Origin of the sequence: Flavobacterium azizsancarii (genome assembly GCF_027980145.1) — a bacterium.
GTDB classification, from domain to species: domain Bacteria; phylum Bacteroidota; class Bacteroidia; order Flavobacteriales; family Flavobacteriaceae; genus Flavobacterium; species Flavobacterium azizsancarii.
Genome location: NZ_JAMZNK010000017.1, coordinates 1 through 57,671, shown reverse-complemented (window position 1 = coordinate 57,671; position 57,671 = coordinate 1). Strand labels below are relative to the sequence as shown.

At 34.5% G+C, this 57,671-nt stretch carries 44 protein-coding genes (1 of these 44 running past the window's edge); 26 read left to right on the top strand and 18 right to left on the bottom strand.

The genetic code is table 11. From position 1 onward, the window contains the following. On the bottom strand, window positions 1–1,030 hold the beginning of the coding sequence (locus NJT12_RS12160) for a SusC/RagA family TonB-linked outer membrane protein (protein WP_271336184.1). The gene continues 2,102 nt to the left of window position 1, outside the view; the window shows 1,030 of its 3,132 coding nt (coding positions 1–1,030); the start codon lies at window positions 1,028–1,030; the stop codon falls past the left edge of the window. Window positions 1,031–1,064: 34 nt separating this feature from the next. Then, on the bottom strand, window positions 1,065–2,504 hold the full coding sequence (locus NJT12_RS12155) for a glycoside hydrolase family 28 protein (RefSeq protein ID WP_271336183.1): 1,440 nt from the start codon (window positions 2,502–2,504) through the stop codon (window positions 1,065–1,067). 283 nt (window positions 2,505–2,787) lie between these two features. Between NJT12_RS12155 and NJT12_RS12150 the strand changes: the two genes are divergently transcribed. Then, entirely contained in the window at window positions 2,788–3,816 is a 1,029-nt protein-coding gene (locus NJT12_RS12150; protein ID WP_271336182.1) for a LacI family DNA-binding transcriptional regulator, read from the top strand. Between the two features lie 550 nt (window positions 3,817–4,366). Here the strand turns inward: NJT12_RS12150 and NJT12_RS12145 are convergent. The 8 genes from NJT12_RS12145 to NJT12_RS12110 form a co-directional block, all read right to left on the bottom strand. Then, window positions 4,367–5,989 carry a UxaA family hydrolase gene (locus tag NJT12_RS12145; protein ID WP_271336181.1) on the bottom strand — a complete coding sequence of 541 codons (1,623 nt, stop codon included), beginning with the start codon at window positions 5,987–5,989 and terminating at the stop codon, window positions 4,367–4,369. Window positions 5,990–5,991: 2 nt separating this feature from the next. After that, window positions 5,992–7,455 carry a tagaturonate reductase gene (locus NJT12_RS12140; protein ID WP_271336180.1) on the bottom strand — a complete coding sequence of 488 codons (1,464 nt, stop codon included), beginning with the start codon at window positions 7,453–7,455 and terminating at the stop codon, window positions 5,992–5,994. Between the two features lie 222 nt (window positions 7,456–7,677). Then, entirely contained in the window at window positions 7,678–8,346 is a 669-nt protein-coding gene (locus NJT12_RS12135) for a bifunctional 4-hydroxy-2-oxoglutarate aldolase/2-dehydro-3-deoxy-phosphogluconate aldolase (RefSeq protein ID WP_271336179.1), read from the bottom strand. A gap of 10 nt (window positions 8,347–8,356) precedes the next feature. Beyond that, the gene (locus NJT12_RS12130) at window positions 8,357–9,379 is read right to left on the bottom strand and encodes a sugar kinase (protein WP_271336178.1); all 1,023 of its coding nucleotides are present in this window, start codon (window positions 9,377–9,379) and stop codon (window positions 8,357–8,359) included. 156 nt (window positions 9,380–9,535) lie between these two features. After that, on the bottom strand, window positions 9,536–10,942 hold the full coding sequence (uxaC, locus tag NJT12_RS12125) for a glucuronate isomerase (protein ID WP_271336177.1): 1,407 nt from the start codon (window positions 10,940–10,942) through the stop codon (window positions 9,536–9,538). Between the two features lie 24 nt (window positions 10,943–10,966). Next, window positions 10,967–11,758 carry a gluconate 5-dehydrogenase gene (locus tag NJT12_RS12120; protein WP_271336176.1) on the bottom strand — a complete coding sequence of 264 codons (792 nt, stop codon included), beginning with the start codon at window positions 11,756–11,758 and terminating at the stop codon, window positions 10,967–10,969. 5 nt (window positions 11,759–11,763) lie between these two features. Then, window positions 11,764–12,603, bottom strand: a complete 840-nt coding sequence (kduI, locus tag NJT12_RS12115) for a 5-dehydro-4-deoxy-D-glucuronate isomerase (protein WP_271336175.1) — start codon at window positions 12,601–12,603, stop codon at window positions 11,764–11,766. A gap of 88 nt (window positions 12,604–12,691) precedes the next feature. Then, complete coding sequence (locus tag NJT12_RS12110) at window positions 12,692–14,164, bottom strand: MFS transporter (RefSeq protein WP_271336174.1); 1,473 nt, start codon at window positions 14,162–14,164, stop codon at window positions 12,692–12,694. Between the two features lie 446 nt (window positions 14,165–14,610). Between NJT12_RS12110 and NJT12_RS12105 the strand changes: the two genes are divergently transcribed. Continuing rightward, window positions 14,611–15,561, top strand: a complete 951-nt coding sequence (locus tag NJT12_RS12105) for an alpha/beta hydrolase (protein ID WP_271336173.1) — start codon at window positions 14,611–14,613, stop codon at window positions 15,559–15,561. 79 nt (window positions 15,562–15,640) lie between these two features. Here NJT12_RS12105 and NJT12_RS12100 read toward each other — a convergent pair whose 3' ends face one another. The 3 genes from NJT12_RS12100 to NJT12_RS12090 all read right to left on the bottom strand — a co-directional run bounded on the left by NJT12_RS12100 (window position 15,641) and on the right by NJT12_RS12090 (window position 20,779). After that, the gene (locus tag NJT12_RS12100) at window positions 15,641–17,050 is read right to left on the bottom strand and encodes a PepSY-associated TM helix domain-containing protein (RefSeq protein ID WP_271336172.1); all 1,410 of its coding nucleotides are present in this window, start codon (window positions 17,048–17,050) and stop codon (window positions 15,641–15,643) included. 72 nt (window positions 17,051–17,122) lie between these two features. After that, a complete protein-coding gene (locus NJT12_RS12095) occupies window positions 17,123–18,358 on the bottom strand; it encodes a DUF4374 domain-containing protein (protein WP_271336171.1) in 1,236 nt (411 codons plus the stop codon). Window positions 18,359–18,385: 27 nt separating this feature from the next. Beyond that, window positions 18,386–20,779 carry a TonB-dependent receptor gene (locus tag NJT12_RS12090; protein WP_271336170.1) on the bottom strand — a complete coding sequence of 798 codons (2,394 nt, stop codon included), beginning with the start codon at window positions 20,777–20,779 and terminating at the stop codon, window positions 18,386–18,388. A 107-nt stretch (window positions 20,780–20,886) separates the two neighbouring features. Between NJT12_RS12090 and NJT12_RS12085 the strand changes: the two genes are divergently transcribed. The 6 genes from NJT12_RS12085 to NJT12_RS12060 all read left to right on the top strand — a co-directional run bounded on the left by NJT12_RS12085 (window position 20,887) and on the right by NJT12_RS12060 (window position 26,686). Then, window positions 20,887–21,921, top strand: a complete 1,035-nt coding sequence (locus NJT12_RS12085) for a helix-turn-helix domain-containing protein (RefSeq protein WP_271336169.1) — start codon at window positions 20,887–20,889, stop codon at window positions 21,919–21,921. A 502-nt stretch (window positions 21,922–22,423) separates the two neighbouring features. After that, the gene (locus tag NJT12_RS12080) at window positions 22,424–22,738 is read left to right on the top strand and encodes a hypothetical protein (protein WP_271336168.1); all 315 of its coding nucleotides are present in this window, start codon (window positions 22,424–22,426) and stop codon (window positions 22,736–22,738) included. Between the two features lie 73 nt (window positions 22,739–22,811). Continuing rightward, on the top strand, window positions 22,812–23,369 hold the full coding sequence (locus tag NJT12_RS12075) for a 2'-5' RNA ligase family protein (RefSeq protein ID WP_271336167.1): 558 nt from the start codon (window positions 22,812–22,814) through the stop codon (window positions 23,367–23,369). A 323-nt stretch (window positions 23,370–23,692) separates the two neighbouring features. Further along, on the top strand, window positions 23,693–24,616 hold the full coding sequence (locus NJT12_RS12070) for a helix-turn-helix domain-containing protein (RefSeq protein WP_271336166.1): 924 nt from the start codon (window positions 23,693–23,695) through the stop codon (window positions 24,614–24,616). A 293-nt stretch (window positions 24,617–24,909) separates the two neighbouring features. Then, on the top strand, window positions 24,910–25,635 hold the full coding sequence (locus NJT12_RS12065) for an SDR family oxidoreductase (protein ID WP_271336165.1): 726 nt from the start codon (window positions 24,910–24,912) through the stop codon (window positions 25,633–25,635). A 286-nt stretch (window positions 25,636–25,921) separates the two neighbouring features. Next, the gene (locus NJT12_RS12060; protein WP_271336164.1) at window positions 25,922–26,686 is read left to right on the top strand and encodes an SDR family oxidoreductase; all 765 of its coding nucleotides are present in this window, start codon (window positions 25,922–25,924) and stop codon (window positions 26,684–26,686) included. A 178-nt stretch (window positions 26,687–26,864) separates the two neighbouring features. Here NJT12_RS12060 and NJT12_RS12055 read toward each other — a convergent pair whose 3' ends face one another. Then, window positions 26,865–27,338: a PepSY domain-containing protein gene (locus NJT12_RS12055; RefSeq protein WP_271336163.1), complete on the bottom strand. Its 474-nt coding sequence runs from the start codon at window positions 27,336–27,338 to the stop codon at window positions 26,865–26,867. A gap of 150 nt (window positions 27,339–27,488) precedes the next feature. Between NJT12_RS12055 and NJT12_RS12050 the strand changes: the two genes are divergently transcribed. After that, window positions 27,489–28,205: a DUF4386 domain-containing protein gene (locus NJT12_RS12050; RefSeq protein ID WP_271336162.1), complete on the top strand. Its 717-nt coding sequence runs from the start codon at window positions 27,489–27,491 to the stop codon at window positions 28,203–28,205. 107 nt (window positions 28,206–28,312) lie between these two features. Here NJT12_RS12050 and NJT12_RS12045 read toward each other — a convergent pair whose 3' ends face one another. Continuing rightward, on the bottom strand, window positions 28,313–29,011 hold the full coding sequence (locus NJT12_RS12045; RefSeq protein WP_271336161.1) for a LytR/AlgR family response regulator transcription factor: 699 nt from the start codon (window positions 29,009–29,011) through the stop codon (window positions 28,313–28,315). After that, entirely contained in the window at window positions 29,008–30,051 is a 1,044-nt protein-coding gene (locus tag NJT12_RS12040; protein WP_271336160.1) for a sensor histidine kinase, read from the bottom strand. Before NJT12_RS12040 ends, NJT12_RS12045 begins: the two co-directional genes overlap by 4 nt. A 105-nt stretch (window positions 30,052–30,156) precedes the next feature. On the opposite strand from NJT12_RS12040, the gene NJT12_RS12035 reads away from it, so the two are divergent. From NJT12_RS12035 to NJT12_RS12025, 3 genes are read left to right on the top strand one after another with little or no spacing between them, the layout of a single operon-like run. Next, window positions 30,157–31,602 carry a TolC family protein gene (locus NJT12_RS12035; protein ID WP_271336159.1) on the top strand — a complete coding sequence of 482 codons (1,446 nt, stop codon included), beginning with the start codon at window positions 30,157–30,159 and terminating at the stop codon, window positions 31,600–31,602. Window positions 31,603–31,612: 10 nt separating this feature from the next. Further along, a complete protein-coding gene (locus NJT12_RS12030) occupies window positions 31,613–34,897 on the top strand; it encodes an efflux RND transporter permease subunit (protein WP_271336158.1) in 3,285 nt (1,094 codons plus the stop codon). Beyond that, complete coding sequence (locus NJT12_RS12025; protein ID WP_271336157.1) at window positions 34,887–35,975, top strand: efflux RND transporter periplasmic adaptor subunit; 1,089 nt, start codon at window positions 34,887–34,889, stop codon at window positions 35,973–35,975. Before NJT12_RS12030 ends, NJT12_RS12025 begins: the two co-directional genes overlap by 11 nt. Before the next feature lie 397 nt (window positions 35,976–36,372). Here NJT12_RS12025 and NJT12_RS12020 read toward each other — a convergent pair whose 3' ends face one another. After that, window positions 36,373–36,921: a type 1 glutamine amidotransferase domain-containing protein gene (locus NJT12_RS12020; protein WP_271336156.1), complete on the bottom strand. Its 549-nt coding sequence runs from the start codon at window positions 36,919–36,921 to the stop codon at window positions 36,373–36,375. Window positions 36,922–37,340: 419 nt separating this feature from the next. On the opposite strand from NJT12_RS12020, the gene NJT12_RS12015 reads away from it, so the two are divergent. From NJT12_RS12015 to NJT12_RS11985, 7 genes are all read left to right on the top strand, one after another. Continuing rightward, entirely contained in the window at window positions 37,341–37,496 is a 156-nt protein-coding gene (locus tag NJT12_RS12015) for a hypothetical protein (RefSeq protein WP_271336155.1), read from the top strand. 102 nt (window positions 37,497–37,598) lie between these two features. After that, window positions 37,599–38,276 (top strand): response regulator transcription factor, encoded by a 678-nt coding sequence (locus NJT12_RS12010; protein WP_271336154.1) that lies wholly within the window; start codon window positions 37,599–37,601, stop codon window positions 38,274–38,276. Beyond that, window positions 38,273–39,631 (top strand): sensor histidine kinase, encoded by a 1,359-nt coding sequence (locus NJT12_RS12005; protein ID WP_271336153.1) that lies wholly within the window; start codon window positions 38,273–38,275, stop codon window positions 39,629–39,631. The genes NJT12_RS12010 and NJT12_RS12005 overlap by 4 nt, the downstream gene beginning before the upstream one ends. A gap of 98 nt (window positions 39,632–39,729) precedes the next feature. After that, window positions 39,730–41,016 carry a TolC family protein gene (locus NJT12_RS12000; RefSeq protein WP_271336152.1) on the top strand — a complete coding sequence of 429 codons (1,287 nt, stop codon included), beginning with the start codon at window positions 39,730–39,732 and terminating at the stop codon, window positions 41,014–41,016. Window positions 41,017–41,068: 52 nt separating this feature from the next. Then, the gene (locus tag NJT12_RS11995) at window positions 41,069–42,157 is read left to right on the top strand and encodes an efflux RND transporter periplasmic adaptor subunit (protein ID WP_271336151.1); all 1,089 of its coding nucleotides are present in this window, start codon (window positions 41,069–41,071) and stop codon (window positions 42,155–42,157) included. Between the two features lie 34 nt (window positions 42,158–42,191). Beyond that, window positions 42,192–45,296, top strand: a complete 3,105-nt coding sequence (locus NJT12_RS11990) for an efflux RND transporter permease subunit (protein ID WP_271336150.1) — start codon at window positions 42,192–42,194, stop codon at window positions 45,294–45,296. Between the two features lie 416 nt (window positions 45,297–45,712). Next, complete coding sequence (locus NJT12_RS11985; RefSeq protein WP_271336149.1) at window positions 45,713–46,165, top strand: GNAT family N-acetyltransferase; 453 nt, start codon at window positions 45,713–45,715, stop codon at window positions 46,163–46,165. 267 nt (window positions 46,166–46,432) lie between these two features. On the opposite strand, the gene NJT12_RS11980 is transcribed toward NJT12_RS11985, so the two are convergent. Further along, a complete protein-coding gene (locus NJT12_RS11980) occupies window positions 46,433–47,275 on the bottom strand; it encodes a helix-turn-helix transcriptional regulator (protein WP_271336148.1) in 843 nt (280 codons plus the stop codon). Between the two features lie 101 nt (window positions 47,276–47,376). Here NJT12_RS11980 and NJT12_RS11975 point away from each other — a divergent pair, with 101 nt between their 5' ends. The 7 genes from NJT12_RS11975 (at window position 47,377) to NJT12_RS11945 (ending at window position 57,513) form a co-directional block, all read left to right on the top strand. Further along, a complete protein-coding gene (locus tag NJT12_RS11975; protein WP_271336147.1) occupies window positions 47,377–48,306 on the top strand; it encodes a ketopantoate reductase family protein in 930 nt (309 codons plus the stop codon). Between the two features lie 492 nt (window positions 48,307–48,798). Then, a complete protein-coding gene (locus NJT12_RS11970; protein ID WP_271336146.1) occupies window positions 48,799–49,392 on the top strand; it encodes a TetR/AcrR family transcriptional regulator in 594 nt (197 codons plus the stop codon). A gap of 243 nt (window positions 49,393–49,635) precedes the next feature. Next, window positions 49,636–50,859, top strand: coding sequence for an efflux RND transporter periplasmic adaptor subunit (locus NJT12_RS11965; RefSeq protein WP_271336145.1), 1,224 nt, complete (start codon window positions 49,636–49,638; stop codon window positions 50,857–50,859). Window positions 50,860–50,870: 11 nt separating this feature from the next. Further along, window positions 50,871–54,035, top strand: a complete 3,165-nt coding sequence (locus tag NJT12_RS11960) for an efflux RND transporter permease subunit (RefSeq protein ID WP_271336144.1) — start codon at window positions 50,871–50,873, stop codon at window positions 54,033–54,035. A 129-nt stretch (window positions 54,036–54,164) separates the two neighbouring features. Continuing rightward, entirely contained in the window at window positions 54,165–55,583 is a 1,419-nt protein-coding gene (locus NJT12_RS11955; protein ID WP_271336143.1) for a TolC family protein, read from the top strand. 513 nt (window positions 55,584–56,096) lie between these two features. Beyond that, window positions 56,097–56,702: a Crp/Fnr family transcriptional regulator gene (locus NJT12_RS11950; protein WP_271336142.1), complete on the top strand. Its 606-nt coding sequence runs from the start codon at window positions 56,097–56,099 to the stop codon at window positions 56,700–56,702. Window positions 56,703–56,775: 73 nt separating this feature from the next. Then, the gene (locus NJT12_RS11945; RefSeq protein ID WP_271336141.1) at window positions 56,776–57,513 is read left to right on the top strand and encodes a GNAT family N-acetyltransferase; all 738 of its coding nucleotides are present in this window, start codon (window positions 56,776–56,778) and stop codon (window positions 57,511–57,513) included. The last annotated feature ends 158 nt before the right edge of the window (window positions 57,514–57,671 follow it).

Here is a 57,671-nt window from a genome sequence, read left to right as displayed (position 1 = left end):
AACGCCCTGAAATATTCAAATAATTGTTTTGGGTCATTCCCGGTTTAAGAACTGCATCGTACCAGTCAAAATTATAACCGCTATTGGCTCTTGATACCAACAGAGGACTTTGATTTCCTGCCAATGTTGCTAACTGGGCTGGTGTTTGTGTTTGTGGTGTTGCGCTCATATAAGCCACCTGGTGAAATTTCCACCATTCTGAGCCCGACATCATTTCCGGTAATCTTGCAGCAGTTTTAGTACCATAAGAAGAGTCAAAAGTTACATTGATACCTGGTTTAGCATTTATTCCGCTTTTAGTAGTCACAATGATAACCCCATTGGATCCTCTTGAACCGTAAATTGCAGCCGAAGATGCGTCTTTCAGTACATCCATTCTGGCAATATCCTGTGGATTCAAAAAGTCAATTCCGTCCATTGGCACACCATCAACTACATACAAAGGTGTTGATCCTAATACATTTGGATTGTTCGAATCTGCCAATAAGGAGTTATTACCTCTAATTACTACCTTAAATCCATCTCCCACACGCCCTGAACTGGATGAAATCTGAACTCCCGGTGTGCTTCCCTGAATTGCTTCTAATGCACTTGTCGTATTTCTTTCTGTAATTGTCGCCGCACTAATAGTACTTACTGATCCTGTAAGATCTGTTTTCTTTACAGATCCGTATCCTACGACCACAACTTCATTAAGTGAGTTGGATTGCTCTGAAAGGCTCACATTTAATCTTGATTTTCCTGCAACACTAACTTCTTGTGTCTGAAATCCTAAATAACTAAAAATTAATACTGCTTTATTATTGGTTACATTAATTTTAAAACTTCCCTCAAAGTCTGTAGAGGTACCATTTTTAGTTCCTTTTTCCTGGACATTTACACCTGGAAGCGATAATCCCGACGCGTCTGTAATTTTTCCTTCTACTACTGTTGATTGCGCATAAATTGTTGTGCTCAACAGGAAATTCAGGAAAAATAAAAATACAAGATTGTATTTTGTTTTTTTCTTTGTTAATCGTTTTAAGTTCATAGTTTGGTTAAATAGTTTGGTTAATTGATAGTTTTTAATTTTTAATTTGTGCTACTTTTTTTTCATTGATATAAGTATTAATAAAGTTTATATTCTTGACATTTTTCAATAAATAGATGGAATCTACTTTATGAATCACTACGTTTTTAAGAGTTATATTCTCTACCGGAGACTCTTTGTATCCTTCTGCCCAGACACTGTATTTTCCTCCATTTTTTACATTGATATTTTCAAGGCTGATATTTCTGATTGTGGGAATAAAATTTCCTGTTTGCGATCCGTAGACGTTATAAAACATGTTCAGTTTTAAAACACATTCTTTTACTGTGCCTACTTCAAGATTTCGAACGAAGACATTTTCAATCACTCCTCCTCTTTTAGAATTTGTTTTAATACGTATCGCACGATCAAGATTGGGACTGTCCATGATACAATTCTCTACAAAAACGTTATTTACGCCTGCAGATATTTCACTCCCAATAACCACTCCGCCATGACCATCAACCATTTTACAATTCTGGACAATAATGTTTTTACTTGGCAGTGCGACTCTTCTGCCATCTGCATCACGACCCGCTTTTATAGCAATACAATCGTCACCAGTATTAAATGTGCAGTTTTTAATGAGTACATTTTGCGAATATTCAGGATCACAACCATCATTGTTAGGTCCGTGGCTGTTTACTGTAACACCGTCGATAATTATGTTATTGGTTTTTATAGGGTGCAGGATCCAAAACGGAGAGTTGATTACTTTTACATCTTTTACCAAAACGGTATTGCACTGGAAAAACTCTATAAAATTGGGGCGCAAATAACGTCCTTCTCCAAAAATTCTTTCAGTAACCGGAACACCTCTTTCCGCCATATCAACTAAAACTTCTCTGTTTTGAGGATCATTCTGTGATGGGATTCCTTTTTTCCAACCGTAATCTTTACCTCCGGACCAAATCCACCAATTTGTGCTGTTCGCCTGTCCATTAAGAGTTCCTTTTCCGGTTATGGCAACATTGGTTTTATTTTTAGCATAAATAAGAGGAGAATAATTCATTAGTTCTGTTCCTTCCCATGAGGTATGAACGATTGGATAATCTTTTGGATTTAAACTAAAAAGTATCTCAGCATTATCCTCTAAATGTAAATTCACATTACTTTCAAGATGTATTGCGCCGGTAAGATATTTACCGTCAGGAACCAAAACTCTTCCTCCGCCATTTTCTGTACATGCTTTTATTGCTTTTTCAAAAGCTGCAGTATTGGAAGTTTTTGCGTCAGCTACAGCACCGTAATCCTTAATATTAAAAGTTTTATCAGGAAATTGTGTTTGAGGAATGCTTTTTATAATCAGTTCCATTCTTCTCCACGGATCAGAATCAGAAACATTTGTAGTTTGCTTTGCACATGAAAAAACCAATGCAGTAAACGTACTAACCATTAAAACTCTCTTCAATGCTATAATCCTGTTTGCAATCATCTTGTAGTATTTGTTATTTGGAAGTCAAATCAATACATGTATGTAATCGATTACACGAAAATAGAAAATAACTTCGAGTGCACCAAATTTATTTAGAAATAAATTATATATTTAATTTTTATTAGGAATTATATTTACATTTAATGTAAAAAAACATATAATTTATTATCATTGTAGAATCGAAAACGTTTTAATTATAAATTATGGTAATCGATAACAATTTGTTTAACATTATAAAAAAAAATGTATTTTTGTCTAAGATTAATCTGAAAAACCTTTTTTAATGAGCGAAAAAATAACCATTTACGATATTGCTGAGAAATTAAATATCACTGCCGCTACTGTTTCAAGGGCTTTAAACAATAACCCCAAGATTAAAGAGAGTACGCGTGAGTTGGTTATCAAAACGGCTGCTTCGATGAACTACAAGCAAAACAAGCTCGCTTTGGCATTAAAAAGCGGAAGAAGTAATAATATAGGAGTAATTGTCCCTCGTATCGACAGTAACTTTTTTGCATCTGTTATCAGGGGAATCGAAGAAGAGTTACATCCTCATGGTTATCAGGTAATTATTTGTCAGACACATGAAAGCCCCAAAAGAGAAAACGAAAATTTATATACACTAATAGATGCGCAAGTCGATGGTATTATAATGTCTGTTACGGATGTTACTACTGAAAATGATGGTGCTTTTCGCAACGTATTAGAAAAAAATGTCCCTCTTATATTTTTTGACAGAAGTAAACATATTGATGGTGTTAGCTCAGTAACTATCAATGATTTTAAAGGCGGATATCTTACAACGCAACATTTAATAAACGAAGGCTGTAAATCTATTGCTCACTTATCAGGGGATCAATCTCTTGAAATTTTCAAAAACAGGTTTTTAGGATACAAACAAGCTTTGCTTGATAACGGATTGACTTTTAAAGAAGAATATGTTCTTCCTGTAAAAAGTTTTGTTGATGCCGGAAAAGAGGCTGTTGACATTTTGCTACAATTAGAAACTCCGCCAGATGCCATATTCTCATCTAGTGACTTTGCTGCCCTAGGCGCAATTCAAGAACTAAGAGCGCGAAATATTAGTATTCCTAAAGATTTTTGCGTGGCGGGTTTTAGTAATGAGCCTTTTACAAAATTCATGGAATTATCGATTACTTCTGTTGATCAGTCTCCTCTTGAAATGGGAAAAATGTCTGCACGTGTTTTCCTTGAACAGGTTGACAAAACGGACACTATTAAAATTGAAAAAAAGGTGGTTCTGGCACCGGAATTACATATTCGTAAATCATCGTCGAGAAGTAACACTTAACGCTTTACACCATATACATGTAGAGACGCACAGCTGTGCGTCTTTTTTTTACCATATAATGACATAATAAAATACAAACTGGCCTGTATAAATTAGCTCATATTAGTAATTTCCGATAACTATCCGTATATAATGGTTTAAAAAAAGTTAGCCACGAATTACATTAATTATGACTAATTTTAAAATGCTAATTATCCACCATGTAAGTTATAAAATATAATAAAAACTGCATTGTAGCGACAAGCTCATATTAGTGATTTCCGATAACTATCCTGATATAATGATTTAAAAAAGTTTGCAACGAATTACACGAATTATCACGAATTTTTTATTCTCTGATTATTTAAACTAATCTTTGCAAGATTAGTTTAAGACAATTAATTCGTGGAATTCGTGGCAAAAAAACTTTTAATATTTTTAATCTGTGGCAAAAAAAAGCACCATATAAAACTTATATGATGCTTTCTCATTTTGTATCTTTTTATAATACAACTTATATTTTCTTAAGACGCACTGCTGTGCGTCTCTACATGTATATTACGACATAACCTTACAAAGAAACGCCTCTTTTCCAAGGAATAAAATCGTTTTGGTTTAAGATTGCTGCTTTGGTTTTGATTGTACCGCTAGCGACATTTATTATAAATTCTAACATTTCGTCAGCCATTTCGTCAATTGATTTTTCTCCAGTGATGATTCCACCAGTATCGATATCAATAATATCAGACATTTTATTCGCTAATTGTGTGTTTGAAGAGATTTTTACAACCGGTGCGATCGGGTTTCCTGTTGGCGTCCCTAAACCTGTTGTAAACAATACCATATTTGCTCCTGAACCTACCATTGCAGTTGTACATTCAACATCGTTTCCAGGAGTACATAACAATGTAAAGCCTGGTTCATTAATATATTCTCCATAATCGAAAACACCTGTAATTGGTGAAGTCCCTCCTTTTTTAGCAGCACCAGCAGATTTCATTGCATCTGTAATCAAACCGTCCTTGATGTTACCCGGAGATGGATTCATGTCAAATCCTGAACCTGCATCTACAACTGTTTTTTCGTACCATTGCATTAAGTCTAAGAAACGTTTTCCATCCTTATCATCTACACAGCGATTTACTAATTCCTGCTCTACTCCACATAGTTCAGGAAACTCAGAAAGAATTGTAGTTCCTCCTAAAGCAACTAAATGATCCGATAACACTCCCAATGTTGGATTAGCTGAAATTCCAGAGAATCCGTCAGATCCACCACACTCTAAACCAATTCTTAGTTTCGATAACGGAGCTGGTTCTCTTTTTATTTCATTTGCTTTTTTAATCGCTTCAAACGTATCTTTTACAACACTGCTAAGCATTGCTTCGATAGTTCCTATTTGTTGCTGATCGTAAATCAAAACAGGCTTGTTACTGTTTGGATTGATCGCATCCATTGCGTCTTTAAAGATCTGAATCTGTAAGTTCTGACATCCTAAACTCAATACAGTTGCTCCTGCCACGTTTGGATTGTTTACATAACCTGCCAATAACTTAGCCAGACTATGCGAATCCTGACGAATACCTCCACAACCACCTTGGTGCGTGATAAACTTTACTTCGATATTATTGAACAAGTTAGCATCGTTTGAAGCCGCCTCATTTCCTGCACCGCCAGTTTCAGTTTTTACCAAAGAACGAAGCAATAATTGATAATCGTTTTCCTTTGGCTTCATCAATTCTTTTTCGAAGATATCTTTTAATATCTCGATATTTCTGTTTTCACAGAATACTAAAGGAAAAAACAACCAAACATTCTCAGTTCCAACCTGTCCGTCTTCCCTGTGATAACCTTGCCATGTTCTGTCTTTCCATTTATCAATATTTGGAGCAGTCCAGCCAATTGTTTCCGTTTTACCGGTTACTTTATCGCTTTCATGTTTTACGTTTAGTGTAGAAAGCAATCCTCCTTTTTCGATTCTCGCACTTGCTTTCCCTACCAAAACACCGTACATAATAATCCTGTCTCCTACATTAAAAGGAACCATTGCGATTTTATGTTTCATTTTTACATCAGCCTCAACAGTGATATCTTCACCTTCAAAGTTAATCACTTCACCTGCTGAAAGATTCACCAAAGCTACTGCTACATTATCAGTAGGATGAACTTTTATTAATTTTTTTTGCGTTGCCATAACTAAACTTTCTGAGTTGTTGTATTTAATTGTTTTTGAAAATTGGCGAACCCATTTTCTATTCCGTTTGCATCAATTTCTTCTAATGCTATTGTAATTGCTTTTGTTAAACCTGGTACAAGAGTTAAATCTTCATCCCAGAAACTTTTATTCTGCAAAGTAAGTCTTGCTATTTTCTCATAATCATCAGATTTCCAAAGTCCATTAAAGAAAGACACAATATCTTCGCTGTCTTTAACCGGTAAACTTTGACCATTCCATGTTCCTTTGTAGAAACGAATTAAACTCGCTAATGAAAAAGTCAAATTAACAGGTAATTTTTTGTTCGCATTATAATATCCTAATAAACTAGGCAAAACCCTTACTTTGAATTTCGAGACAGAATTTAATGCAATATCCGCAAGTGCATGTTTGATAAACGGATTTTTAAATCGGTCCATTACTTCCTCAGAATAGGCCGTAATTTCATTTTTGTCCATATCAAGAGTTTCACTAATTTCGCGAATAACGCTATTGACAAATTTTCCTGTAAAATCTCCGTCAACAGTTTCCATTACTAATTTGTTTCCGTACAAAAGTGAAAAAGGAACCATTGCTGTGTGCGAACCGTTTAAAATACGAACTTTAATCATTTTAAAGGGACGTATATCATCAACGATTTTTACATTCAAATCTGTTTTATGAAAAGGCAATTTTGTTTTTAAAGCATCTCCGCCTTCAATAGCCCAAAGGAAAAAAGGTTCAGCAGCAACAATTAAATTATCCTGATAATCTAATTTATTATTGTATTCTTCAATTTCAGCTCTTGGATATCCGGGAACAATTCTGTCAACCAAAGTACTGTGATATGTACAAGCATCTGATACCCAAGTTTTAAATGCATCTTCTAACTTCCATGTATCACAATATTGCAAAATATATTTTTTCAGCGTTTCTGAGTTATAATCAATCAATTCACAAGGAATGATTGTTACTCCTTTAGAAGCATCTCCATTAAAATGTTTAAATCTTTCATACAATAAAACAGTCAGCTTTGCAGGAAATGACACTGGCGGCTGCATGTCCGGAGTATCACTTTCAATGAATTCAATTCCAGCTTCAGTAGTATTGGAAACAATAAACTGAAGTTCTTCTTCTTTGGCTAAAGCCAAATAATTTGCAAACTCAGTATATGGGTTTATCGTTTTTACAATATTAGTAATCAACTCAATATCCTGTATCTTTTCGCCTTTTTTAATTCCGTTCATAAACAAGGTATAAAGACCGTCCTGATCATTAATCATGTTTACCATACCGTCTTTCAAAGGTTGAACTATTGCAATACCGGCATTAAAATCAACTTCTTTATTTAGTTTGTGAAAAGCATAATCAACAAAAGCTCTTAAAAAGTTACCTTCTCCAAACTGAACTACCTTAATTGGATATAACTTTTCTAATCCTGTATTTATTCTATTTAATTTTTTCATTTTAAATTTTCTTTAAAGCGTTATAAATAACCACATTAAATACCTTATTCTTTTATTAGCTTTTTTTTTACATTGTAAAAGAAACATTACACTTGTGTGAGGAAAATAAATCTTGCTGTGAGGAATGACAAGATTTATTTTTCAAGTGTAATGCTCAATTACAATCTCTAAAATCTAAAAAAAACGCAATCTAAATAAGGAATTGGCATGATTAATCCTTATTTATTTTCTAATATTTTTAATGATCTCAAGAACCTGACTTACTTTGGTTTTTAAACCGTCATAATCCTTATTATCTAATATGTCTTTTGATATTAATTGCGATCCGATACCTACGCATGTTGCGCCTGCACTTAGCCATGAAGTCAAACTTTCTACCGTTGGCAAAACACCTCCTGTAGGCATGATGCTTGTCCATGGGCATGGGCCTTTTATTGCTTTTATAAATTCCGGTCCGTAAATATCCCCAGGGAATAGTTTTACAATTTCGCAACCCAATTCTTCTGCTCTTGCTATTTCTGTAAGTGTTCCGCAACCTGGCGACCATAATACCTTACGACGGTTACAGGCAATTGCGATATCTTCTCTAAAAACCGGAGTTACAATAAAATTAGCTCCTAAACTCATGTACAATGAGGCTGCAGCAGCATCAGTTATAGAACCTACACCCAACATCATTCCCGGTAGTTCAGCCAATGCATATTTGTTTAAAGCCCCAAAAACTTCATGAGCAAAATCGCCCCTGCTTGTAAACTCCATTAACCTTGCACCACCATCATAACAGGCTTTTAATACTTTTTTGCTTATTTCGATATCTGAATGAAAAAACAACGGAACCATTCCGTTTTCTTTCATTTGTAAAGCCACTTCAATTCTTGAATATTTTGCCATTTTATATTAATTATCTAGATACTAATGCAGAACCATCACCATCTATCATATTTTCAACTTCTTTTAAAGTAACCAGGTTATAATCTCCTGCAATAGTATGTTTTAAACAACAGGCAGCTACTGCAAAATCTAAAGCTCTCTGGTTATTATTCTGGTATTGCTGTAATCCGTAAATTAATCCTCCCATAAAAGCATCTCCACTGCCTACTCTGTCTACAACCGGCGTAACTTCTTTTACAGCTGCCTGATAAATTGCTTTTCCGTCAAACAAAATACCTCCAATTCGTTGGTGTGATGCGCTTACAGAATAACGTAATGTTGTTGCTACTGTTTTTAAATTCGGAATCAGATCAAACAGCTTTGTGTATAAAACCGGAAGCGATTTCTCATCCTGATAATTAGGATTTACTTTTGGGATTCCTAACATGAAATACGCAGTATCAATATCACCCAAAATAACATTGCTGTACTGTAACATTTCCGGCATAACATCACTTGGAGTTTTGCCATATTGCCATAGTTTTGATCTGTAATTCAAATCGCATGAAATCGTAATCCCTAATTTATGAGCCGCCTGAATAGCTTCTAAACAAGCTTCGGCAGCACTTTGTGAGATCGCCGGAGTAATACCGCTCCAGTGAAACCAACTTGCACCTTCCAGGACTTTCTCCCAGTCAATTGATCCTTTTTGAATAGTTGCCATTGAACTGTGTGCACGATCGTAAACAACGTTACTGCCACGTGTTCCTGCACCAGTTTCAAGAAAATAAATTCCTAAACGTTCACCTCCATAAACTATGTTTTTGGACTCTACATTCATTTTTCTCATTTCTTTTAATGCCGAAGCACCAATTTCGTTTTCAGGTAATCTTGTTACAAATTCCGCATCTAAGCCGTAATTCGCTAAAGACACACAAACATTAAATTCGCCTCCTCCATAAGAAGCGCCAAATGCTTTAGCCTGCGAAAAACGTAAATGCCTCTCTGTCGAAAGACGCAACATAATTTCTCCGAATGCAACTACTTTACTCATATTGTTTTATTGTTTTACCAGTAAATTTTTCTTTTTTTCACCATTAAGAGATTAAGTAAATTAAGCTGTGTCTTAATAGTTTTCTTTTACCATTAAGTGATTAAGAAAAATTAAGCTTTGCTTTAATATCTTAATGGTAAAATTCTTTATTCTCAATTAAAATTTGAAATATTCTTTTGCGTTGTTGTATGAAATATCAGCAACCAGTTTTCCTATCCATTCCATGTCGTTTGGCAATTCTCCGCGTTTGATTTCATCTCCAAGAAGATTACATAAAATACGTCTGAAATATTCGTGTCTTGGGAAAGACAAGAAACTTCTTGAATCTGTAAGCATTCCAACGAAACAACTAATTAATCCCATGTTTGAAAGGGCATTTAGTTGTTTGGTCATTCCGTCTTTTTGATCCAAAAACCACCAACCAGATCCAAACTGCACTTTACCTTTAATGCTTCCGTCATTGAAATTTCCAATCATGGTAGCCATCACTTCGTTATCAGCCGGATTTAAATTATAAATGATCGTTTTGGTCAATTTATCTTTACTGTCCAATGCATTTAAAAAACTTGATAATTTTTGGGCCTGTGGATAATCTCCAATAGAATCCCAACCTGTATCAGGTCCTAAAATGCTATGCATACGAGCATTATTATTGCGCAATGCACCTAAGTGAAACTGCTGTACCCAGCCAAACTGATGGTACGTTTCAGACAAGAATAACAATACTGCACTTTGAAATTTCAATGCTTCCTCGGGAGTAATAGTTTGATTTTCTCTTTTCTTTTTGAAAATTGTATTTATTTCACTCTCCGTAAAATTTTCAAAATAAATCTGATCCAAACCGTGATCACTAAGTTTGCAGCCATTTGAATTAAAAAATTCAATTCTGTTTTTTAATGCACTACATAAATCTGAGTAGGTATTAATTGCAACTCCGGACACATCCCCTAATGTGTCCAGATATGCATTATAACCATCATTAGAAATTAAGATGGCTTTATCAGGTCTGAAAGCCGTACTCATTTTAGTTCCGATAGGATTTTTTGCCAGTTTCTGGTGAAACTCTAAACTATCAATCGGATCTTCTGTAGTACAAACCAATTCAGCGTTTACTTTTTTAAGCAGGTTTTGTGTGCTGTATGCCTGAGAATTAATTTTTTCCGTAGTTTCGATATAGATTTTCTCTGCTGATTTTTCATTCAGTAAATCATAGATATCAAAATAACGTGCTAATTCTAAATGTGTCCAGTGGTACAAAGGATTACGCATGGTGTACGGAACCGTTTTTGCCCAGTTGATGAACTTATCTTTATCTGAACCATTTCCGGTTACGAATTGCTCGTTGATTCCCAACGTACGCATCGCGCGCCATTTATAATGATCTCCGTTGATCCAAACCTGTGTGATATTGTCAAAAATTTTATCTTCAGCAATAAACTGAGGATTCAAATGATTGTGATAATCGATTATAGGTTGATTTTTTGAATAGTTATGGTATAACTCTTCAGCAAATTTATTTTCAAGTAAAAAGTTATCGTTTATGAATGTTTGATTTGCGCTCATGTCTTTTTAAATATAATTTGAGAATTATTCTTCGTTTGATGGTTTACCAATTGTAGCCAAAATTCCACCATCTACATACAAAATGTGACCGTTGACAAAATCACTTGCTTTTGAAGATAAAAATATTGCTGCTCCTGCTAAATCACCCGGATCTCCCCATTTTGCAGCCGGAGTACGACTGATGATAAAATCGTTAAAAGGGTGACCATCAACACGAATAGGTTTTGTTTGTTCCGTAGCAAAATAACCCGGTCCGATTCCGTTGATCTGAACATTGTATTTTGCCCATTCTGTCGCCATGTTTTTAGTCAGCATTTTCAAGCCGCCTTTTGCAGCAGCATAAGCACCAACCGTATTACGGCCTAATTCACTCATCATCGAGCAAATGTTGATTATTTTTCCTTGTCTTCTTTCGATCATTCCTTTTGCAACATGCTTAGAGACAATAAAAGGAGAAACTAAATCGATATCAATCACTTCTTTAAAATCGGCAACTTCCATTTCGATTAACGGAATTCTTTTGATGATTCCCGCATTGTTAATCAAAATTGCAATTGGCCCTACTTCACTTTCAATTTTCTGAATTGCAGAGATCACTTCTTTTTCATCGGTTACATTAAATTTGTAACCAACCGCATTTATTCCTTCACTTTGAAGTGCTGCTACAGCATCGTCAATTTTTTGCTGAGAAGAGTTTCCGTTTACAACAATTGTTGCTCCAGCCTGACCTAATCCTTTTGCCATTGCCATACCCAGTCCGTGTGTACTTCCTGTAATCAGGGCAATTTTTCCTTTTATATCAAATAAGTCTGTCATAATTCTTATCTTAAATCTGTGATTTTACAAACATCCATATCTCCGTAATCTAAATTTTCTCCCGCCATTCCCCAGATAAAAGTATAATTACTGGTTCCTGAGCCTGAGTGAATTGACCATGGCGGAGAAATCACTGCCTGATGATTGTTCATCCAGATATGTCTTGTTTCCTGAGGTTGTCCCATAAAATGGCAAACTGCCTGATTTTCCGGAATATCCAAATAAAAGTAAACTTCCATTCTACGATCGTGAACGTGTGCCGGCATGGTATTCCAGACACTTCCCGGACGCAATTCCGTCATTCCCATTTGCAATTGGCAAGTCGTAACCACACTTCCAATAATCATTTGATTTACAGTACGGTGATTGGCTGTTTCCATCGTACCCAATTCTAATTTATTTGCTTCTGCCAAACTTACTTTTACCGTTGGGTAAGTAGTATGGGCCGGTGCAGAGTTGATATAATATTTTGCCGGATTTTTGCTGTCATTACTTCTAAAGATTACTTCTTTGTTACCGCTCCCGATATACAAAGCATCTTTAAATCCTAATTCATATGTTTTTCCTTCAACAACAATAGAACCGCTTCCTCCAACATTGATAATTCCTATTTCTCTTCTTTCTAAAAAATAGCTTGCTTTAAGCGGATCGATACTTTCTAATTTCAAATCTCCTTTTACCGGAACCGCAGAACCGGCAATGTATCTGTCGTAATGAGAATATGTTAATACAACTTCGTCCTGCTGCATTAAATCATCAATTAAGAATTCATTTCTCAATTCCTGAGTATCATATTTTTTTACAGCTTCTGGGCTTGACGCGTATCTTGAACTATATTTTGTCATAATTTTTATTTTAATGTAATCGATTGCACAAAATTAGATTTTTATTTTAAATATACATTTTTTGAAGTAATAAAATTTTCCAAAAATATTACATTCCTGTAATCGGGCTGTATTTTGGAACTAAAGCTTTCATTACTATCCAGCCCGTTAAGTAACAAACAGCACAGATGGAGAAAATGATGAAGTATCCGGCTTCAATACCGTGAAAGCCCATAAAAGACATATTGGTTTCTTTAGCATGATCAAATAATAATCCAGAACCTTTGTTGATTATCGTAGAACCAACACCTCCTGCTAAACCGCCAATTCCTGTAATGGTAGCAATTGCTTTTTTAGGAAACATATCACCAACGGTTGTAAAAATATTGGCTGACCATGATTGATGCGCTGCACCTGCAATACCAATAATAATTACGGGAATCCAGTAACTGATATACCCTAAAGGCTGCGCAATTAGAGCTAATAAAGGAAAAAATGCAAAGATTAACATTGCCCTCATTCTGCCCTCATAAGGATTCATTCCTTTTTTCTCTACAAAATAAGTTGGTAACCAACCACCAATAATAGAAAGCAGTGTTATCATGTAAAGAACAAATAACGGAAGAGCAGCCTGAGTAGAATCCATTCCGTAAACAGAACTTAAGTACGCCGGTGTCCAAAACAAAAAGAACCACCAAACACCATCTGTCATAAATTTACCAAAAGCAAAAGCCCAGGTTTGTTTGTATTTAAAGCATTCAGCAAAAGATACTTTAGTTGTAGTTTCAGGCACATAACCTACTAATTTACTATCTGCAACATCATCTTGCTGGATATATTCTAATTCAGAAGCAGATACTTTTGGATGTCTTTCCGGTTTATCATACATAAAAACCCAAAATCCCATCCAGACAAAACCTAGTGCCCCAATAATAATAAAAGCCATTTCCCAACCGAAAGATTTCGCGATAAACGGAATCGATATCGGAGCGGCTAATGCTCCTACAGTTGCACCGGCATTAAAAATACTGGTAGAAAAAGCCCTGTCTTTTTTAGGAAAATATTCTGCTGTAGTTTTTATAGCTGCAGGAAAATTTCCTGCCTCTCCTACCGCCAAAACAAAGCGGGCAAAAATGAATAATGTAACACTTACATTAATAACTAATCCGGTATCTTGCACAAGATTAATAGCGTCTTTAGCCCCTTCAAAGCCTACAAACCAATTTCCTGTAATAATTCCTGCTGTTGCAATACCACAAAATGCATGCAAACAAGCTCCTAAAGACCATATTCCGATAGCCCAAAGAAACCCTCTTTTAGTATCTAACCAATCGACAAATCTTCCTGCGAATAATAATGAAACTGCATAAAAAATAGAGAATAGTGCTGTAATATTTCCGTAATCATTGTTTGTCCAATGAAATTCAGGTGCAATAAAATCACTCCATGTTAAAGAAAGTACTTGTCTGTCTAAGTAATTTATGGTCGTTGCAAAAAAGAGCAAGGCACATATACTCCAACGATAACTTCCTGTTGTTTTTTTTGTTTCATTGTTAATAACTGCATCTGGTGGTTGATTCATAGTAAAGGCTTGTTAAAAAATTGATATTTTTTTTGGTAATTTCATTTTGCTCCTTAAAACCCTGCGCACAGACCGTAAAATCAATGCATTAAATCTAATGAAACAAAACAATGTAATCGATTGCACAAATATACTTTTTAATCTTTATATTCCAAATAAATTGTATAAAAAATTATTTTAATCAAATAAATAAACATATAGAATAAAAAAATATGCTCAAAATTACAAATTAAACAATATATTTGTTAAATGATCACATGTGAAATTTGTCCTTTTTAAGGGGTAAAATTGTACCAAAATCAATACTTTCAAATCTTTTTTGGACGAACTTTCTTATTTAAGGCAAAACTTGTTTTTTTAACTTTCTTTAAAATTCATAAATCAATAAAAAGTTCTATTTTTGAATATCTTCCAATACATTATCATTGAACTAAATCACAATACAATTGAAAACTCCGAAAAAATCCCACTGGAAAAAAGCTTTTATAGTTCTTGCGCTCGTTGCAGGAATAACAAATGAAATGCAGGCACAAAATCAAATAATCCCGATTTGGAATAAAATACCGGATCAAATTAAAGCTCCGGATTACAAGGAAAACCAAAGTATCAAAGACGGAAAAGTGCAAAGCACAAGTTTAGTTTCAATTCCTACTTTGAGTATTTTTTTGCCAAAGGAAAACAAACCCAATCAAGCGGCAGTTCTTATTTTTCCCGGCGGTGGATATCAGCATTTGGCTATTGACAAAGAAGGTACTAAAGTTGCTGAATGGCTTAATACTTTAGGAATCGCTGCTTTTGTGGTAAAATACAGATTGCCAAGTGATAAAATAATGAAAAACAAAAGTGTTGGACCGCTACAGGATGCTCAGGAAGCGTTGCGTTACGTGAGACAAAATGCTATAAAATATAATATTGATCCTACCAGAATTGGAATTATGGGCTTTTCTGCCGGCGGACATTTAGCCTCGACTTTAGCGACGCATTATGATGATAAAGTTTATGATACAAGTTCTAAAGTAAGTGCGCGTCCGGATTTTGCACTTTTAATTTATCCTGTAATATCAATGGTTGAAAATATTACGCACAAAGGTTCACAAACCAGCTTAATAGGTGATCATGCTTCTCAGGATGTTCTGGACTATTTTTCGAATGAAAAAAGAGTAACAGCTCAAACTCCTCCCACTTTTTTAGTACATGCCAGCGACGATCAGACCGTTATGCCAGAAAACAGTATTAATTATTATTTGGCTTTGAAAAATAACGGAGTTCCTGCTGAATTGCATATCTATGAAAAAGGCGGACACGGTTTTGGACTAGGTGTAAAAGATACTAGCAAATTCTGGACAAGAGACTGTGAAGAATGGCTTAAAACCCGCGGATACAGCAATCAAAATTAAAGTAACACAAAAGGCGAAACTCATAAAGTTTCGCCTTTCTAACTAACATCAAAAAGTATAAAAACGGATTCTCAGTCCGTTATACTGACAATTCTTTCTCTAACACTTGCTTAGGTTTAGCGATGGGAATTGCTTTTGCCGCAACCTTTGGAGATGAAACAGTTTTTTTGCCAAATTTCTGTTTTCCCCACCAAATTAAAAATCCCGTAATGGGTAAACTTGCCGAAATCAGACTGGCAAAAAAAGCAATAATTTTTCCGGTAAGTCCAAGGACAGCGCCCACATGAATATCATAATTCATCCTGCGAATTTTATCCGGAATATTGGCTTCGATATATTTTCCTGAAAAAGGAGTTTTTATCGATATTTCTTTTAAGGTTTGCTGATCAAAACTATAGCGATCCATATTATAATAGGTGTTCTTTTGTTTGTAAACAAATGCGCCAATAGGGTCCGCTGGCTTTTCAGGAATACTAATCATAATTCCTGCAGCCTGAGGATTTTCTTTTGCTATGTTTTTTAAAACCCTGTCAACTGTAGACAATTCAAATGTTTTGACGTGCGTTGTATCAGATTTTGGAGATTCTCTATTTTCAACTAATGGTTTTCCGCCGGAAGTAACCCAATATAAGGATTTACTCCACCAGCCAAAACTCCATACCAAGCCGGTTACAGCAATAAAGAACAGAAAAATACAACTGTAAAACCCCAGCACATTATGCAAATCATAATTGACACGTTTAAAACTGGCATCTGTTTTTATTTTGAAACTTTTATTAATAATTGACTTAATCCATTTGGTTGGCCACCAAAGTACTATACCTGAAATCAATAGAATAACAAAAATTATAACCGCCACACCTACAATTGGCCTGCCAATATCATAAGGCAGCCATAAGGCACGATGACCATTTAAGATCCATCTGAAAAAATCCGGGGAATCTGTTCTTGAAACTGATTTTATATTAAGAATCTCACCTGTGTAAGGATTCATATATATACTGGTAAAAACACCACTTCTTCTCTTTTTGGGTTTTTCTTCTTTTCCTTTTCCCTTTGCTTTTCCTTTTTCTAATGTTTTTCCTTTCTCGCTATCGTTTTTAGCAATTCCTTCTTTTTTCCCTTTTCCTTCTTTGTCTTTTCCTTCTTCTTTCTTTTGGATAAAGTATCCCACAATGGCGGCATCCTCTTTTTCTCCAAAAGTTACACTGGTTGCATGTTTTCCTTTCATTGCTTTATCTGCAATTGTAACCAACTGGGAGGGCAATAAAAAAGCTTTTTCCTGAGGTTCGACAAAACGCCAGTCTTCAATAAAATCTTTAATTTCATTTTCAAAAACATAAATACAGCCCGTAATACTAACAATGACGACGATAATACCAGAAGCCAGTCCGAGCCATAAATGCAGCCAGGCCATAACACGCTTGAAAAGCGATTTTTTACTTTTTTTCTTATTTGAACTTGATTTTGATTTTGAAAAAGAAAACATATTTAATAACGTATAAGGATAAATAAAAAAACCGCAAGCCCCGAAAGGCCTACGGTTCAAAAAAAACCAATTTTAATATTTTAACTTCGCAATTGCAGTAATTTGACCACCTTCGACTTTCATACCTTTAGTAGCAACCGCAGTTGAACCATTAATAGTATAAATCCAGTTTCCTTCAGGTGTATTAATACCAATTACAGCAGAATTTCCGTCTTCTGTAGTAATATTATAACGACTTGTAGCCGAAGTTAATGTTGCGGGAACATTCGTTACCCATGTAAATGTTTGGTTGTAAACATCTGCAATAGCCAATTTAGCTGCTCCGTTGTTTTTACCCACATTACCGTACATCAACAATAAAAATTTACCTTTTGAGATATAACTTGTAGCTGAGATTTTGTACCCTCCTGATTTTTCCTGTACATTAAAAAAGTATGACTGATCAAATTCTGTAGTTCCTTTTTTAATTTTAATAATTGCAGATGGCTTTTTAGAAACCAAAACTGAATTACTTGTTGCGATTGCTCCTGAGAATCCATACGCATCACCGTTTTCATCCTGAAACAATCCATTTGTAAAATAAGCACCTAAATAACTTGTACGGTTATCTTTGATTACTTTTTCTAATTTAAGCTCCGGATAGTTGTAAACAGCCACCCAGGTACTATCCGGATTTACAGTTCCAAAATTATCAACTCCATCTCCTTTGATACTCATATACGGCATATATACTTTATCTCCAACCTGAGTCGCCCAGGTATAAAAAGCTCTTTCTCCGTTTTTTGCTAATTTTTTAGTGTCGTGTTGCGCTTCACCGGTAATTAATGATTTTTCAGCATCAATTTTATACATTGAAGCAATCGAAGCATCACCGCTTCTTGGAACTTTTATTGTTAAGATATCTTTGTTTACTGCTGCAAATACCTGTACGGTTTCAGCCTGGAAATTCGATTTTTTCACCAATTTTCCTTCTGTATTCAGATTATAAGTAGTTACTGCACCAGGGTTTCCTTGTCCGTAAAGTAAGCTAAAGAATTTATTTTGATTGGTAATATAATAACGGTACGAACCGTCTTGCTCTAATCCGTTTCCTGTTGTTGTAATAGATCCTGTAGAAATATCATCAGCCGTCAGTAAATAATCTGCAATTCCTGCTGCTCCTGTAGTAGCAGTAATAATGTATTTTGTTTTACCTGTATCTCCTCCTCCACCTGGTTCGCCTGCAGATTTGTCAGAATCACTGCTGCACGAGAATGATGTAAAAGCCACTACAGCCGATAATATCGCTAATTTGCCCATTTTTTTCATAATAGTTTATTGTTTGAATTATTAAATTTATTTATTTGATTTGGTGAAAAAATACCTGAATTTTATATTAAAAGCACGACTTGGTTTTTGCAGCGAAAAGTTGTCATACAGCTTGTTGTCTAAGACATTTTTGCACTCGAATGCGATATTGTATTTACCATCTGCAAAGGTGTAAACCGCATTTAAATCATGATTAAATTGTTGTGGTATATCAAGTTTACCATCCTTGGTACCGCGGCTTGGCCATGATAAATAATAGTCGTGTACATACAAAAAGTTGTAGCCAATAGATAAATTATTACCTTTTTTTATACAATCATAAAAAAATACTGAAGCATCCAGATTGCCAAAAAGAAAAGGAATATTAGGCACTCTGTCTTTGTACCATAACGACACAAAATTTTCGTTTGGTTCGTATTTCGTCATATTACGAAGATTTTGATACGTCATATTCATCCCCGCAGTAAATCTATTTCGGTATGAATATCTCACTTCACCATCTATACCATAATTTGTAACTCCTTTTTGGTTCACATTGGTTACCATTGTTTGATTCAGATTCAATTCAGGACGAATAAAATCAGTTGCATCCCGATACAAAAGATTTACATCGAATGTCATCGCATTGACTTTCTTAAAACTAGTCTGATAACTGAATCCAAGATTAAAATTGTTACTTGTTTCCGGCTCAAGTCCAATATTCCCCGCTATATTATTATTTACGTTTCCAAATAATTCTTCAGGAGTTGGCAATCTGTAGCTTTTTTCAAAAGACCCCTTTAACTGCAGATTATGTTTTAAGTAATAACTGCTGGCGGCACCATATCCAACCAGATTTTTGTTGTTAACATGTTCTCTGTACGCAATATCACCAGTTGTACCGGAAGGGTTGTAACTTTCTGAATAAGTACTTTTTAAAGAGTAATTTTTGATAAATACAGATGTGCTCCATTTCTCATTGTAGTCAAATTTGTAACCTGCGCCCAAAACATTTTTTTGTGTTTTTTTCGGTTGCTTATATACTAATGATTCCGGAACCAACTCATCGCTTTCTTTACGATCAAAAGTATTAAACGTGTTATTTAGCATAAAAGAATGTCTTAGTCCTAAAGCATACGTAAAATTTGCTGTGGCTATACCATTATTATTTTTGAATTTACGCAGCGTACGGCTACGTTCACCACCTAATCCTACGAGTTCTCTGTAATCTCCAAACCAGTTATACCTTCTATAAACGGTATCGACATTCTGTTCTTCACCAAAATTAAAATTACCCGTAACGTTAACATTTAGCCCTTTTGTAAATAAATCTTTTACCTGATACTTTACTGTTGGCATTAAGATATTTCCTGTGCTGTACACTTTTCCAAAGACACTCGTCATTCGGGCTCCAGTTTGAATATCGGCTTTGTTTTCTCCGGCTGTAAAACCAAATAATAATTTATCAGCGTATTTTTTACCTGTTATTCCAATATTAAAAATCACCGTCTCGTTGCGATAACTATCATGAAACCTTCTCACACGGGCATTTGGAAAATATTCGCCTGTGTACAAATCGGCCGCTTCAACATTTACCCAATAATTATTATCTGAATAATTCTGAAACGCGTTAATTTCAGTAGTAAAACCACTTTTTGCCGTATATCCCGCATTGATAGTCGTACGATGTGTATTGAATGATCCAAAAGAGTACGAAGCATCCAGATAAGTGCGGGGTTTAGAATTTGTTACAATATTAACCGCACCTCCAAGAGCATCTCCGCCTAACCAGATAGGCACAACACCTTTGTAAACTTCTATTCTGTCAGCAAGATTTATTGGAATATTATTCAATTGAAAAGACGAACCAAAATTATCCATAGGCACACCATCAATAAAAAACTTTACCTGATTACCTGAAAAACCATTAATAGAAAGCTCAGATTTAGAACCTACACCACCCGATTCACGAACCCGAACACCGGAAACCCTGTCTAATGCATGCGACAAATCGAGAGTAGAATTGTGGAGCTTTTTTGCATCAATCGCCGTAACGCTATAAGCTTGTTTGTTTACTTTATCTGTTTGCGAACGGCCTAACACTGTTACAGATTCTAATTGATTCAATTCACTCTGTAACTGAACAGAAAAACTGACATTACTTGCTAAAACTTCAATGTGTTTTTTTTGAGTTGAGAAACCAATTGCCGTAATTTTTAAAACATGTTTTCCCGGCTTTACATTTTTGAAAATAAACTTTCCGTTTTCATCAGAAATAATACTTAAGTCAGTTTTTTCTATATTAATTGTGGCATAAGGAATTGTTTGCCCTGAATTTTCTGTTACCTCTCCACTTACTGAAACTCCCAGTTTTTGCTGGGAATACGATAGGATTGTAAAGAAAAAAAATATACTAAAAAATAAAAATTTGTGAGTTGTCATATCTTTAATTAGACTAATTATAAATAACTTTGGCGCAAAAGTACCATCAACAACTCTAAAAAAGATAGGGAAAAACGGATTATTATTTTGTAAAAACGGATTATATTTTGAAGATCAAATCGAAAATTTCAGGACACGAAAACTCAATTATTCAAATTGAAATTGGTGGCACTCATTATCCGAAAAATTATTTAACGGAAGAGAATGTCTACATAAAAAACAACGATTCAGAAGAAATTAAAAGCCATCATTTGATTACAGACGGAATGGTTTTACTGGATACACAAATGCTTTTTTCGACCCCACAAACTATCATTTTTGAAATTGACGAAGAATCAGTTGTCATGAATTTTATCTGCTGCAATAATGTCGAAACTCATATTGATCAATTAGAAACCGAAAAATATTCAAAAAAGAATACCCATAATATATTTTACGCTACAAAATATAAGGCAACTTTTAAAATACCTGCTTTCGAACAAACTAACCATTTCTCAATCATCCTATCAAAAGATTTTTACTACAAGATTATCAACGAAGACTGGGAACTTCATGAGAAATTTTCAAAAAATATCTTGCTTAAAAAATCCAGTTATCTGACCTCAAAATACATTCCGTTTACGCCAGCGATACAATGGGTAATTCACGAAATAAAGAATTGTAATCGTCAGGGCGCATTAAAAAAAATGTATTTGGAAACCAAAATCAAGGAACTGCTGATACATCAACTTGAAAAAATCATAACCATACCGGTACAAAAAGATCAAATTGATGAAGACGATTATAATAAATTACTGGAAGCGAAACATATATTGGATAAAGATTATGTTCATGCACCAACATTAACAGAGCTTTCAAGAACGATTTCGCTAAATGAATTTAAGCTAAAAAAAGGATTTAAAGCTTGTTTTGGAACTACTGTAAAAAGCTATATTATTAAACTCCGAATGGAACATGCCAAAGAACTATTTCAGAATAAGGCTTCGACCGTTAGCGACGTAGCATATAAATGCGGCTATAAAGATGTGTCACATTTTTCGGCAGCTTTTAAAAATTTCTATGGTTTTTCTCCCCAGAAATTCAAAATCAATTGGGACTTTATTCATATCTGGATTACCGGAATTCTAATATTCACCCAATAAAAAAAGGGTCTTTAGACTTTGTTACAAAATAACGTTATCTAAAAACCCTGTAAAATTAGACTTTTGTATGCTTGCAAACTTATACAAAGCCATCCATCATCAAATGGATATGTCAAATTTCATTGCAAAAAAAAAAAATGTTTCTCCAAAAACAGTTAACCTGTAGTATCTGTAATGTTGTTTAAAAAGGCAAAAAACATCACCTATATCGATTTCTACGCGACAAAATTACAAGCTACTTTAAAGAAAACATTACGGCTTTCCTCATTCATGCAAAATATTTTTATCCAAAAAACGCTAACACACTAATTCTCTGAGGTTATCGTTTATTTAACTCTAAAAAAAAATATCTCTTAAAAACACTTTTTTCAAGAAATTGCTAAAAACCTTACTTTCTGAATTGCTTAAATATTCAAATTAAAAACTCAGAAACTCTATTTCTTATCCTGGATTAAGTCCAAACTATTATTTTACTTCTAAATTTGCAAATAAAATATTGATTATGAAAACATATGAATTCTTAATACTCGGAAAAAACCAACCGATCCTGGAAATTTTACTACGACTGGTAAACGCTTACGAAAACTGGAATGCAATAGCTTTCAATGACGAAAAAACAGCTCAGACATATTTCTTAAACAACAAAATTGATATTGTTTTATTAAGTTCTGCGATAGAAGAACAAGTCGAAAAAGATTTTACATCGTTTTGCATCAAACACCAACCTGAAGTAGAAGTAATTGAACATTTTGGCGGAGGAAGCGGATTACTTAAATCAGAAATAGAACACAGATTGTATTTAAAGGGAAAACTTTAGGTTTCCTTATTTTTAAAGTATCGATCATACGTTTTCATTTTAAAATTTAAATTTGCATAAAATCCAATCTTAAATGGAAAAGAAATATTCAGTTGTTATTCATCCTTCAGAAGAAATTATACAAATTATCAAAACCATGAAAGAAGGTTTGGCTTCCAGAATTGGTTGGTTCAACAGCAAAAATTCAGTAGCTCACATTACAATTTGCGAATTTAAAATTGATGATTCTCAAATCGATAAATTCAAACAAAAGCTGGGTAAAATCGCTGATACGTTTACTCCTTTTCAGGTACATTCAGATCATTTCGATTCTTATCCAAATGGTGCATTCTTCATTGGTCCTGACGAAAACTCTAAAGTACAACTGAAATCTATCATGAAAAAAATTCAGGATACACTCCTGATACCTGGTAAAGACAGAAGCAGCGATCCACATATTTCTATTGCAAGAAAACTTAGTCCTGAAAATATTGCAATTGCAAACGAATTATTTACCACAATTGATGTTCGCTTTTTGTGCGATCATATAATATTACGAGAATTAGAACCTAAAAAGCAATATTTCGTAATAGATAGTTTTTCTTTTGGCAGTAATCCACAACCGGAATTAATTCAGGGAAGTTTGTTTTGATGGGGTTGCCGCAAAGGCACTAAGACACAAAGTTTATTTATTAAATACTGCTATCTTGGGATCCTTCGCTCCTCAGGATGACAAAAATGAACAAAAAAATCAGCTTAAATCCGTTTAAATCTGCTAAATCTGCGTGCTAAAAAACATAAAATTCTAAAAGCTTTGTCTTCAAGCAGCTTTGCGAACTCTTTGCGTTTACTAAGCGCAAACTAAAAAATTGCGGCCTTTGCGGTTAAATAAACACAAAGCAAAGCAACCTGAAACTTCAAACTAAAAAAACAATCTTTTAATTTTCGTATATTTGAATTTTACAATTCACTCTTATGAAATCACTAGATTCATTCTACCAGGATATTACCGAAGGCTCTTCTGTAGAACCAAGCTCATTATTACCCAACGACATTAAAAAAGAAATTGGTCATTTTAATGTTTTTGATATTAAAGAACTTTTGGAAAGAATGCAGGGAAAACCCGGGATGCCATATGATCGACGTGCTTACTACAAAATCAGTTTGATAAAAGGTAAAAATCGAGCTGAATATGCCGATAAAATAATCGAAATCAACAAACAGGGGCTTTTATTTGCTACACCAAAAATTCCTTATAATTATCTTCCGCAAGACACCAATCAATCCGGACAATTTTGTGTTTTTACAAGTGAGTTTTTATCCAAAAACAAAAGCGGAATTGACTTAGATGAACTTCCTATTTTTGCATCAGACGGATATCCTATTTTTCAGCTTACGGATGAAGAAGTTGCCGAAGTGGAATTGATTTTCAACAAAATACAAAAAGAAATTAATTCTGATTATATTTATAAATATGATTTAATCCGAAATTATGTGGCGGAGTTAATTCACTTTGGGCAAAAATTGCAGCCTATAACCGCTTTGTATTCCAAACATAATTCGGCAGCAAGAGTTTCCTCTTTATTTGCTGAATTACTGGAAAGACAATTCCCAATAGAATCACCAAATCAACGATTAGAACTGAGAACAGCCAAAGATTTCGCCGAACGATTATCCGTTCATGTGAATCATTTAAATAAAGTTTTAAAAGAAAACACCGGAAAAACCACCACTGAACTCATCAGCAGCAGATTAACCAATGAAGCAAAAGTACTCCTAAAACAAACCGATTGGAATATCTCTGAAATCGCATTTTCATTGGGTTTCGAGGAACTGGCGCATTTTTCTAACTTCTTTAAAAAACAAACAACCTATACGCCTTTAGCATTCAGGAATTGATTATAGAATATAGATCATAGAATATAGATTATAGAATATAGATTATAGAATATAGATCATAGAATATAGATCATAGAATATAGAATATAGATTTTGGAAAACTTTGTCAAAGTTTTAAACTTTGACAAAGTTGAACACCAAGTTTTGGAATTTGGAATTTATTTTTTAGAATTTATTTTTAGATTTATTTTCTTCCCTTGGTTTGAATTTCGCAAACATCGATTTGATATTTACAATTCCCTAAGCCTACTTCGCTCCTACCTTTGTCCTATCAATTTAAAAGAACGAAAAAGATGAACTTATCAAATAACAAAATTCTAATAACAGGTGGCGCAAGTGGTATTGGACTTGGCTTAACCGAAAGATTTATTCAGGAAAACAACACTGTAATTATTTGCGGCAGACGAGAGTCTGTTTTAAATGAAGTAAAGGCAAAATTCCCAGCCGTAATTACAAAAGCATGTGACTTAGCAATCGAATCTGAGCGTATAGCGCTTTACGAATGGATTGCAGAAAATCATCCTGATTTGAATGTTTTAATTAACAACGCAGGAATCCAGAAATGGGTGTCGGTTACGGATGCTGATTTCTATGAAAGTGCTAAAACAGAACTTGCTACCAATATTGAAGCTCCGTTACATTTAACGTCACTTTTTATTCAGCTAAAATCGCTTACGACCGTAATGAATGTGACTTCTGGATTGGCACTTTCGCCTTTCGCAAAAGTTCCGGTTTATTCAGCTACTAAAGCATTTTTCCGTTCGTTTACAATTTCACTTCGTCATATATTGAAATCAAAAAACATTGAAGTGATCGAAATTATTCCTCCGGCACTAAATACAGATTTGGGAGCTCCTGGTTTGCATGACGCACATCCAAGCGTAAGTGATTTTATCATCTCTATTTTTGAGCAATTGAAAGAAGGAAAAGATGAACTTACTTTTGGAACCAGTGCAACAAGAATAAACGCAAGTGTTCCGGAATTAAAAGCTTCATTTAACGCATTGCATTCTAATTAATTTGATGGAACATAATTTAATTAAACACATAGAAACATAGCTTTTAGCAACTTTAAAAAAGGCATTTCATTTATTTAAATTCACATAGCTATGTGTTAGAAACTAGTTTCTTTTACAATCTTTTTAACTCAAAATAAAATCTATGTTTCTATGTGTTTAATTTTTTTCTCGCAGATTTAAAAGATCAAGCAGATTTTATAATCTATTTAATCCTTTAATCTGTGGCATACATTTTTAATTCTCAATTTTTAATTCAATAATAAATAAAATTTAAAACATATATAAAATGGCAGTAAATACAAAAATAGCTCTTGTTACCGGTGGTAGCAGAGGTTTAGGAAAAAATATGGCAATCGCAATTGCAAAAAAAGGAATCGACGTTATCATTACGTACAACAGCAAAAAAGACGAAGCTGATGCTGTGGTAAAAGAAATTGAAGGTTTAGGACAAAAAGCAGCTTCATTACAATTGAATGTGGCGGATTCAGGAACTTTTGATGGCTTTTTTAATCAAGTTTCAGAGGCTTTAAGAAGTACTTTCCAAACAGATAAATTCGACTTTTTAGTAAATAATGCGGGAATAGGAATCCATAATTCATTTGTTGGAACAACTGAGACTGAATTTGATCAATTGACTAATATTCAGTTCAAAGGTCCATTTTTCTTAACTCAAAAAGCGTTGATCTTCTTAAATGACGGTGGCGGAATTGTGAATATTTCTACAGGTCTGGCTCGTTTTTCATTTCCTGGTTATGCTGCTTATGCCGCTATGAAAGGTGCTATTGAAACTCTGACAAGATATCAGGCAAAAGAATTAGGCACAAGAAAAATTAGAGTAAACGTAGTTGCTCCTGGTGCTATAGAAACAGATTTTGGCGGCGGGGTTGTTCGTGATAATGAACAAATGAACCAACAAATAGCATCTGTAACAGCTTTAGGAAGAGTTGGTTTACCTGATGATATTGGCGGTGTCGTTGCTTTTTTATGTACCGAAGATGCGAGATGGGTAAATGCACAGCGTATTGAAGTTTCAGGCGGAATGATGCTTTAATTAATTGTGAATTATTAATTGTTGATTGTTAATTAATCATAGTGTTAAACCCGACAGGTTTTTGAAACCTGTCGGGTTTGCTCATAATACTTAATATCCTAAAAAACAAAATCCGACAGATTGCAAAATCTGTCGGATTTGTCATTTAGAAATATATTGAGTTAGTAAGTATTCTGGTTTAATCTTTTTCGACAATCACGTCAAAACCTCCATTTTTATCAAACACAACATCATAGAATTTCAAGTCTTTTTGTATTTCTACTTCATATGTTGTCTTATTTTTATCATCTACCACAACTGCAATTTCTTTAATGGCTTTGGCAGGATAATTTTTCTTTAAGTATGCCTGAGCTTTTGCAGGAAGTTTACTCAGCGCAATCTGAGATTCAAAGGCTTTTAAAACACCCAAATTATCATAAACTGCTAATGCTTCGCTAGTCGCATTGGTTTTGAATTTGGCTTCGTAACGAATTTCATCATCATCGTCGCCAACATACTTCATTGTCCAGGTGGGCGTTTTGCCGGGATATTCTTTTTGAAAAGTATATAAAACTTTTTCCGGCGGAGTAACTGCTTTATCCGGAGAAACTCCATTTTGTCCTATTATAAAACTACTGCATAAAAAGATAATAAATAAAAAAAGATTTTTCATGATCCTGAGTTTTAAATTGACATTCGCTAAATAACGTATTAAAATTACTACTTTATTTTGAGAAAAATTAATTTATAAAAGAAATGTTAAAACAAATAGTAACATTATTCGAAATTAACCGTCTTATAACAAACCACAACCACAAAAACCATGAAATTTAGTCTTAAGAATTTCGAAAGTTCACCGCAAAATTATGCTCGTATTGCAGGAATGCTATATCTCATAATTATCATCATGGGATTCTTTGCAGAGACTTTTGTTCGAAATAAACTGTTTGTTTCAGGTGATGCTGCTGCAACAGCAAATAATATTATACATTCTCAATTTTTATGGAAAATAGGGATTACGGCTGATCTGATTATGCAAATTTGCGATTTGCCTGTAATGATCCTGCTTTATTACCTTTTAAAACCGGTAAGCAGGAAACTGGCCTTAATTAATTTGTCATTCAATTTGATACAAACAGCCGTTTTGGCTGCTAATAAATTAAATCTCTTAGCCGCATTATTCTTTCTGGGCGACGCTGATTATCTAAAATCATTTACTCCGGATCAATTGCATACTTTATCGTATCTGTCGATCAAACTGCATGATTTTGGATTTGGGGTTGGATTAATCTTTTTTGGGTTTGTTTGTCTTATTGAAGGATATTTAATTTTTAAATCAGGATACTTTCCAAAGATAATTGGCGTTTTAATGACAATAGCAGGGATCTGTTATCTGTTCAATAGTTTTGCCTTAATTCTTGTTCCGCAGCTTTCCGGCATAATTTTGTTAATGCCATGTCTGATTGCAGAATTAACATTAAGTTTATGGCTGATTTTCAAAGGAGTAAATCTACCCGTCTGGAAACAAAAATGCATATAATATATATTAAATAAAACTCAACCAGAATCTAAAAAGCCTGTCAGAAAAACATCATCACAGGCTTTATTTGAAATAATTTGAATTAGTAAGCAATCTTATTTCGAGTTTTATTTTTTTATCCGGTCGGATAATTCCCTTTTATAGGTAATCCCGACCGGTAATTTTTCATTTTTAATGACCACAAAATCTTTGTCTGTTGCTTCGATTTTATCCAGCGCTACGATATATGATTTATGAATGCGCATGAAATTTTTCTCAGGTAAACATTTTTCCAATTCGCTTGTTGTAATCGAGGCTAAATAGGTTCTTTTTATTGTGTGCAATTTTACATAATTACCAAAACTCTGCGCAAATAAAAGCTGATCAAGTTCGATATCCATAAAATAACCATCGACTTTTACATTCACAGAATTCACAACTGTTTCTTCTGTTTTTATTTTTGCGCCCTCGGTAGCAAAAAAACGATCAATTGCTTTTAAGAACCTTGGAAAATAAATAGGTTTTAAGAGATAATCTATTACACCATAATCATAACTTTCGAGCGCATATTCAGAATAAGCCGTTGTCAAAATGGTTTTAGGATGTGTTGGAATAATCTTTAGCAATTCCATTCCTGAAATCTCGGGCATATTGATATCGAGAAACATTAAATCAACAGGATTCTCACGAAGATAATCCATTGCCTCGATGCCATTATAGCCCTGAAAAACCAACTCTAATTGTGGATTTTGCTTTATATAATTCGCCAACACATAATGTGCCGCCGGTTCATCATCTACAATTATACATTTTTTGGGTTCTCTCATTCTACAAACTTTTTCAATTGCAACTTCAAATCTACAATATATGTGTTCTTATTACCATCCTGAATGTCTAATTTATAGTTTTTACCATAGATTAAATTCAAACGTTCTATTGTATTTTTCAATCCAATTTTAGTAGAAACAACATCTGTCTTTTTTGTCGGAATTGAATTGACGACATGCAAATGCAGCAAACCATTTTCTACTGTAATTATAATTCTGACATAACATTTCTCAATCGCACAAGTCCCGTGTTTAAAGGCATTTTCGATAAAAGCAATCAACAGCATCGGCGATACTTTATAGGCATTCTCGTTATCGATTTTACAATCATAAGTAATCTCGCAACGGTATCCTACCCTTTCTTTTTCGAGTTGTACGTAACTGTTTATAAACTCCAGTTCATCTTCAAGAGAAACACATTTCTTATTATTGCTTTCGAGCTGATAACGCATTAATTGCGACACTTTCATGATCAAATCCGGCGTTCTTTCGGGAAACTCCAAACTTATTCCGTAAAGTGTATTAAAGGTATTAAATAAAAAGTGTGGATTCAATTGCCCTTTTAGTGAATTGAGCTGCATTTCGTTGAACAATAAGGTTTCATCTGTTTTTTTTCTGTGAATCCTATAGAATTTAAATACGATTATAGGACTTAAAATACAAACCAGAGTTCCTAAAACACTTGCCAATTGATACGCATAACTTCGTTGATGAGAATTTTGATACAGATGACAATTACTAAACATATCGAGCATTGTAATCTCATATAAAACTACCGAAAAGACAAATACACCAAAAAGAGTTAAAATGATATAAGTTACAGGACGTTGTGTTTTGAATAAAATAGGTAAAAGAAAGAAACGATTGAATTGGGCATGCATGTATAAAACCAGATAGAAAAACACACCCATTAATATGGAAGTAAAAGAACTAAATAACATCCAGTCATTTTTTAACGTATAGATCGTAAATGAAAAGACAACAACGGCTACCTCCTGCCACCATTTGTTGTCTAATATGTTATCAAATTTTTTATTCATTTTTAATACTTAAATAGTTTACAAAGTACGCACAAATAATTAATTATTATTTCCAATAAATGACAAATTCAATTGGTCATTTATTATCGTAGTACATCATTTAACATGACATATATCAGCGCAAGAGAAATAATTTTGTTCTATCAATTTCATATCACTAATTTTATGTACTTCAGAAAAATTACTTTGTTAGTTTTCTTGATTTTTGCCTGTGGTAGTTATGCACAAACCTTGTCTTTAAAAGAAGCAGTAAAAACAGGTTTAGAAAACTACGGTTCGATCAAGGCAAAAAGCAATTACACGAATGCGTCACGCGAGACTCTCAAACAATCCAAGCGTGATTATCTGCCAAACCTTAACTTATCGGCACAACAGGATTACGGAACCATCAATGGCCAGAACGGTGTCATGTATGGTTTTAATGGTTTAGGAACAGCTTCTTCCGGACCCGCATTGCCGGATCAAAACTGGAACTCAGCTTTTGGCGCCTTGTATTTGGTCAACATGAACTGGGATTTTTTCACGTTTGGAAAAATTCAGGAGAAAATCAATTTGGCGAAAGTCGATGTTCAGGCAAAAGAAAAAGATTTGAAACAGGAAGAATTCCAACAGGAAATCAAAATTTCTGCTGCTTACCTGAACTTACTAGCGAGCCAAAGATTATTGATTTCCCAACAAAAGAATTTAAGCCGCGCAGAAGTTTTCAAAAAGACAGCTGTTGCACGGGTTAAAAATGGATTATTGGCCGGAGTCGATTCTACATTAGCTACAGCCGAAGTTTCTAAAGCTAAAATCTCTTTGAACCTGGCTAAAAACTTCGTCAAAGAACAAAATAACAAATTAGTTGATTTGATGGGAGTTGCTCCTCAGGATTTTGTAACGGACACTTTATTTGTAAATGAAATTCCGAAAGAGATTCTTCGAGGAACAGCAACTTCTGATAGTCTGCACCCTTTACTTCAATTTTACAAAACTAAAATTGATTACAGCAATCAACAAATGAAACTTTACAAACGTTTTTATTATCCAACTATGAGCGCATTTGGTGTTTTGCAAACGCGTGCTTCCGGATTTAATAGCGATTATATCACAGATCAAAATTCGTTCAACAGAAATTATTGGGATGGCGTAAATCCGGATCGTACCAATTATTTGGTGGGAATCGGAATTAGCTGGAACCTGACGACGCCTTTTAGAGCAAGCAAACAAGTAAGCGCTCAAAAATATGTTTCGCAAGGTTTACAAGAAGAATATAACCAAGCCGACAGAGAACTAAAATCGCAACTGGCATTGGCCGATGATAAAATAAAAATCACAATCGACAACTTTGCCGAAGCACCAATTCAGGTTGATGCAGCAAAAAGAGCCTATTTGCAAAAATCGACTTTATATAAAAACGGATTAACGGATTTAACGGATATAACCCAAACGCTATATACGCTGAATCGTGCCGAAATCGATCGTGATATCGTCAACAATAATGTGTGGCAATCATTCTTGCTTAAAGTAGCAGCTACTGGCAATTTTGACTTATTTATAAATGAATTTTAATTAGATCCCAATGAATTTAATACGTTTTGCACTCCGCAAACCCATCTCCATATTAGTATTGGTTGCGGGTCTATTTTTCTTCGGAATTGGTGCCATCAAGGACATTAAGGTAGATATCCTGCCAAAAATGAACTTGCCGGTTATCTATATTGCACATCCTTTTGGTGGTTATACACCGGACCAGATGGAAGCTTATTTTGCTAAGACTTATGTCAACATTTTACCGTTTGCCAATGGTGTAAAATCGGTAGAAACCAAGAATATTCAGGGGTTGATGATTATGAAATTAACCTATTATGAAAACACGAATATGGCTCAGGCTGCAGCCGAATTGAGTTCACTTTCGAACAGAATCCAGGCGGCATTTCCTCCGGGAACACAACCGCCGTTTATCATTCGTTTTGATGCTTCGTCTTTACCAATTGGTCAATTGGTTTTGAGTAGTAAAATCAGATCAAATAATGAATTACAGGATTTAGCCAACGTTTACGTTCGTGCTTCGTTTACTTCGATTCCCGGTTTATTATCTCCGGCACCTTTTGGCGGAAGCCCAAGAACTATCGAGGTCAATGTTGATCCGGATTTATTGCGTTCGCACAATATGACGCCGGATCAGGTTGTAGAAGCCATTCGTATCAACAACCAGACAGCTCCGTCAGGAAATGTGAGAATTGGTGATAAAAATTACATTACACCAACTAATAATACCATTAAAGAAGTTAAGGATTTCGAGAAAATTCCGTTGTTCAAAGGAAGCGTTCAGAACTTAACTCTTGGCGATGTGGCAACTGTAAAGGATGGTGCCGATATTACGGCAGGTTATGCTTTGGTAAACGGAAAACGTTCGGTTTATATCAGTATTGCAAAAGCAGGAGATGCTTCGACATGGGATGTAGTTCAGAAATTAAAATCAGAATTGCCAAAAATTCAAAGTACACTTCCAGAAGATGTAAAATTATCTTACGAATTTGACCAGTCGGTTTATGTAATCAACTCGGTAAAAAGTTTGATTACCGAGGGTATTATCGGGGCAGTTTTAACCGGATTAATGGTTTTACTTTTCCTTGGAGACAAACGTGCCGCTTTGATCGTAATCTTAACGATCCCAATTTCGATAATATCAGGAGTTTTATTCCTGAAATTATTCGGACAAACGATCAACTTAATGTCTTTAAGCGGATTGGCATTGGCCATTGGAATTTTGGTGGATGAAAGTACGGTAACCATCGAAAATATTCACCAGCATCTCGACATGGGCAAACCCAAGGCACTCGCCATCTGGGATGCGTGTCAGGAAATTGCGTTGCCTAAATTATTGATTTTACTTTGTATTCTGGCGGTTTTTGCTCCGGCATTTACCATGGTCGGAATTCCTGGAGCTTTGTTCCTGCCATTAGCCTTGGCAATTGGTTTCTCTATGGTTATTTCGTTTTTATTATCTCAGACTTTTGTTCCCGTAATGGCGAACTGGTTAATGAAAGGACACGAAAAACACGAACACGCACCTGGTATTACAGATGATGAAGCTGAATTTAACGATAGCGGAATTACACCGGAATCTGAGAGAGATTTGATTACTCAGAAAAAAGGTTACGTTGAAAGAGATGATACTAACAATGACGGAAAAATTGGTGCTTTCGAGCGTTTCAGAATCCGATTCATGAAGACTTTAAATAGTTTATTCCCTCATAAAAAAGCAGTTACTTTAATCTACTTAGTAGGAATTACGCTTTTGGCTGTTACCCTTCTTAATTTCATTGGAAAAGATGTTTTCCCTAAAGTAAATTCAAGTCAGTTTCAGCTAAGAATGCGTGCTCCTGATGGAACCCGTTTAGAACGTACCGAAGAAAAGGCGATTATTGTTCTGAAAGAATTACAAAAAATGGTGGGCAAAGAGCATATCGGAATTTCATCTGTATATGTAGGACAACACCCGTCGTTATTCTCGATTAACCCGATTTATTTGTTCATGGCAGGTTCGCATGAAGCAGTATTTCAGGTGAGTTTAAAAGAATATCATGTCGATATGGACGACTTTAAAGACGACTTTAGAGCCAGAATAAAAAAAGTGCTTCCCGATGTGAAACTTTCTTTTGAGCCAATCGAATTAACAGATAAAGTTTTGAGCCAGGGATCCCCTACTCCAATCGAAGTTCGTATTGCCGGAAAAGACAAAAAACGAAATGAGTTATACGCCAATCAAATTGTAGAGAAACTTAAAAAGATTGCTTATTTCAGAGACGTACAAATTGGTCAGCCAATTCATTATCCAGCCATGAATATTGATATTGACAGAACTCGTGCTGCTGAATTGGGTGTTGACATGAATGATATTTCAAGATCACTTGTGGCTTCTACCTCATCATCAAGATATACCGAGAAGAATATGTGGGTAGATGAAAGAGCAGGATTATCATACAACGTTCAGGTTCAGGTACCACTAAACCAAATGAAGAGCAAAACTGATATTGGAGAAATTCCAGTATTAAAAAATTCATTACGTCCTGTTTTAAGTGACGTTGCAAAAATTACACCCGGATTTGTAAGTGGTGAAAATGACAATTTAGGGGCTATGCCATACATTACCGTTACAGCCAACATTAGCCAGACCGATTTAGGTACGGCAGTAAAAGATGTGGATGCAACTATCAGTTCGTTGGGAGAATTACCTAGGGGGTTATTCATTACTCCTATCGGAATGAGTAAAGTATTGGTAGAAACATTAAGCAGTTTACAAGTAGGTTTATTGGTTGCCATATTTGTAATCTTCTTAATGTTAGCCGCTAATTTCCAGTCGTTCAAGGTTTCGTTGGTAATTTTAACCACAGTTCCAGCGGTAGTTTTAGGAGCATTATTAATGCTGACTATTACAGGTTCTACACTAAACTTACAATCATATATGGGAATCATTATGTCCGTTGGGGTGTCGATTGCAAATGCCGTTTTATTGGTTACGAATGCTGAACAGCTTCGAAAACGAAACGGAAATGCATTAGAATCAGCACGTGAAGCTGCAGCGTTGCGTCTTCGTCCTATTATCATGACATCTGTTGCGATGATTGCGGGAATGTTGCCTATGGCAATTGGTCATGGCGAAGGTGGCGATCAGGTTTCTCCGTTAGGTAGAGCTGTAATTGGTGGATTATTATTCTCCACTTTTGCAGTATTGCTTATCTTGCCATTGATTTTTGCATGGGCACAAGAAAAAACAACAACACAATCTGTTTCTTTAGATCCTGAGGACGAAGAAAGCATCCATTATATCTCATCATTAAATCCAAAAAATGAAAAATAACATTATACAATCGACCGCATTATTTTTTGTAGCCGTATTTTTTCTAACTAGTTGTAATTCCAAGAAAGAAGAAACTCCTGCTGCAGAAATTGAGCCTAAAACTGAAACGTTTTCTTTAGAAAAAGAAAAACTAACTACAGAATTGCGTTTACCTGCCGAATTAACCGGTTTTCAACAAGTAGACTTGTACGCAAAAGTAAGCAGTTTTGTAAAATTGCTAAAAGTAGATATTGGTACTAAAGTAAAAAAAGGACAACTTTTGATCGTTCTTGAAGCGCCGGAAATCAGTTCTCAACTAGCTGCAGCCGAATCAAGACTAAAATCGATGGAAGCTATTTATGCTACTACAAAAAGTACCTACAACCGTTTGTATGAAACGAGTAAAGTCGAAGGAACGATTTCTAAAAATGACTTAGAAATGGCCAACGGAAAGAAAAACTCAGATTACGCACAATACCAGGCAGCAGTTGCAGCCCACAAAGAAGTGTCGATTATGAGAGGTTATCTTGAAATTCGTGCTCCTTTTGACGGAGTTGTAGCAGCAAGAAATGTGAATTTAGGAACATTTGTTGGTCCTGCAGGAAAAGGATCTGATTTGCCTTTATTGACCATTCAGGAACAAAGCAAATTGCGTTTAGCAGTCTCTATTCCGGAATTGTACACAGGATATTTACACAATGGCGATGAAATGAGTTTTAATGTAAAATCATTGCCGGAAACTTTCAAAGCGAAGATCACGAGAATGTCCGGAGCATTAGACATGAAACTTCGTTCTGAACGCGTAGAAATGGATGTACACAACACAAAAGGAGATTTATTACCAGGAATGGTAGCCGAAGTTTTGTTACCGCTTAACGCGAAAGACAGTACATTTGTAATTCCAAAATCGGCTTTAGTGAATTCTGCTGAAGGATTGTTTGTGATTAAAGTAGTCAACCACAAAGCAACAAGAGTTGATGTAAAAAAAGGAAGAGAAATCGACGATAAAATTGAAATCTTCGGTGATCTAAACCAAAAAGATAAACTGGTAAAAATTGCCAGCGAAGAAACTAAAGAAGGCGATATCATAAACGAATAAACTTCGTTTAGCTTTCTTATAGTAGTTTACCAAAAACTGTACGCTTCAATGCGGCATTTTAAAATCTAATTTTAGAATGTAGATTAAAATTCACCTTTAGGGCGGTACTTGATATAGTATCGCCCTTTTTTTATGCTTTTTTGTTTTTGCCACAAAGGCGCTAAGTAGCTAAGTTTTTATTCTCATTTTTTATCATACCCTATTGTCACCCTGAGCTTAGTCGAAGGCTTATGAAATTAAAAATGAATCTAGAAATCCCGATAGCTATCAAAAGCAAAGTTTTTTATTCTCATTTTTTGTCATACCATTAAAGAATCAAATTCAATTACAAAAAAAAAGCAAGACCAAAATTGATCTTGCTTTTTTTACAACCTGATAATCTAAATAAAAATATTTTTTAAACTGTCTGGCGCTCGTGTTTTCCTTCTTTAATTTCTTCCACCATTTTTTTATTAAAAGCAGGTAAATCATTCGGGTTTCGGCTGGTTACTAATCCGTTGTCTACGACTACTTCTGAGTCTTCCCATTGTGCTCCTGCATTTTTCAAATCGTTTTTAACAGAGAAGAAAGAAGTTACTTTTCGACCTTTTAAGACATCAGCATCTACCAGAATCTGAGGACCATGACAAATCGCCGCTACTGGCTTTTTACTTTCAAAAAAGGAACGTACAAAATTTACTGCGGCTTCTTCTCTTCTCAATAAATCAGGGTTTATCACTCCTCCCGGAAGAACCAAAGCATCGTAATCTGCTTCATTTGCCTGATCTAATACTACATCAACACTATATTCCTTGCTCCAATTTCCGTCTTTCCAGGCTTTGATAGTTCCAGATTTCAAACTGATAATATCTGCGTTCCAGCCTTGCTCTTCCAGATAGGCTTTAGGCGATGATAATTCTACTTCTTCAAAACCGTCTGTGGCTAATATGGCTATATTCTTTTTCATAATTTTAAATATTAAAACGTTATTAATTTTTATTTTTATTAAAATTAATAATTTCAGACAGTCCGCTAAAACAGACCATGTTAAACCTTTCTTTAATAAAAGTTAATTAATTACATATCAATGCTTTATTAAAAACAAAATTGAAATTATATAAAATTCATGTCAATTTAGTTTGCTATTTTATAGGATAAAATCTAAAAGAATAATGCTATAAATTACTTAGTATGAAATAAAAAGAAAATCGTTTTTTTTTGTTTGAAAAAACAAGATCTATATGATGACACCAACTGCCGGAATAGTTTCTGAAAATTGAAATAATTAAATTCCTAAACATCTTCTTTTCCTACAACATTCAATTTTAACAACAATTGCGATAATTAAATGTTATTTTTGATAATTCGCTTTTCTAAATTAATATTATGCAAGAGATAAAAATCACAATATATAAAGTCAAACCTTATGAATTGTCTAATAAAGAACAAGAGATTTTAGATAGCCAAGTTCAGCTGGATAAAAATCTATATACCGATGCTGAATTGCTTTATACTGATTTAATAAAGAAATATAATTTATAAAATAAATACTTTATAAAAACGATTCATCAGGTAATTTCGCTTTAGTTCATTATCACTTCCTGATAAATTCAAAACAACTATTATAACATTAGATTTTTAAGTATGAATGTTCTGCTCATTGAGGATGATAAACGCATTAGCGAATTTATTATAAAAGGTTTAGAAGAAAACAATTTTACGGTGCATCTGGCTGAAACAGGCGAGATTGCCCGCGATCTTATTCAGCACGATACCTGGGATATTATCCTGATGGATATTATGCTTCCGGGAATTGATGGTATTCAGCTGACTAAAATGATGCGCTTTAAAAAAATTCATACTCCAATTTTAATGTTAAGCGCTCTTAGCGATACGGATGATAAAGTAAATGCGCTGGATTCCGGTGCTGATGATTATTTGGTTAAGCCTTTCCATTTTAAGGAATTGATTTCCAGAGTAAATGCTTTGACACGCCGAACCAAATTTAATTATGTCAATGAAGAAACCTTATACAAATTAGGAACTCTATCTATAAATCCTGAAGAACATAAGGTTACAGAAAATGATGCTTTGATTGATTTGTCTCCAAGAGAATATAAATTGCTTTTATTTCTATTAGAAAACAGAAATAAGGTTATGTCAAGAACGCAGATATTAAATGCAGTTTGGGGCATTAATTATGACAATAATACGAATGTTGTCGATGTCTATATTTCGTATTTAAGAAACAAAATCGAGCAGAACCATAAATTTATCCATACCATAAAAGGAACGGGATATATGCTTAAAGAAGAGTTATGAAAATACGCAACAGGTTTACCTTAATATCGTCTTTTACTTTTAGCGTTGTATTTGTCATTGCTTCTATTATAACGTATTTTTCGTTTTATAGTTATTCGGAAAAGATTATTTATAACGAACTCCAAAAAACATGTTTACTTACTGGTATTTTCTATCTTGAAAAAGATGAATTACCAGAAAAACAACATTTAATAATTGGTCAGCAATTCAGAGAGAATTCACTTGAGATCATAACTCGTGTTTACAACAAAAAAAATCAGATTGTATATGGTGACAAGGCAATTGACGCTAATATAAATGCAGAAAGGCTGGATTATATTAGAAAAAATCGAAAGCTGAATTTTAAATCGAATCATCATTTTTATTTCGGAAGTTTTTACCATGACAATGAAGGGGATTTTGTGGTATTTGTTAAGAAAAATGATCAGGAATTTAAAACCATTACCAATCGTTTACTAATTATCATGATCCTGGTTTTAATCAGCGGATTAATTACGATTTACATTGTGAGCCGTTTGCTTTCAAACCTTGCCTATAGCCCGATAAAAAACATTATCAATCAGGTCAATGAGATCGAAGCTTCGTCTTTGGATCGTCATATTACCTCTCCCAATACAAAAGATGATATTCAGGAATTGATCGAAACGTATAATAATTTATTCAAGCGACTTTCGGACACGTTTATCATCCAGAAGAACTTTATTAATTATGTTTCGCATGAATTCAAAACGCCTTTAACAGCAATATCCGGAAACCTGGAAGTATTTGCCCAAAAAGACAGATCAAGTGCTGAGTACAAAGAAATGTCTGAAAAAGTATTAGAAAACGTCTATCAGATCGAAGATACGATGAATACGCTCATGATGCTTTCCGGACTGCGGGACAATACAGAATTAAATGAAATTTTCAGGGTCGATGAACTCGTTTGGGATATTAACGATCAACTGCCGGATGTCTATCAATTAAAAGGTTCTCAGATACAAATTGCGATCGAAATTGTCAATGATAAATTGCTTTCGATAAAAGGAAACAGTAATGAAATTAAAATCGCTTTATACAATATTATAGAAAATGCCGTAAAATACTCCAACGGTAATCCTATAAAGATAAGTCTGTTGCAGCACGACAATCAGCTTAAAATTGTAATCGAAGATCACGGAACGGGTATCAGCGAAGACGACTTAAAATTTATTAAACAGACTTTTTACAGAGGTAAAAATGTAAATAATATAAAAGGTAGCGGTGTTGGACTTTCGCTTGCTAATATCATCTTTAAACAAAATAATATCTATTTTACAATTACATCTAAGAAAGACGAAGGAACAACGGTAACTTTATTATTTCCTGCGCTCTAATCGTTTTCTAATGTGACTCTAACTCCTTTCTAACAGACATCAAATTAAGGGTTAATATACCGCAGATAACTTTGCAGCATATTAAAAACAAACTTAATTTGAAACGTATACTTTTAACCCTGCTCGTTATTGTATCGCACAAAGGTGTGGCGCAAATTGCCGCAATAAACGATACAATTGTTCTGTCCCGAACACAAGCCGAGGCTTTGTTTCTGGATAAGAATATTTCTCTTATTTCTGAAAAGCTAAATATCGACATTGCTGATGCGCAAGTTATTCAGGCGAAATTATGGCCCAATCCTACCCTTACTATTGGCGAGATCAATCTTTGGCACAATGCCACAGCCGAGCAATTACCTCCTTTATGGGGAAATTTTGGAACGACCTCCCAAGTGAATGCTGAACTTGAGCAACTTATCCAGACAGCCGGCAAAAGAAAAAAATTAATTGCCATGGAGAAAGTGGGAGTAGATATTGCCAAAGAATACTTTAAAACCTTTTTGCGCAACCTAAAAATTGAGTTCCGAGGCAATCTAACCGAATTGCAGTATACACAAGGACACCAAGCTGTTTATAAAAAACAAATTTCTTCGATACAAATCTTACTTAAAGCATACAGCAACCAAGTCTCACAAGGCAATATAGGAAGAGGCGAATACATAAGACTTAAAGCAACTGAGCTACAATTCTTAAAAGAAATCAGCGATTTGCAAAAAGAAAATAACTCCTTACAAAAAGAGCTTAAAGTTCTTATGAATCTGCCTGCTACAAGTTATATCAAACTTACCGAAGATGGTTTTGTTCCCAATAATAAAAATCTTGACAATATTAATTTAGGCAATCTTATGGCTTCAGCTCTAGAGAACCGACCTGATATGAAAGTCATTAAACTAGCAAATGAGTATAACAACAATAAGTACAAATACGAAAAGGCGATGCGAACACCAGATGTTACCCTTGGAGTCACCTATGACCGTGGGTCTAGTACAATGGTAGATTTTGTTGGTGTTGGTTTTGCTCTTGATCTTCCATTTTTCAATAGAAATCAGGGAAACATAAAAGCAGCTAAAATATCGATTACCCAAGGTAAGTTATTGACCGAAGAAAAAACAATTAGCATCCAGTCTGAAGTATTACAAGCTTATGAAGATTTACTGGTAACCAAAAAATTGTATGAGAGCGTCGATGCCAATTATGAAGAAGATCTTGATAAACTTCTTGAAAGCTACCGCAAAAATTTCATGCAGCGAAATACAAGTATGTTAGAATATCTTGATTTTGTTGATGCTTATCTAGACAACAAATCTATCCTGCTAAATTCTAAAAAAGACCTTAATAAAAACCTTGAAGAACTGCGCTACATCTCAGGTCAGGAAATTAATTAATTATACTGATCCTGAATACTTAGCAAATGATCTTACAATAATAATAAACACAATGAAGAAACTTATTTTACTCCCGATACTTGGGTTAATGCTCGTTTATGGATGTGGCAAAAAGGAAGAAATCAAAGAAACAAAAGAAGAAAAATTTTGTATCGATAAAGACTTAAAAGAAAAAATCACAATCGAAGCCGCACAAAAGCGTTCCGTTACTGAGTCTATCAATCTTACCGGAAATATCACTTATAACGCAGATCATGTAGTACAATTTAATAGTCTTGTAGAAGGAATTATTACCAAAACTACTTTTTCATTGGGAGATTATGTAAAAAAAGGACAAGTTCTGGCTGAAATAAAAAGTACAGAACTGAATGGTATGCAATCTGAAAGTAAATCGTTTCAATCTCAGATAGCAGTGGCACAACGTAATTTACAATCGATCAAATCAATGTTTGATGATGGAATTGCTTCCCAAAAAGATTTAATGCAGGCGCAAAGCGAATTGGATGTTTTAAAGTCTTCTCTTGAAAATGTGAGAGCCAATCTTGCCATGTTTAGTGCCAGCAGCGAGAGATCAGTTTTTCAGATAAAAGCACCTACCGAAGGATATATCGTGGCTAAAAACATTAGCCCGGGAATGCAAATAACAGATGGCAGTGATCCTCTTTTTACTATTTCTGACTTAAAAGAAATCTGGGTATTAGTAAATGTATATACTAGTAATCTGAAAAACGTAACCGAAAATATGTTAGTAGACGTTACAACACCTGCTTATCCAGGCGAAGTTTTTAAAGGGAAAATTGCCATGCTTGCCAAAGTTTTTGATGCAGATGAACATGTATTGAAAGCCAGAATTGTGTTGGAGAACAAAAACCTGAAACTAAAACCCGGAATGACGGCAGATATCGTAATCGATAAAAGCAAAGGTGGAGAAATGTTAGTTTCTATTCCTGCAAAAGCAGTCATTTTTGATAATAATCGCGACCATATTTTGATCTACAAAGATGATTGTACAATTGAAACCAGAGAAATTAATCCGATTATAAAAAACAACAACTGGGTTTATTTTGACAAAGGAGTTAATGAAGGTGAAATGGTGATTACCAAAAATCAACTTTTGATTCACGAACGATTAAAAAACTAATTATCCCTAAAAACGGATAAATACCATACAAGAAATGAAAAAATTTGTACAAGGTCTGGTGGCTTTCTCGCTAAAAAACTCTCTTATAGTTTTTTTCCTAACAGCCGTATTACTAGTCGCGGGTATAGTGAGCTATATCCATACGCCCATCGAAGCTTTTCCTGATGTAACCAATACAAGGGCAAGAATCATTACACAATGGCCGGGAAGAAGTGCCGAAGAAGTAGAGAAATTCATCACACTTCCTATTTCAAAACAAATGAACACGATCCCGAAAAAAGCAGAAGTACGTTCTATTTCACTTTTCGGATTATCAGTTGTAACTGTATTATTTGATGATGATGTCGAGGATTTCTACGCACAGCAATATGCCTCTAATCGCCTTAACGGATTAGATCTTCCCGAAGGTGCCGATGTAGAAATTGAACCACCATCCGGAGCAACAGGCGAAATATTCAGATACATCATCAAAAGTGATTTGCCAATTAAGGAAATAAAAGCCATTCAGGATTGGGTAATCGAAAGAGAACTAATCGCTGTTCCCGGTGTTGCCGATGTGGTAAGTTTTGGCGGTGAAGAAAAAATGTTCGAAATCAAGATCAATCCAACACAATTAGAGAATTACAATCTTTCTGCATTAGATGTTTACGAAGCAGTTTCGAAAAGTAATATCAATGTTGGTGGAGATGTTATTCAGCGTGGTGATCAGGCTTATGTAGTACGTGGTGTAGGTTTGATTAATAAAGTCGAAGATATTGGTAATATCCTGATTGAAACCAAAGGATCATCACCCATTTTAGTAAAACACGTAGCTGAAGTTTCGATATCAGCCAAACCAAGATTAGGACAAGTAGGTTTAGACGGCGATGATGATGTTGTAGAAGGTATTGTAGTGATGCTTCGTGGAGAAAATCCAGGCGAAGTAATCAAGAGACTCAAAGATCGTTTGAATGAACTGAACGAAAGAGTACTGCCGGATAATGTAAAAATAGTCCCGTTTATTGACCGTACCAAATTGGTAGATACAACCGTAAAAACGGTAACAAAAAACCTTGTAGAAGGTATATTATTGGTTTCATTAATTGTATTTATTTTCCTTTACAACTGGAGAACATCATTGATTGTGGCATCTGTAATTCCGCTTTCGTTTTTGTTTGCCATTATTATGTTGAGAATTCAGGGATTGCCCGCAAATTTAATTTCGATGGGAGCGCTGGATTTCGGATTATTACTCGAAGGAACATTAGTAATTGTCGAGCAGGTCTTTGTATCGCTCGAAAAGAAAGCACATAAAGTGGGAATGGAACGCTTTAACAACATGAGTAAAATGGGACTTATCAAGAAAAGTGTTGGTAGTGTGGCTACTTATATTTTCTTTGCCTTAATCATTTTGATTGTTGCATTAATGCCAATTTTCTCTTTCACAAAAGTAGAAGGAAAAATGTTCTCTCCCCTTGCCTTTACACTAAGTTATGCCCTTTTAGGATCTTTGATTCTATCCCTTACCTATGTTCCGGCAATGTGTAAAGTGATGTTGACCAAAAATATTGTAGAGAAAGAAAATATGATTTCGCGTTTCTTCAGAGTAAATCTTTTTAAACTTTTTCAATGGAGTACCAGACATCGTAAAGCAACAATATATGCTTTCTTAGCTTTACTTGCACTTTGTTGTGCCAAATTTGCTTTTTATGGTTCAGAATTTATTCCAAAATTGAATGAAGGAGCTATTTATGTCAGAGCAACTTTGCCTAATAGTATCAATCTGGACGAAGCCGTGAGGCTTACCAAAGAAATGAAAGGCAAAATAAGGAAATTCGAAGAAGTAAAATTCGTTCTTACCCAAACCGGAAGACCAAATGACGGAACAGATCCAACAGGATTTTTTAATATCGAATTGCATATCGAATTAAAACATCAGGACGAATGGAAACGTAATATCAGCAAAGAAGAACTGATTGCTGAGATCAAGAAAGAACTCGATGTATATCCCGGAATCGGATTTGGATTTAGCCAGCCTATTCAGGATAATGTCGAAGAATATGTTGCCGGAGTAAAAAGTCCGCTTGTAATTAAGATATTTGGAAATGATCTTTTTCAATTGGAAGAAATGGCTAAAAAAGTAGCTAAATCAATCAAAGATGTAAAAGGGATCGAAGATATCAATGTCTATAAAAACATTGGTTTACCGGAATTAAGAATTCAACTTGACGACGAAAAAATGGCGCGTTACGCAGTTACAACTGCCGATGCGCAAGCTGTTATCAGAATGACAATTGGAGGTCAGGCAGCAACCAAATTCTATGATGACGAAAAGGTGTTTGATATCACTTTACGTTTTGAGAAAGAATATCGTGACTCAAAAGAAAAGATTGAAGACATTCTTATTCCGACAATGAATGGCAAAAAAGTTCCGTTGAAAGAGATTGCTACTGTAGAATATAAAACAGGTCCAACATTCATTTATCGTGAAGGAAACAGTAGATATATTGCCGTAGGTTTTAGTATTGAAGGAAGAGATTTAGGAAGTACGATTGACGAAGCTCAGAAAAAAGTAGCTGCAGAGGTAAAACTACCTAAAGAAAATGTAATGAAATGGGCAGGAGAATTTGAAAGCAAAGAAAGAGCTTCTAAACAATTAGCAATGATTGTTCCGGTTGTTTTGATTTTGATTTTATGTTTGTTGTATTTCAATTTCGGTAATTTCAAAGATACCTTAGTGGCTATAAGTGCCATGCCTTACGCTTTTATTGGTGGTTTCTTATCACTTTGGGTCACAGGAACCGTGTTCGGAATATCAGCCGGAATTGGTTTTATTATTCTCTTTGGGGTCAGCGCTATCGATAGTATTGTCCTCATTGGTATGATCCGGGAAAATATGCAAGCAGGAATGCATTTGAAAGATGCTATTTCTAATGGTATTTACAGCAGAATTCGTCCAATTGTTATGATTGCCCTTATGGGATCTTTAGGATTACTACCTGCAGCATTATCAACAGGAATGGGTTCTGAAGTTCAAAAACCATTAGCCATCATGATCGTCGGTGGATTGATAACTTGTATGTTCTTATCACTAACTGTATTACCACAAGTTTTTTATCTGGTATATCGCAAAAAAGATACAAGCAGAATAGATTCATAAACATCTTATTATATTTTAATTTTGAAGACACCTCTAGACAACTTTATGTTTAGAGGTGTATTTTTTATTATTCCTTTTTAATTGCTCATTTTTAAAAGCAGATAAATTTCATTCAACCAGAACTTTAGTTCCGCTCTACATTATATCTTTTCCTGTCTAAAGATCCAGGAAAAAGATATCATTTCGATCGGGAACATTCTAAAAAATTAAGACTTCAATCACCTTTCACATTCCTATTAAGTCCTGCCTTCATTATAAATAAAATTTAAATATGAAATTAAATTTTGAATATATGTAGTTAACTACGTATATTTGTACACGATTTATTTTCAAGTCAATCCCGCAATTATATTGAACTGATTAATAATATAATAATTTATTCGAAGCCATAAACAAGTAAAATACCAGAAATTATAATGAGCAATAACAAAACTCAGACGTATACCGAAAACACAATTGTAGTAGAAAAAGTTGAAGATCAAAAATTAATAGAAACCGCATTCTCAATTAGAAAAAAAGTATTTGTCGAAGAACAAAATGTATCTCCGCAACGCGAATCAATGGATGATGAAGATGCAGTACATTATTTGGCAACCGTAAATGGTTTCCCGGCCGGAGCAGCACGATACCGAAAAATGGAAAAAGGAGCAAAAATTGAACGAATCGCTGTCCTAAATATCTTTAGAGGGCAACGAATTGGTGAAGCCTTACTATTAAAAATATTAGACGATTTAAAAAACGAAGACAAAATTTATCTTTATGCTCAGGTAATTGCAACTCCGTTTTATATCAAAAACGGATTCAGACAAACTAATAATTATTTCCTCGATGCGGGAATTGAGCATGTAGAAATGGATTTTATAAAATAATTTTTTATTAAAAGCTCCAGCCGACCGATATATATATTTTTCTGAATTATAAATATGTCGCAAAGTCCAAAATCACAAAGATTTTGTCATCTCGACAAAGGAGAAATTACGCTAGAAGATCGACAAAGATTGGCGATTCCAGGTACGGAGTTTCGTGTGTGATTTCTCTGCTGAAGCTTCAGAATCGAAATGACAAGATTGTGTTTCAACTTTCGGCTTTGCTACAAAAATCATACTTCAAAAAAGTAACATTAAAAATAATCAAACTTATGTTGCTGAAATAATTAATGATTTTTTAAATTCAGATGGAGAGATTCCCGTACTTCTCATGATGAATTTATTAAAATGACTACTATCAATAAACCCTAAATCATTACTGATTTCTGAAAAAGTCAAATTGCTTTTACTTAATTTTTCGATAACTACTTTCAGCTTTGTTTGCTCGATATAATCTCTTAAAGTAATATTGAGATGCGTTTTAAAGTACTCACCAATATAATGGATCGAAACATTGAAATAAATCGCCATTTTTTTTTTCTTCAGCAAATGTGGATTCGCAATATTCGAACGGATATAACTTAAAATAGTATCAATCTTTAAAACCTCGTTAGTTTGAAAATTAAGACTGTTTTCGTTTATGCCGGCATTTCGTCGAATAATCTGAATTAATGACATCATCAAACTTTTAATAATGATTTCGTTTTGCCCTTTTGGTTGAGCAACTTCGTCCAGTATCTTTAAAATAACCATTTCACAAAAAGCTTTATCATCTTGCAAAAAAATCAAATTTCCATTGGTTTGATTGTGATAATAAAATAGCATTTCGATCTCTTCTATTTCTTTTTTGTTCGAAAAAAAATTGGGCAGAAAACGCAAACAGTGAAATTTTGTGGGCTCCAATGTTTTAAAGGAATGATAATCCTTGGGAGTAAGTAAATAAATATCGTGCTGTTTGTAATGATGAGCAATCGAATTTAAAATATGATTTCCTGTCCCGTATTCGATATATAATAGTTCGAAAAAATTATGTCGATGTACTTCCTTTTTCCAGGTGAGTTCTTCTACAGAATAAATTTCGAAATCTTTGTATATAAAAAAGGTATCTTTCATAATCCTTAATTTTTACAAATATAACCGATATTTTTACATCAATCATTCGTCTTAAACCTATTTACTTTGCATTGATAATTTAAAACCCAAAATACTACGATATGAACTCAGATACGATGAAAATAGGAATTCTTGGAATCGGCGGCATCGGTGGATTTGTTGGTGCTCCACTAGTCAAAAAATATAAAGACAGTACAACCAAAATTATATTCATTTGCAGAGGTGAAACCAAAAACGTAATCCAAAATAAAGGTTTAGTGTTTGAATCTAAAGGCACTAAAGAAACTATATCTCCCGATTTAGTATCAGATAATCCAACTGAAATTGGAATTCTGGATGTTTTGATCCTTACTTCTAAATCTTATTCTATAAAAGATGTATTATCTACATACAAAGATTGTATAGGTCCCGAAACGATCATAATCACTTTGCAAAATGTCGTGAATGCCAAAGAAATAATTCAAGAAAATTTACCGCAAGCCGCAAACATTATGGAAGGTTGTATTTATGTGGCTTCAAACGTAAAGCAACCAGGACATATACAGCATGTTGGGGGACCTGGGAAAATTTTCGTTGGAGGACATGAGAATAAACAATTAATAGAATTATTGGCTTCAGGAGGTTTAGACATTACATATGCAGAAAACATCAATCAGATCTTATGGACAAAATATCTTTTCGTTGCTCCCGTTGCAGGAATCACGTCGGCATATAAAATTACCTTTGGTCAACTTTTAAAAGATCAAAACCTAATGTATATTCTGGGAAATATGATGATGGAGATTCAATCACTTGCCAGTAAAAACAATATCACCCTGACAATGCAAGACATCGAAACTTCTAAAGATTTATTGACCAAATTTCCATTCGAATCCAAATCATCTCTACAATTGGATTTTGAAAACAATAATCAAACAGAGAAACGTTTCTTGGTAGATTACGTGATTGAAAATGCCAATAAATATGGAATCGAAACTCCTTTTTATAATGATGTAAATGAAAAAATAAAAACATCTTGTAATGTTTATTAATGAAACATACTCATTTTAATCTGGATTAAAATCAAGCCTTACAATATAAATCATTCCTCTGGAATTTTACAATCTATTTGGGTAAGCATAAAAATGATTAAAAAAAGAGCCATATGCTCGAACTATATTGTAAGGCTGGATTTCAATCCTGTTTAACATAAATAATTTCGTCAAAATTTTATTCGCGATTAAACCGAAAACCTCTTAAAAAAAACAGATCTTCCCCTAGTCACGATCGAAACGGCATCCTTTTATAGCGGCGTTTACCATAAATGATACAGTGAAGAGCGGGAAAAATGGTCTTGAAACACGAAAACCCATCTGCTTCTTAAAAAAGAAAAGCTGAAAATAGCCTTATAACTAAAGGCTTTCAACGTATTTCAATATTTGTCTATACAACAATAAGAAAATATTATGATAAATTTATTTCATAATCAGAAAAACCACCATACATTTGCCTAACGGTGTTAAACAATTTAATACTTAAATAAAATGGCTAGTAAAGATCGTATTTTAAGACAAAAAGAAGAGACAAGAAGTAACATTCTTGAGGCTGCTTATGCTATCGTTAAAGAAGAAGGATGGCAAGGTCTGAGCATGCGAAAAATTGCTGACAAGATTGAATATACGGCTCCGATCATTTATGAATACTTTTCGAATAAAGAAGCTATTCTTAATGAACTAACCGGAAAAGGTTTTATCAAGTTAGCAAAAGAACTTCAGGATGCCCGAGATAAATTTGAAAAACCGGAAGAACAATTAGAAGCCATGTGGATGGCCTATTGGGATTTCGCTTTTACAGATACCGAAATGTATCAGGTGATGTTTGGAGTGCAAATGAATTGTTGTTCCCAACAATGTTCAGCTCAGGAAAGACCTTATAAATTATTCACTTCGGTAATTGCTGAAATTATGAAAAACAGCAACCCTACTGATGAAGTAATCAAACAGAAGTATTTTACTTTTTTCTCTGTAATTCACGGTTTGATTGCAATTAATATCATCAATAAAAGCGAAATAATGGAAACTATCAACAATCAAATCCTAAAAGATGCGATTGGTGGAATTATAAAATCAATTCAATAAAAAAATTTCATTTTAACTTAACAGTGATAAATGATTTAATAGAGTAATTTAGCAACTATTTTTTTACTACTTTACTTAACAGTGTTAGAAAATTTAATTAGCGTAATATCAGAATTTGTTTTCCGATTTACTTAACAGTGATAAATAATTTAATCCCATTTCATAATAGATTTGGAAAGTACTGTTATTTGAATTTTTGCACAATATTACTTAACAACGTTAGATAATTTAATATAATTAAATATGAACACCGGGAATGCCAGAATGCCACAATTTTTTAACAAAGAGAATGTCCAACAAATTAAAACCAATACTAAAATGAAAAATGTAATTATAACCAGTTTTATCCTGGCACTAGTGCTAAGCAGTTGTGCAGATAAATCGCAGGCTCCAGCAGCTCCTGCTCCACCATTGTTACCCGTTCTAGCTATTACAAGCGAAAACACTACTACAGATGCTGAATATCCTGCTTCGATTCAGGGAACAGTTGATGTTGAAATTCGTCCTCAGGTAAGCGGAAACCTTGAAAGAGTTTTTGTAGACGAAGGAGCTTATGTAAATAAAGGTCAAACTTTATTCAAAATAAACGAACGTCCTTTCCGTGAGCAATTAAACAATGCATTGGCAAGTCTTCATGCTTATGAAGCGGCTTTAATAAATGCTCAGTTAGAAGTTGATAAATTAACTCCTTTAGTTCAAAACAAAGTAGTTTCTGATTATCAGTTAAAAACAGCTAAAGCTTCTCAAAAAATTGCTGCTGCAAACATCGAACAAGCAAAAGCAATGGTAGGATCTGCCAAAATTAATTTAGGATATACAAATGTTACAGCTCCAGTAAGCGGTTACATTGGTAGATTGCCTAAAAAACAAGGAAGTTTAGTTTCTGCAACTGATGTTGAGCCGTTAACAAACTTATCTGATGTTCATGAAGTTTATGCTTATTTCTCTTTAGGAGAAACTGATTTCATCAATTTTAAAGCGCAATACGCTGGAAATACACTTGGTGATAAACTAAAAAAATTACCTCCTGTAACTTTGGTTTTAGCAGATAATAACGCTTATCCTCAAACCGGAAAAATCGATATGGTAGACGGTCAATTTGATAAAACTACCGGCGCGATTACTTTAAGAGCAACTTTCCCTAATGCTGGCGGAACTTTACGTTCAGGAAACACAGGAAGAATTCGTTTAGGTCTTCAACATGATGATGCGGTTTTAGTGCCACAATCAGCTACTGTTGAGATGCAGGATAAAGTTTTTGTTTTCACAGTAAATAAAGAAAACAAGGTTACTAAAATGCCTATCACAGTTTCTGGTAAAAGCGGAACGAATTACATTATTAAAGATGGTGTAAAATCCGGTGACCAAATTGTATTAAGCGGAATCGATAAACTTCAGGACGGACAAGCAATTCAGCCGGAAAAATCATCTCCTGCAAAAGTTGCCCAAATAATTAATAAAAAATAATTTTTACGAAAATGTTCAAAATATTTATACAAAGACCTGTACTGGCAACCGTTATTTCCATTTTATTGGTCATATTAGGTATACTTGGTCTTACGAAGTTGCCCTTACAACAGTTTCCTGATATTGCACCGCCATCGGTTTTGGTAACGGCAGTTTATCCAGGAGCGAATGCAGAAACGGTTTTACGTTCTGTGGCACCATCACTTGAAGAGTCTATCAATGGTGTTGAGAACATGACTTACATGAGTTCTACGGCCAGTAATGACGGATCTCTTGCAATTACAGTGTTCTTTAAATTAGGAACTAATGCAGATCAGGCCGCGGTAAACGTGCAAAACAGAGTTGCTCAGGCAACTAGTCAGTTGCCGGCAGAGGTTGTTCAGCAAGGTGTGACTACTGCAAAACAACAAAATAGTTTCATTATGGCTATTGGTATGTTTACCGAAGATGAGTCAAAATACGATCAGACTTTTGTTGCCAATTATGCACAAATCAATATTATTCCGGAGATCAAACGTATTCCAGGAGTTGGTTCAGCCAGTATTTTTGGAGGTGTAAAAGATTACTCAATGCGTGTTTGGTTGAATCCAACGCAAATGTCTACTTACAAAGTGACACCAAACGAAATCATGAGCGCGATTCAGGATAAAAGTTTGGAAGCTGCTCCGGGTAAATTTGGAGAAAGAAGTAAAGAAGTTTTCGAATATGTAATTAAATACAAAGGAAAATTAACTAAACCGGAAGAATATGAAAATATAGCTATACGTTCTAATGCTGATGGTTCAATACTTCGTCTTAAAGATGTAGCCAGAGTTGAACTTGGTGCTTACTCTTATAACAGTTTAACACGTTTAAATGGTAAAAAAGGAGTTGTAATTGGTATTATCCAATTAGCAGGTTCTAACTCGAATGATATACAGGTTGCCATTAATAAATTGATGGAAAAATCAGCTAAAGATTTCCCTAAAGGAATAAAACATAACATTTTCTATAGTACAAAAGTTGCTTTAGATCAATCTATAGAACAAGTTCAGCATACTTTACTTGAAGCGTTTATATTAGTATTTATCGTAGTATTTATATTCCTTCAGGATTTTAGATCAACATTAATCCCGGCTATTGCTGTACCTGTAGCAATTTTAGGAACGTTCTTCTTCATGCAGTTATTCGGATTTTCGATCAACCTTTTAACGCTTTTCGCTTTAATTCTGGCGATTGGTATTGTGGTAGATGATGCGATTGTGGTCGTCGAAGCCGTGCATGCGAAAATGGAGCACAAACATTTGTCTCCAAAAGTAGCCACTCATGAAGCAATGCACGAAATAACGGGTGCTATTATCTCGATTACGCTGGTAATGGCTGCTGTATTCCTGCCGGTTGGTTTTATGGAAGGCTCAACAGGGGTTTTCTATCGTCAGTTTGCCTTTACGATGGCGATTGCAATTGTAATTTCAGCTGTTAACGCATTGACTTTAAGTCCGGCACTTGCTGCTTTATTCTTAAAAGACAATCATACAGCTCACGAAGGAGATGCTCCGTATGTTAAAAAAGGATTTAAAGAGAAATTCTTTAACGGATTCAATAAAAGTTTTGATTCCTTAACCAACCGTTATGTTGGTGGTTTGAAATTTTTAATTAGAAGAAAATGGTTAAGTTTAGGAGGTTTAGCTTTAATTACTGTAGCAACTGTAATAATGGTAAAAACTACTCCTGCAGGATTTATCCCAACTGAAGATCAAGGTTTTATTGCAATTGCAGTAAACACTCCTTCAGGAACATCTTTAGACGGAACTCAAAAAGTGATGACTGAGGCTGAAAACATTCTTAGCAAATTAGATGCATCAAGAGACGTTACCGCAATTTCAGGTTTCAACTTATTGACCAATTCTACAAGTCCATCTTCAGCTGTTGTTTTCGTATTACTTAAACCAAATGAAGATCGTGGAGATGTCAAAAATATTGACGAGATCATGAATCAGGTTCGTGGAAAATTAGGTTCAATTTCAGGCGGAAGTTTCTTCGTATTTAGTTTCCCTACTGTTCCCGGATTTAGTAACGTTGAGGCTTTAGATTTAGTACTACAGGATAAAACGGGAGGAAAACTGGATAAGTTTAGCGGAATCTCTCAAAACTTCATTGGCGAATTGATGAAACGTCCGGAAATTGCAGTAGCATTTACTTCTTTCAAAGCAGATTATCCTCAATTGCAATTGGATATCAATGATGAAAAAGCAGATCAGTTAGGCGTAAAAGTAAAAGACATTTTGCAAACCATGCAAACGTATTTTGGTAGTGCACAAGCTTCTGACTTTAATAGATTTGGTAAATACTACAGAGTTGTTGTTCAGGCAGATATCGATGACAGAGCTGATCCGTCATCAATAGACAGAGTTTTTGTAAAAAACAAAACTGGCGAAATGGTGCCAATAAATACTTTAGTAAAACTAACCCGTATTTATGGTTCAGAAACTGCTTCGAGATACAATTTGTTTAATTCGATTTCGATCAATGCAATCCCAAAACCAGGATTTAGTTCCGGAGATGCGATTAAAGCGATTCAGGAAGTAGCAGCACAACAATTACCTGCGGGTTACGGTTTTGAATTTTCAGGACAAACTCGTGAAGAGATTTCGTCCGGAGGTCAGTCAGCAACTATTTTCTTACTGTGTTTGATATTCATCTATTTCTTACTTGCTGCACAGTATGAGAGTTACATATTGCCATTGGCCGTAATCTTATCAATACCTGCAGGTATATTTGGAGTATTTGTTGCCATTGGATTAACAGGAATCGAAAACAACATTTACGTGCAAGTTGCACTGGTAATGCTTATTGGACTTCTCGCCAAGAATGCGATTCTGATTATAGAATTCGCCGTCCAGAAAAGAAAATCAGGTCAGGCACTAGTCAGAGCGGCAATCGACGCAGCGAAACTACGTTTACGACCAATCATCATGACGTCACTAGCCTTTATTGTGGGTCTAATCCCAATGATGAGCGCCACAGGACCATCAGCACAAGGTAACCACTCAATTAGTATTGGTGCCGCCGGAGGTATGATATCAGGAGTAATACTTGGGTTGTTTATCATCCCGGTTTTATTCATCATCTTCCAGCATTTACAAGAAAAGGTTTCTGGAAAACCAGTAGCCGTAATTCATAACGAAGAAAAATAAAATGGAAAACTATATAACGACAATCCTCGTGGCCATCATAATTGGCATTGGATACATATCCTATAAAATCTCAAGAGATCTTGATAACAGAAAAGATACTTGTACAGAAATTTAATGACAACATATAAAATGAAAAATTATATAACCAAAATCGTGATGATCGCCATTTTGATCACGACTATAATATCCTGTAAAGTTTCGAAGGATATTGAAACTCCAAAAGATGCATTTCCTGAAAATTTCAGGAATGCATCGGTTTCAAAAGACACCGCGAGTATTGCAGATGTGGAGTGGAAAAACTTCTTTACAGAAAAAGATATTATTCAATTGATTGATAGCGCTGTAGCAAGAAACAATGATTTGCAAATTGCAGTTAAAAATATCGAAATTGCACAATATAGATTTACACAATCAAAATGGGGAAATGTTCCTCAGGTGAGTTTGAATGTAAGTGCAAGTACAAGCAATCCTTCTGATAATAGTTTTACCGGAAAGAATTTAGGACAGGCTTTAGGCCAAAATCATATCGATGATTATTCTGCCGGAGCATCACTTTCATGGGAAGCTGATATTTGGGGGAAAATCAAAAATCAGAAAAAAGGTGCTTTTGCAAGTTACCTTCAGTCAGAAGAAGTTAAAAAGGCTTTGCAAACTACTATTGTAGCCAATGTTTCTAAAGGATATTACAATCTTTTGATGTTGGATGCACAATTGGAAATCGCGAAACAAAACTATAAATTGAATGACAGTACAACAACCATAATCAAATTAAAATACGATGCAGGTCAAGTAACTACATTAGCGATTCAGCAATCAGAGGCGCAGAAACTAGTTTCGGCACAATTGATTCCACAATTAGAACAAAACATTGCCATTCAGGAAAATGCTTTGAGCGTTTTGACAGGATCTTTTCCAAATTCAAAAAACAGAACGATTCGTTTAAGTACTCTTGAAGTAAAAAACAATAAAGCAGTTGGAATTCCATCTTCATTAGTGAGTAGAAGACCGGATGTAAAAAGTGCTGAATTAGCGCTAAAAGTTGCTAATGCAAACGTAGGAATCACAAAAGCCGATTTGTATCCGGCACTTAGGATTACAGCTCAAGGTGGTGTAAATTCATTTGAAACAAGCAATTGGTTCAACATTCCGGCTTCATTGTTTGGAACTGTTGCCGGAGGTTTGACTCAGCCTTTATTAAACAATAAAAAGGTAAGAACGCAATACAATATTGCTGTTGCCGAAAGAGAAAAAGCAGTTTTAAGCTTTAGACAATCTGTTTTGGTTGCTGTTAGCGAAGTATCTGATGCTTTGGTAAAAGTAGAGAAACTACAACAGCAAGAATTTTTCCTAAAAGAAAGAGTAAAAACATTGCAGCAAGCGATTAAAAATGCCAATTTGTTATTTAAAAATGGTATGGCTGAATACTTAGAAGTTCTTTCTGCTCAGGCAAACTTATTGCAAAGCGAGCTGGAACTTGCCAACATAAAAAGAGAACAATTTTCTGCTAATACCGAGTTATATCGTGCATTGGGCGGTGGTTGGAGATAATACCCGTTAATTATTTATTTTTTGAGATGAAAACGCTGTAAGACTTAGGTTTTGCAGCGTTTTTTATGCTTTATAATGACATGGCACGCGGATGACACAGATTTGCTTCGCGAAGCGCGGATTGACGCATATTTTTTCTCAATCTTTGTGTAATCGTACGCTGATGACGCAGATTCGCTCCGCGAAAACACGGATTTACGCAGATTTTTATTCGCAATTTATCATCCTGACGCAGGAAAGCTCACATAAGAAACCCTGCAATAATAATTACATTTGTCACATTGAGCGAAGTCGAAGAGCGGAATGTAAATAACCAATCTTTGTCGAGCTACTTGTGTGTCCTTCGAATTCGCTCACGATGACAAAAATGAGAACAACATACATAAACAGAACAAAAATCCGCGTCAATCCGCGTTTTTGCTTTAGCAAATCCGCGTTATCCGCGTGCCATTTGTCGCAAGCCATTTATTACACTTTATTTCTTTACTTTTGATAAGCCTAAAAACCTCAGGAATGTCTATCAATTACAATAAATACCTCAACGATTTAAAACTAAAATTTGAAAGCTACTCTCCTATTTCAGCAGCATCATGGCAATTGATTGAAAATATAGTTGAGATCAATTCAATAAAAAAAGGAGAATTACTTTTAAGAAACGGACAAGTTGCAAAAGAAATCCATTTTATCGCGAAAGGTGCTCTACGTGCTTTTATAACAGATGACGAAGGAAATATTTACAATAAGAATATTTTTCTCGAAGGTGATCTTGCAGGCTCAACGGCTTCTTTAATACAGCAAACTCCTTCTTATTTTGCAATAGAGGCCCTCGAAGATTCTATTTTAATCAACATCAATTACAAAAAATATCGCCAACTGATATTCCAAAATGACGATCTGAAAAACTTCTATATTGCCTATCTCGAAAGAAATTGGGTGATCGAAAAAGAGCAAAGAGAAATCTCGATAGTCATGGAAAACGCCACCGAAAGATATTTGGACCTTCTCTCTAAACATCCTGATATTTCAGAGAGAATTGCATTGCTTCATATTGCTTCACATTTAGGGATCACGCCAACGCAATTAAGCCGTATCAGAAAATCTCTTGAAAAAAAATTGTAAGTCAACATAGGTAAAGATTTTCCAAAAAAACTAAAAGTATCTTTGCTTTATATTCTGTATAATTATTATCGAAATGAAAAATACCAAGCTAATCGAAGACAACATAAACAATCTAACCGATTTATGGAAAACTGTTGGAACTCCCTTCCTATCTTATCATAAAAGCGATTCTTTTGAATATTGTAAAATCGAAAATTCAGAGTGGCCAAATAAATTGTGGTTCCGTAAAGATATTTCCAAAAATGAAGTAATAGACATTCGTAGAACCATCCAGAATAATTCAGGTTTAGTTCTACCCTATTGGGATATTTTCGGGACAAATTCATACGAAATATTTGATGCATATGGTTTTGAAATAAAAAGCAAACAAATTGCGATGGCATTGAAATTAGATCAGAAATTTACGTTTCAAAATAATCTACACTTTAAAAAAATTAACAATCAACAAGATGCCAAAATCTGGTCTGACTTATATCCAAATGCTTTTGGTTATGTAATCAGCAAAGAAACTCTGATTCATAATCATAATAATGTTCACTTTTATTTGGCTTCTCATGAAAACCAGCCAATAGGAACTTTTATGCTTTTTCAAACTCAAAACAACATCGGAATACATGGCGTTGGTGTAATTCCTGAAATGCGAAGAAAAGGATTCGCAGAAGAAATTATGAAATTTGCTCTAAATCTTTCTATAGATTTAAAAGCTGATTATGCTTTATTGCAAGCTTCTGAAATGGGAAAAGACATTTATACAAGATTAGGATTTGAAGATTTATTTGTGATTAAAAACTATATTTTGAAAGCTGAATAATGGCACGCGGATGACACGGATTCGCTTCGCAAAAGCGCGGATTTTTTGACACTGTCCCAAAAAGTGTGTAAGTTGAAAAGTTAAGGCTCGATTTTATAATCTGAGCCTTTTTTCAAATATAAGGGTAAATTGATTTAAAACAATTCCCCAATTTCGAA

Excerpts from the sequence above, each read along its gene's own strand:
- NJT12_RS12155 (WP_271336183.1), bottom strand. The coding sequence starts at position 2,504 with ATGATTGCAAACAGGATTATAGCATTGAAGAGAGTTTTAATGGTTAGT.
- NJT12_RS12150 (WP_271336182.1), top strand. The coding sequence starts at position 2,788 with ATGAGCGAAAAAATAACCATTTACGATATTGCTGAGAAATTAAATATC.
- NJT12_RS12145 (WP_271336181.1), bottom strand. The coding sequence starts at position 5,989 with ATGGCAACGCAAAAAAAATTAATAAAAGTTCATCCTACTGATAATGTA.
- NJT12_RS12140 (WP_271336180.1), bottom strand. The coding sequence starts at position 7,455 with ATGAAAAAATTAAATAGAATAAATACAGGATTAGAAAAGTTATATCCA.
- NJT12_RS12135 (WP_271336179.1), bottom strand. The coding sequence starts at position 8,346 with ATGGCAAAATATTCAAGAATTGAAGTGGCTTTACAAATGAAAGAAAAC.
- NJT12_RS12130 (WP_271336178.1), bottom strand. The coding sequence starts at position 9,379 with ATGAGTAAAGTAGTTGCATTCGGAGAAATTATGTTGCGTCTTTCGACA.
- uxaC (WP_271336177.1), bottom strand. The coding sequence starts at position 10,942 with ATGAGCGCAAATCAAACATTCATAAACGATAACTTTTTACTTGAAAAT.
- NJT12_RS12120 (WP_271336176.1), bottom strand. The coding sequence starts at position 11,758 with ATGACAGACTTATTTGATATAAAAGGAAAAATTGCCCTGATTACAGGA.
- kduI (WP_271336175.1), bottom strand. The coding sequence starts at position 12,603 with ATGACAAAATATAGTTCAAGATACGCGTCAAGCCCAGAAGCTGTAAAA.
- NJT12_RS12110 (WP_271336174.1), bottom strand. The coding sequence starts at position 14,164 with ATGAATCAACCACCAGATGCAGTTATTAACAATGAAACAAAAAAAACA.
- NJT12_RS12100 (WP_271336172.1), bottom strand. The coding sequence starts at position 17,050 with ATGTTTTCTTTTTCAAAATCAAAATCAAGTTCAAATAAGAAAAAAAGT.
- NJT12_RS12095 (WP_271336171.1), bottom strand. The coding sequence starts at position 18,358 with ATGAAAAAAATGGGCAAATTAGCGATATTATCGGCTGTAGTGGCTTTT.
- NJT12_RS12090 (WP_271336170.1), bottom strand. The coding sequence starts at position 20,779 with ATGACAACTCACAAATTTTTATTTTTTAGTATATTTTTTTTCTTTACA.
- NJT12_RS12080 (WP_271336168.1), top strand. The coding sequence starts at position 22,424 with ATGAAAACATATGAATTCTTAATACTCGGAAAAAACCAACCGATCCTG.
- NJT12_RS12075 (WP_271336167.1), top strand. The coding sequence starts at position 22,812 with ATGGAAAAGAAATATTCAGTTGTTATTCATCCTTCAGAAGAAATTATA.
- NJT12_RS12070 (WP_271336166.1), top strand. The coding sequence starts at position 23,693 with ATGAAATCACTAGATTCATTCTACCAGGATATTACCGAAGGCTCTTCT.
- NJT12_RS12065 (WP_271336165.1), top strand. The coding sequence starts at position 24,910 with ATGAACTTATCAAATAACAAAATTCTAATAACAGGTGGCGCAAGTGGT.
- NJT12_RS12060 (WP_271336164.1), top strand. The coding sequence starts at position 25,922 with ATGGCAGTAAATACAAAAATAGCTCTTGTTACCGGTGGTAGCAGAGGT.
- NJT12_RS12055 (WP_271336163.1), bottom strand. The coding sequence starts at position 27,338 with ATGAAAAATCTTTTTTTATTTATTATCTTTTTATGCAGTAGTTTTATA.
- NJT12_RS12050 (WP_271336162.1), top strand. The coding sequence starts at position 27,489 with ATGAAATTTAGTCTTAAGAATTTCGAAAGTTCACCGCAAAATTATGCT.
- NJT12_RS12045 (WP_271336161.1), bottom strand. The coding sequence starts at position 29,011 with ATGAGAGAACCCAAAAAATGTATAATTGTAGATGATGAACCGGCGGCA.
- NJT12_RS12040 (WP_271336160.1), bottom strand. The coding sequence starts at position 30,051 with ATGAATAAAAAATTTGATAACATATTAGACAACAAATGGTGGCAGGAG.
- NJT12_RS12035 (WP_271336159.1), top strand. The coding sequence starts at position 30,157 with ATGACATATATCAGCGCAAGAGAAATAATTTTGTTCTATCAATTTCAT.
- NJT12_RS12030 (WP_271336158.1), top strand. The coding sequence starts at position 31,613 with ATGAATTTAATACGTTTTGCACTCCGCAAACCCATCTCCATATTAGTA.
- NJT12_RS12025 (WP_271336157.1), top strand. The coding sequence starts at position 34,887 with ATGAAAAATAACATTATACAATCGACCGCATTATTTTTTGTAGCCGTA.
- NJT12_RS12020 (WP_271336156.1), bottom strand. The coding sequence starts at position 36,921 with ATGAAAAAGAATATAGCCATATTAGCCACAGACGGTTTTGAAGAAGTA.
- NJT12_RS12015 (WP_271336155.1), top strand. The coding sequence starts at position 37,341 with ATGCAAGAGATAAAAATCACAATATATAAAGTCAAACCTTATGAATTG.
- NJT12_RS12010 (WP_271336154.1), top strand. The coding sequence starts at position 37,599 with ATGAATGTTCTGCTCATTGAGGATGATAAACGCATTAGCGAATTTATT.
- NJT12_RS12005 (WP_271336153.1), top strand. The coding sequence starts at position 38,273 with ATGAAAATACGCAACAGGTTTACCTTAATATCGTCTTTTACTTTTAGC.
- NJT12_RS11995 (WP_271336151.1), top strand. The coding sequence starts at position 41,069 with ATGAAGAAACTTATTTTACTCCCGATACTTGGGTTAATGCTCGTTTAT.
- NJT12_RS11990 (WP_271336150.1), top strand. The coding sequence starts at position 42,192 with ATGAAAAAATTTGTACAAGGTCTGGTGGCTTTCTCGCTAAAAAACTCT.
- NJT12_RS11985 (WP_271336149.1), top strand. The coding sequence starts at position 45,713 with ATGAGCAATAACAAAACTCAGACGTATACCGAAAACACAATTGTAGTA.
- NJT12_RS11980 (WP_271336148.1), bottom strand. The coding sequence starts at position 47,275 with ATGAAAGATACCTTTTTTATATACAAAGATTTCGAAATTTATTCTGTA.
- NJT12_RS11975 (WP_271336147.1), top strand. The coding sequence starts at position 47,377 with ATGAACTCAGATACGATGAAAATAGGAATTCTTGGAATCGGCGGCATC.
- NJT12_RS11970 (WP_271336146.1), top strand. The coding sequence starts at position 48,799 with ATGGCTAGTAAAGATCGTATTTTAAGACAAAAAGAAGAGACAAGAAGT.
- NJT12_RS11965 (WP_271336145.1), top strand. The coding sequence starts at position 49,636 with ATGAACACCGGGAATGCCAGAATGCCACAATTTTTTAACAAAGAGAAT.
- NJT12_RS11960 (WP_271336144.1), top strand. The coding sequence starts at position 50,871 with ATGTTCAAAATATTTATACAAAGACCTGTACTGGCAACCGTTATTTCC.
- NJT12_RS11955 (WP_271336143.1), top strand. The coding sequence starts at position 54,165 with ATGAAAAATTATATAACCAAAATCGTGATGATCGCCATTTTGATCACG.
- NJT12_RS11950 (WP_271336142.1), top strand. The coding sequence starts at position 56,097 with ATGTCTATCAATTACAATAAATACCTCAACGATTTAAAACTAAAATTT.
- NJT12_RS11945 (WP_271336141.1), top strand. The coding sequence starts at position 56,776 with ATGAAAAATACCAAGCTAATCGAAGACAACATAAACAATCTAACCGAT.